Source organism: Psychrosphaera haliotis (genome assembly GCF_009728465.1).
Lineage (GTDB): Bacteria > Pseudomonadota > Gammaproteobacteria > Enterobacterales > Alteromonadaceae > Psychrosphaera > Psychrosphaera haliotis.
Window position 1 is genome coordinate 1,211,101 of record NZ_WOCD01000003.1, and the last position, 47,778, is coordinate 1,258,878.

At 40.3% G+C, this 47,778-nt stretch carries 39 protein-coding genes, 2 tRNA genes, 3 rRNA genes and 1 pseudogene (1 of these 45 only partly in view); 5 read left to right on the forward strand and 40 right to left on the reverse strand.

The window, feature by feature from the left end; genetic code table 11:
- The 17 genes from GNP35_RS10320 to GNP35_RS10400 form a co-directional block, all read right to left on the reverse strand.
- On the reverse strand, positions 1-5,866 hold the 5' portion of the coding sequence (locus GNP35_RS10320) for a DUF6701 domain-containing protein (protein WP_155696003.1). The gene continues 566 nt to the left of window position 1, outside the view; 5,866 of the gene's 6,432 nt are visible here — the first part of the coding sequence; the start codon lies at positions 5,864-5,866; the stop codon falls past the left edge of the window.
- Positions 5,859-6,347: a hypothetical protein gene (locus GNP35_RS10325; RefSeq protein ID WP_155696004.1), complete on the reverse strand. Its 489-nt coding sequence runs from the start codon at positions 6,345-6,347 to the stop codon at positions 5,859-5,861. Before GNP35_RS10325 ends, GNP35_RS10320 begins: the two co-directional genes overlap by 8 nt.
- The gene (locus GNP35_RS10330; RefSeq protein ID WP_155696005.1) at positions 6,337-7,161 is read right to left on the reverse strand and encodes a prepilin-type N-terminal cleavage/methylation domain-containing protein; all 825 of its coding nucleotides are present in this window, start codon (positions 7,159-7,161) and stop codon (positions 6,337-6,339) included. Before GNP35_RS10330 ends, GNP35_RS10325 begins: the two co-directional genes overlap by 11 nt.
- The gene (locus tag GNP35_RS10335) at positions 7,161-7,721 is read right to left on the reverse strand and encodes a type IV pilus modification PilV family protein (protein ID WP_155696006.1); all 561 of its coding nucleotides are present in this window, start codon (positions 7,719-7,721) and stop codon (positions 7,161-7,163) included. Before GNP35_RS10335 ends, GNP35_RS10330 begins: the two co-directional genes overlap by 1 nt.
- Complete coding sequence (locus GNP35_RS10340) at positions 7,708-8,259, reverse strand: prepilin-type N-terminal cleavage/methylation domain-containing protein (RefSeq protein ID WP_155696007.1); 552 nt, start codon at positions 8,257-8,259, stop codon at positions 7,708-7,710. The genes GNP35_RS10335 and GNP35_RS10340 overlap by 14 nt, the downstream gene beginning before the upstream one ends.
- A 66-nt stretch (positions 8,260-8,325) precedes the next feature.
- The gene (locus GNP35_RS16310; protein ID WP_155696008.1) at positions 8,326-8,844 is read right to left on the reverse strand and encodes a prepilin-type N-terminal cleavage/methylation domain-containing protein; all 519 of its coding nucleotides are present in this window, start codon (positions 8,842-8,844) and stop codon (positions 8,326-8,328) included.
- A 12-nt stretch (positions 8,845-8,856) separates the two neighbouring features.
- A complete protein-coding gene (locus tag GNP35_RS10350; protein ID WP_155696009.1) occupies positions 8,857-9,420 on the reverse strand; it encodes a type II secretion system protein in 564 nt (187 codons plus the stop codon).
- Positions 9,421-9,515: 95 nt separating this feature from the next.
- Complete coding sequence (locus tag GNP35_RS10355) at positions 9,516-10,022, reverse strand: hypothetical protein (RefSeq protein ID WP_155696010.1); 507 nt, start codon at positions 10,020-10,022, stop codon at positions 9,516-9,518.
- Between the two features lie 3 nt (positions 10,023-10,025).
- Positions 10,026-11,243, reverse strand: a complete 1,218-nt coding sequence (locus GNP35_RS10360) for a type II secretion system F family protein (RefSeq protein WP_155696011.1) — start codon at positions 11,241-11,243, stop codon at positions 10,026-10,028.
- A gap of 14 nt (positions 11,244-11,257) precedes the next feature.
- The gene (locus GNP35_RS10365) at positions 11,258-12,982 is read right to left on the reverse strand and encodes a GspE/PulE family protein (RefSeq protein WP_155696012.1); all 1,725 of its coding nucleotides are present in this window, start codon (positions 12,980-12,982) and stop codon (positions 11,258-11,260) included.
- 2 nt (positions 12,983-12,984) lie between these two features.
- Positions 12,985-14,235, reverse strand: coding sequence for a tetratricopeptide repeat protein (locus GNP35_RS10370; protein ID WP_155696013.1), 1,251 nt, complete (start codon positions 14,233-14,235; stop codon positions 12,985-12,987).
- Entirely contained in the window at positions 14,232-15,155 is a 924-nt protein-coding gene (locus tag GNP35_RS10375) for an ExeA family protein (protein WP_155696014.1), read from the reverse strand. The genes GNP35_RS10370 and GNP35_RS10375 overlap by 4 nt, the downstream gene beginning before the upstream one ends.
- Positions 15,156-15,157: 2 nt before the next feature.
- Entirely contained in the window at positions 15,158-16,837 is a 1,680-nt protein-coding gene (mshL, locus tag GNP35_RS10380) for a pilus (MSHA type) biogenesis protein MshL (protein WP_230961363.1), read from the reverse strand.
- A gap of 1 nt (position 16,838) precedes the next feature.
- Positions 16,839-17,171: a hypothetical protein gene (locus GNP35_RS10385; RefSeq protein WP_155696016.1), complete on the reverse strand. Its 333-nt coding sequence runs from the start codon at positions 17,169-17,171 to the stop codon at positions 16,839-16,841.
- Positions 17,155-17,811 (reverse strand): type II secretion system protein GspM, encoded by a 657-nt coding sequence (gene gspM / locus GNP35_RS10390; protein ID WP_155696017.1) that lies wholly within the window; start codon positions 17,809-17,811, stop codon positions 17,155-17,157. Before gspM ends, GNP35_RS10385 begins: the two co-directional genes overlap by 17 nt.
- A 42-nt stretch (positions 17,812-17,853) precedes the next feature.
- Positions 17,854-18,417, reverse strand: coding sequence for a PilN domain-containing protein (locus GNP35_RS16315; protein WP_155696018.1), 564 nt, complete (start codon positions 18,415-18,417; stop codon positions 17,854-17,856).
- Entirely contained in the window at positions 18,407-19,369 is a 963-nt protein-coding gene (locus tag GNP35_RS10400; RefSeq protein ID WP_155696019.1) for a hypothetical protein, read from the reverse strand. The genes GNP35_RS16315 and GNP35_RS10400 overlap by 11 nt, the downstream gene beginning before the upstream one ends.
- Positions 19,370-19,444: 75 nt before the next feature.
- Between GNP35_RS10400 and GNP35_RS10405 the strand changes: the two genes are divergently transcribed.
- A complete protein-coding gene (locus GNP35_RS10405) occupies positions 19,445-20,446 on the forward strand; it encodes a 1-aminocyclopropane-1-carboxylate deaminase/D-cysteine desulfhydrase (RefSeq protein WP_155696020.1) in 1,002 nt (333 codons plus the stop codon).
- Here GNP35_RS10405 and GNP35_RS16070 read toward each other — a convergent pair.
- The 6 genes from GNP35_RS16070 to xdp1 form a co-directional block, all read right to left on the reverse strand.
- A complete protein-coding gene (locus GNP35_RS16070) occupies positions 20,367-20,615 on the reverse strand; it encodes an EAL domain-containing protein (protein ID WP_155696021.1) in 249 nt (82 codons plus the stop codon). The genes GNP35_RS10405 and GNP35_RS16070 overlap by 80 nt on opposite strands.
- Before the next feature lie 41 nt (positions 20,616-20,656).
- Positions 20,657-22,204 carry a diguanylate cyclase domain-containing protein gene (locus GNP35_RS16075; RefSeq protein ID WP_196492485.1) on the reverse strand — a complete coding sequence of 516 codons (1,548 nt, stop codon included), beginning with the start codon at positions 22,202-22,204 and terminating at the stop codon, positions 20,657-20,659.
- Positions 22,205-22,533: 329 nt separating this feature from the next.
- Positions 22,534-23,184 (reverse strand): single-stranded DNA-binding protein, encoded by a 651-nt coding sequence (gene ssb / locus GNP35_RS10420; protein ID WP_155696023.1) that lies wholly within the window; start codon positions 23,182-23,184, stop codon positions 22,534-22,536.
- 17 nt (positions 23,185-23,201) lie between these two features.
- Positions 23,202-24,569 (reverse strand): MFS transporter, encoded by a 1,368-nt coding sequence (locus tag GNP35_RS10425; RefSeq protein ID WP_155696024.1) that lies wholly within the window; start codon positions 24,567-24,569, stop codon positions 23,202-23,204.
- A 118-nt stretch (positions 24,570-24,687) separates the two neighbouring features.
- Positions 24,688-27,480 carry an XrtA/PEP-CTERM system TPR-repeat protein PrsT gene (gene prsT / locus GNP35_RS10430; protein WP_155696025.1) on the reverse strand — a complete coding sequence of 931 codons (2,793 nt, stop codon included), beginning with the start codon at positions 27,478-27,480 and terminating at the stop codon, positions 24,688-24,690.
- Positions 27,481-27,576: 96 nt separating this feature from the next.
- Positions 27,577-28,443, reverse strand: coding sequence for an exosortase-dependent surface protein XDP1 (gene xdp1 / locus GNP35_RS10435; RefSeq protein ID WP_155696026.1), 867 nt, complete (start codon positions 28,441-28,443; stop codon positions 27,577-27,579).
- 308 nt (positions 28,444-28,751) lie between these two features.
- Between xdp1 and uvrA the strand changes: the two genes are divergently transcribed.
- Entirely contained in the window at positions 28,752-31,571 is a 2,820-nt protein-coding gene (gene uvrA / locus GNP35_RS10440) for an excinuclease ABC subunit UvrA (RefSeq protein WP_155696027.1), read from the forward strand.
- A 22-nt stretch (positions 31,572-31,593) separates the two neighbouring features.
- Here uvrA and GNP35_RS16320 read toward each other — a convergent pair whose 3' ends face one another.
- Together GNP35_RS16320 and GNP35_RS10450 are read right to left on the reverse strand one after the other, a co-directional pair.
- Complete coding sequence (locus GNP35_RS16320; protein WP_330997788.1) at positions 31,594-33,276, reverse strand: bifunctional diguanylate cyclase/phosphodiesterase; 1,683 nt, start codon at positions 33,274-33,276, stop codon at positions 31,594-31,596.
- Entirely contained in the window at positions 33,230-33,835 is a 606-nt protein-coding gene (locus GNP35_RS10450) for a response regulator (protein WP_155696029.1), read from the reverse strand. Before GNP35_RS10450 ends, GNP35_RS16320 begins: the two co-directional genes overlap by 47 nt.
- A 174-nt stretch (positions 33,836-34,009) precedes the next feature.
- On the opposite strand from GNP35_RS10450, the gene GNP35_RS16080 reads away from it, so the two are divergent.
- Both GNP35_RS16080 and GNP35_RS16085 read left to right on the forward strand, forming a co-directional pair.
- Positions 34,010-34,456 carry a DUF2806 domain-containing protein gene (locus GNP35_RS16080; RefSeq protein WP_155696030.1) on the forward strand — a complete coding sequence of 149 codons (447 nt, stop codon included), beginning with the start codon at positions 34,010-34,012 and terminating at the stop codon, positions 34,454-34,456.
- Complete coding sequence (locus tag GNP35_RS16085; protein ID WP_330997789.1) at positions 34,371-34,895, forward strand: TIGR03899 family protein; 525 nt, start codon at positions 34,371-34,373, stop codon at positions 34,893-34,895. The genes GNP35_RS16080 and GNP35_RS16085 overlap by 86 nt, the downstream gene beginning before the upstream one ends.
- A 12-nt stretch (positions 34,896-34,907) precedes the next feature.
- Here the strand turns inward: GNP35_RS16085 and GNP35_RS10465 are convergent, their stop codons facing one another.
- From GNP35_RS10465 to GNP35_RS10490, 6 genes are all read right to left on the reverse strand, one after another.
- Positions 34,908-35,657, reverse strand: coding sequence for a TIGR04219 family outer membrane beta-barrel protein (locus tag GNP35_RS10465; protein ID WP_155696032.1), 750 nt, complete (start codon positions 35,655-35,657; stop codon positions 34,908-34,910).
- Positions 35,658-35,664: 7 nt separating this feature from the next.
- Positions 35,665-36,642: a DUF2333 family protein gene (locus GNP35_RS10470; protein WP_155696033.1), complete on the reverse strand. Its 978-nt coding sequence runs from the start codon at positions 36,640-36,642 to the stop codon at positions 35,665-35,667.
- Between the two features lie 15 nt (positions 36,643-36,657).
- Entirely contained in the window at positions 36,658-37,098 is a 441-nt protein-coding gene (locus GNP35_RS10475; protein WP_155696034.1) for a copper chaperone PCu(A)C, read from the reverse strand.
- Between the two features lie 71 nt (positions 37,099-37,169).
- On the reverse strand, positions 37,170-37,496 hold the full coding sequence (locus tag GNP35_RS10480; RefSeq protein WP_155696035.1) for a hypothetical protein: 327 nt from the start codon (positions 37,494-37,496) through the stop codon (positions 37,170-37,172).
- A 15-nt stretch (positions 37,497-37,511) separates the two neighbouring features.
- Positions 37,512-37,721, reverse strand: coding sequence for a PspC domain-containing protein (locus GNP35_RS10485; RefSeq protein ID WP_155696036.1), 210 nt, complete (start codon positions 37,719-37,721; stop codon positions 37,512-37,514).
- A gap of 9 nt (positions 37,722-37,730) precedes the next feature.
- Positions 37,731-38,390: a PspA/IM30 family protein gene (locus GNP35_RS10490; protein ID WP_155696037.1), complete on the reverse strand. Its 660-nt coding sequence runs from the start codon at positions 38,388-38,390 to the stop codon at positions 37,731-37,733.
- 449 nt (positions 38,391-38,839) lie between these two features.
- On the opposite strand from GNP35_RS10490, the gene GNP35_RS10495 reads away from it, so the two are divergent.
- Complete coding sequence (locus GNP35_RS10495) at positions 38,840-38,983, forward strand: hypothetical protein (RefSeq protein ID WP_155696038.1); 144 nt, start codon at positions 38,840-38,842, stop codon at positions 38,981-38,983.
- 567 nt (positions 38,984-39,550) lie between these two features.
- Here GNP35_RS10495 and dusA read toward each other — a convergent pair.
- The 9 genes and pseudogenes from dusA to GNP35_RS10540 all read right to left on the reverse strand — a co-directional run.
- Positions 39,551-40,546, reverse strand: a complete 996-nt coding sequence (gene dusA / locus GNP35_RS10500) for a tRNA dihydrouridine(20/20a) synthase DusA (protein ID WP_155696039.1) — start codon at positions 40,544-40,546, stop codon at positions 39,551-39,553.
- 171 nt (positions 40,547-40,717) lie between these two features.
- Positions 40,718-42,106 (reverse strand): annotated as a pseudogene (locus tag GNP35_RS10505) (M28 family metallopeptidase).
- Positions 42,107-42,156: 50 nt separating this feature from the next.
- A complete protein-coding gene (locus GNP35_RS10510) occupies positions 42,157-42,486 on the reverse strand; it encodes a hypothetical protein (protein ID WP_155696040.1) in 330 nt (109 codons plus the stop codon).
- 11 nt (positions 42,487-42,497) lie between these two features.
- On the reverse strand, positions 42,498-42,686 hold the full coding sequence (locus GNP35_RS10515) for a hypothetical protein (RefSeq protein WP_155696041.1): 189 nt from the start codon (positions 42,684-42,686) through the stop codon (positions 42,498-42,500).
- 464 nt (positions 42,687-43,150) lie between these two features.
- Positions 43,151-43,265 (reverse strand): 5S ribosomal RNA (gene rrf, locus GNP35_RS10520).
- A gap of 164 nt (positions 43,266-43,429) precedes the next feature.
- Positions 43,430-46,301: ribosomal RNA gene (locus GNP35_RS10525) — 23S ribosomal RNA — on the reverse strand.
- Positions 46,302-46,599: 298 nt separating this feature from the next.
- Positions 46,600-46,675: transfer RNA gene (locus tag GNP35_RS10530), tRNA-Ala, on the reverse strand.
- A 113-nt stretch (positions 46,676-46,788) separates the two neighbouring features.
- Positions 46,789-46,865 (reverse strand) — tRNA-Ile (locus tag GNP35_RS10535).
- A gap of 108 nt (positions 46,866-46,973) precedes the next feature.
- A 16S ribosomal RNA gene (locus tag GNP35_RS10540) occupies positions 46,974-47,778 on the reverse strand; the annotation flags it as partial.

The following is a 47,778-nucleotide window of genomic DNA, read 5'->3' on the forward strand; positions in this document are numbered from 1 at the left end:
CTGTATTTACCGACTTTATACCTACGCCAAAATTATCCAAAAAGGCATTGGCCGTTATTGTTAAATTAATGTCTGAATCAAATGGAACATCAGGTGAGCTAGTTTTTGAATACTTTAGTTGCTGATTTAACAACTCGTAACTGCGTAAACCATCTACTTTATCTGTATCAATTTCTGAAACCGACAAATTAGTATTATTCATTGTGATTGAGTTATTGGTATTTACGTTGTTATCAAGATAGGTATTACTAACCATTTCAGTACTAATAGTCGTTAAATTTTGCTGCCAATAATTTAAAACATCTGCAAACTCTGTGGTTTCATTAATCGCATTTTTAGCCGTTAGGGTAATTATAGGCGCAATGTCCCAACCAAACTCTTGGCCTATATAATTAGAAGCATTACAAGAACCTGCAAGGGAAGGTGTATTTACTGATGCTTGGTAATAACTTATGGCAAAAAAGCCTTCAAGTTGGGTGTCTGTGCTTATGCTTTGCCCCAAATAATCAGTGTCTGTAAACGACATCTGAAGTCTGGCAGACTCATCGTAATTCACATTTAATATGGCAGTATTGGCACTGCCTGATATATCAACCGCCACAGTACCTGAATTAGGAGCAACATTTGTACTGTTTGCAATCAGTAAGGTTTCTAGGTCATTTGGTGTTATTGATGGAGCAACCGATAAAATTTCTGCATCAGAAGGCATTGTACGGTTAGCTTCTACAGAATATTTGCCTGACGGTACGTAATTTTGCAGAACGGTTCCATCGGCACACTGCCCCGATATAATTACTTGTTCTTCAATAGCTGCAACATTGTTTGAATCGCCGTCGGCCCATTGTGCCGATAGTTTTGCAGGAATGAAGCCCAGTGTTGCTGACGTGCTAGATAAGTTTCCATCAGCGTCATTAACTTGGATTGAAATTTGGCCTGCCTCGGCATAGTTTACGTTGATTTGCGCTTGAGCATTATTATCAAAAGGCACACTAACCGGAGTGCCCACTTGTGTTGCACTATGATCTTGCCCCTGGATATTTGCTGCGGCGTTATTTAGCACTGAACCAGCATCTGGAGCCACATAATTGTAACTAAAGGTGAGAGGAAAATTGCCATTAGAATAAGCAGGTACACAAGCTCCGCCAACGCCAGTATCTGGCGACTTCACCGCTTGAATTGTAAATGAATTAGCGCTACATGATTGTGCATTGTTATTATTGCCTGAGGTTACAATAAAGCCACTTGAAGCGACGTTGTAATCACAAGAGTTATCGCCGGTAGCTGTATTGGAACACTGAATGTCAGTTGCTATCGACGACTCGCCCGTTAAGGTAAAGTTGCCCACATTGGTTTCAGTAAATTGAGCGTCATTTAGAACTCCTGTTGAGCCGCTAATGGTGTAAGTTCCTAAATTTGACTGAACGCCAGAAACATCCTTTTTGAGGGTAAACTCAATGTCACTGCCGCTATACAGCACGCTGCAGTCAGAATTTGCACACGCTCTCAAGTTTACCGAGTGTGCCGCACAGGACACACCATTTCCAGTATGGACTATTTCAATATGATCCAATCCTGCAACGCAAGGTCTAGCCTTTCTCATGAGCTTGTTTACTTGACTTTGGGAGTAGGCAAACGGGATCACATTTACTTCGTCAATAGCACCATCAAATACTTTTAAAATACTAGTGCCGGTATACAAGTTGCCGATATAAAAATTGGAATCCGTATTTGGTATTAACGTACTCGACTCTGGATACTTACCTTCTAATACGCCATCAACATAAACACTTACTCTTTCATTGCTCGGTAACGTACCATCAAAAACAACGGCTAAATGATACCATTGCTCAGTATTAAACACTTTTTGCGTAGCAAAACGATCGTTTTGAGTATCAATGTCTATGTATAGCTTTCCGCCTTGGCCATTTAAAAAGAAAATACCGTAAGAAATATTGCTCGAAAAGTTTGGCCTTTTCGACATGATACCGCGAGCATTAGTGCCGTTGGTTTGTGAAAATGAATCAGCCTTAAACCAAGCAGAAAGCGTTAACTGGGATGTATTATCTAAACTGTCTCTATCTTCAACTTCTAAGTAATCGTCCTCTCCATCAAAGGTACCGTAATGGCACGTGCCTGGTGAACCCACAATTGCGGCATCTTCAAAAGCAGTATTGGCTCCTGTGCCGTTCGCAAAACCATGGGCCTTACCATTAAAGTCAGAGCCCGAACTATCTTTAACTTCACCTGTAGAACCATCCCAACTGAACTCATCTAAACGCCATTCGCCCGAAGCGCAGTTGCCCTCTATTAGCGACAGTTCAGCCGCCGCTGTATAACTTCTATCACCAAAGCTTGTCATGGTATGTAAGCGTAGGTATTTGGCATTTATTGAGTCAAAGTTGAACGTTTGAAGACTAGTAATATTCTCGCCTTCAAATATATAACTTGGTGTAACTGGCGTACCTAACACCCTAAGTTCCGTTAAACCTGTATAAGTTCTATCGCCATGGTTATTGATAGTGATGAGTTTTAAACCCACAGCACCCGTTACTCTGTCTTCTGCGTCTAAAACAATTTGGTGTGGGCCTTTACTTTCTGGCAAGTAAAAAGAATGCGCGGAAGTTACCGAAGGACCAAGCAACTCAAACTCACGAGCCCCAATATAGTTACGATCTCCGTAATTATTAATTGTTATAAACTTTGCGTCGGTTACATTGAGGGGCACGTCTTCAGGGTCAATATAAAAAGACTCAATATCAACGCCCATTTGCGCTGTAAACGTTTTGCTCTCAGTTACTGAGCTACCACGAACCTCAAACTGACGGGCACCGATGTAGTTTCTATCACCATGATTGTTTATGGTGACCAACCGGACACCCGTAACATCGCTGACAATATCGTCGGCATCTAAAGTAAATAACTGGCCATCTCTATTCTCAAGTGCATTAAATATGGTGGTTTCTGTGATCGCGTCGCCCAATATTTTAAATTCTCGAGCGCCAATATAGTTTGTATCACCATGGTTACTTATTGTTCTGAGCCTTACACCAATAACATCGGTAGGAACATCATTGGCATCTATCGTAAATACTTGCTCTTCAGCAATTTGTTCCGCTGTAAATATGGTTGTTTCGGCAACTGATTTACCAAGTAGTTTAAAATCTCTTGCGCCAGTATAATTTGGGTCGCCATAATTTGTGACGGTTTCAAGTCTGTACTCTATTACCCCAGTAGGTAGGTTATTGCTGTCTAACTCAAAAAACTCTCCAGCACTGCTCATTTGAGCTTCAAAAGAGTAAATAGGTCCAACCGTATCACCAATAAAGCTAATTTCTCTTACGCCGGTATATTGAGGGTCACCATGGTTAGTCAGTGATACAAATCGCACCGCCGTTACATTTGAAATTGGAGCAATTGACCAAGTTTGTACGTCGTTACTCATTGCAGATGTTAAAACAATCGTACCGTCAGGTAACATTGCGTCTTGCCAAACATTGCTGGACTGTTGATATTGAATTTTGAACGTAGCAACGGAACGATCATCCACTCCATAATTGGTTAGCTCAACCGTATCTATGTTTATAACATCGCCATTGATACCATCTTTATTCGTATCAAAACTGAACTCAATTTCATTGTCCTGTTTTCGACTTAACCAACGTGTTGCGTAATTGCCATCATGAATATTCTGAGCGCCCCAGCTAGTATTGTTATATTCAGAGTCCACTCGCGTGACTTCACCACCATGAGCTGGCAAAGAAAAGTTATAGTTTGGTAAACCAGCTGCACTGCCCGGCACTTGAATATACTGCCAGCTAGCACTTGCCGCTGTTTTATAGGCCATTTGGAATTGTTTTATTGAGCGATCATCATTGCCATAGTTTCTAAGATAAATCCGTTCCGCAGTAAAGGCATCACTGGTCTCCTGTGGTACTCCGTTACCATTACCATCAAAGATAAAATCTAATTTGGCATTGGCCTTACGACTCAACCACAAGGTTTTAAAATCACCGTCAATCAGGTTTTTAGCGGCCCAATTGGTATTGTTATACTCAGACTCTACGTAGCTTAGCTCGGCACCGTTATTGTCCAACGCAAAGTTAAAGTTAGCGTCGCCAACGGCAGCTCCTGGTACTTTTATGGTTTGCCAAACACCCGCTGAATTCGCTGTTAATACCTCTAATTGGAATTCAAATATTGAGCGGTCATCGTTGCCGTAATTTAAAATTGAAAATCTATCAAACGTAAAATAGTCATCTTGTGTGCCAGCCACACCGTCCTGATCAACATCAAACTCAAATGTAAGGTAGTTATTGGTATTGCGACTCAACCAAAGTGTTGTTGAGTTACCGTCGTGAATATTGGCCGCTGCCCATGTGCTGTTATTGTACTCGTTACCAACGGCAGTTAAATTGGCTCCGTTATTAACCATAGCAAAGTTAAAGTTCGCATCGCCAATGGCTGCTCCCGGCACGTTAACTAATTGCCAATTACTATTAGACGCGGTAGTTACTTCAATTTGAAATTCTTTGATCGATCTATCGTCGTTTCCATAATTCACCAAATAAAACTGTTCAAAAGTGAACAAGTCTTCAGCAGAGCCTAAAGTACCGTCTTCGTTGGGATCAAACTGAAAGCCAAGTTTCGCGGTTTGGTTTCTAGCCAACCAATAGGTATTCTCATCACCGTCATGAATATTATCCGCACCATAGGTAGTAGTATTTAACTCACTACTGATTTCTGACAATACGCCACCTTGATGAGACATGGCGAAGTTATAATTTGCTTCACCTACAACGGCACCTGGTACAGTTATTTTATGCCACTCGGGATTGGCAACGGTTTTTACCGCGACTTGAAACTGACGAAGCGAGCGGTCATCGGTACCGCCATAATTTCGAACTCTAATTTGGTTTAGGTTAAACAAGTCATTGAAGTCACCATCTGCACCCGAAACGCCGCTGCGGTCTGGGTCAAAGGTAAATTCAAAAGTATTGTGGCCTTTACGACTTAGCCAAAGTGTATTTTGGTCGCCATCGTTAATATGATCGCCCGACCAGTAAGCATTGTTATAAGCACTGTCGACTAATCCCAGCACACCACCATCAATATCTCTTGAGTAAATGTACTCGGGATCGCCACTCATTGACGTTGGCACCTCTAAACGCTGCCAGGTTGTTCCGTCTTTGGTGTATTCAATTTGAAATTCACGAACCGATCTATCATCCGCTCCATAATTGTAAACTTCCAACTCATCAATGGTAATGCCATCGCCTGTTGAGCCATTCCAATCTGTATCAAAATTGTATTCAATGATATTTCGGCCATTTCTCGAAAACCATCGCGAATTAGTATCGCCATCGTTTACGTTGGACCCTGCATAAGTCGTAGAATTATATTCAGAATCAACACTAACGACTCGCGCGCCCTGTGCCCAGCTTAGATAATTGATTAATCCGGTAGGGTTTTCATCAGCTACTATAGGTATCCAGCCTGCCGTACCAAAGTCTGCGGCCAACGCATCATCTGACGTTGTTAATAAGGCAAACTCTTTGATGTTTCGACCACTGTTCGTATAGTTTTTTAAACTTAAACCTTCAAAACAGCGCGGATCGCCAGTGGAATCTAATAAAATATTAATATCATTGGTTTGATAACGACTAAGCCATCGACTTCGTTCATCATTATCAATTAAGTTTGCGGCTGCCCAAGTAGAGTTGTTGTATTCAAATTGGACGCCAGTGACCACAGCGTCTTCTAACCCTTCACCAGCGCTAACAGATTTAACAGTGAAAACTAAAGACAGCGCTATTAAGGAAAAAGCGAAAGAACCGATTTTTGAGGGCTTTAATACGTTACTACTCATGCTTTTTTGCCTCTACTTCAATGGTTCTGCTCACGCACACTTCATTGGCCAAACAGGTTGCGTCTAAAATAAGTTTATTAGAGTTACTGCCCTGCAACCCTGCTTTACAAACACCGGTACTGACTACTTGAAAGTAGCTCGAATTTAAAATTGTTTCTTCAGAACACTGCATCACTACGTTGCAATGCAACAGACCATCGACATTAAAGTACAACTGTTGTGAAGCTTGGCAATTGGATACGTTACTGTTTATTGGGAAAAGCTGCTGCAGAACAAAATCATTTCCGCTATCGGCTGCCAACAAGGCTCTAGTGCCTAAAATTTCATTGATACTTTGATCGTTACTTGAAGAAATTGTTTGCGTAATTCCTAAGCTCAAAATAGCAAAAACCACGACTAGAAAAACAGCAACAATTAAGCTGCTACCGGCTTGATTGGCTAAACTCGTTGGCTGTAAGGTAGAGCTTTTTTTAAGGTACATTTGGAATATGAACCTCTTGATTAAAAAACATATTTTCGTCTAAGTTGGCAGCGAATTCAAAATACAAATTAACCACTGAATTTCGATATAACGCACCAGGCCTAAAATTAAATGGCGGTTCAGAAGCCAACTCATTAGTCAGACCTTCGGCCATTATGTCCCCAAAAGCGGCAACGATATTAGAAGTATAAAAGAAGCCTGAAATTGAAGGTTGCTCATAGCGATAAATCGTATTGTTTGTTAAGCAGTAATAAACTGACGTCCGTGCAGTATAAAAACGTTTATTTGGCGAAGAGTAAGGGAACGTATTGTCCCGTGTAAATGTAACTCGATAATTAGGAGTGTTTGGGTTTTCCGCTACAGAAGAAATTGACGCCCACTGAGTATCAGTAAGGTAAATGTCTCTAGAGCTTTGCGGGTATATATAAAACCGGTCACTAGCGTCATAGGTGCCAGACCAACTTACAATATCTATTTCTTTGCCTACTTTTGGTGACATAGGGGGCTGGACTGCATCCACGTCATCTCGGTATGCGCCAGAGGCTTTGATTGGAATAAAATTGATGCAACTTTTATCGGCGGAAACTCGAACACTATTTGGCACGCTGGCTCGTAACTCTCTTGTTAATCTTTCAACAACAAAACGACTTTTACTAAGAACGTGTTGGCGATCCGTTGCTTGAATATAAATCTCAGTACCAAAAATAATAAACTTAGAGGTGGCGATGGCTAATATGCCTAAAATAACCACAACCAATACCAGCTCTACAAGCGTAAAGCCTTTTTGATTAAAGCTAGGACTAGTTTTGCTCATTAGTAATTAGTCCTGTAACTAGAGTAACTTATTGTAGAGCCTTTAGGTGGCGTTACACTGACCAAAATCTTTTTAGCTCGTTTGTTAGCTAATCCTAAATCAGCACCGGCATAGGTCACAAACACTTCCACTGAAAAGTCTCTATATATGTCTTGTAAGCTGCCATTCTCAATGTTGGTAATTTTATCACCTGTTACGTTTAAGCAATGAAAGTCATCAATATCGTCATATAAGTCACGACTAGTCTCTTCAACCCAAGCATAAGGGCCTGTTCCAAGGCAAGCTGGCAAGTCGGCTATACAGGCGTTTCCACCACTCTCATCGCATCGAGCAAGCTCGCCTGACGTTGGTGAGTTTTCATCAAAACGGCGAGCATTAATTTCGTTCATTATTGATTGCGCTAACTCGGCAGAACGCACTTGAAACCATGGGTTTGTGCTTTTTTCAGCTTGAGGAATGAGCACACCCGTTAAAATTAATAGAGCACCTGACAGGGCAACAATACCGACAATCAATTCGATTAATGTAAATCCTTTAGCATGTAGTTTATTGACAGGCATTAACGTACCCCTGTCCGTTTATGCATACTGCGTAACCTGTATCCAAGGTGATTTTACAGCCAGGTTTGGCACAATTACCAACGTTCAGTGTGGTTCGACCCCAGCTATCAAAGTCCATCGTACTTATTGCTGAACCTTGGCGATTAGTTGCTGTGTAGGGTGATAAGCCTTCAATAATTAAAAAGTCTGAAGTTTGATTGTTACTAACATTAATTAAACCATTGCCACAACCGCCAATATTAGCACCTGACGTATTTTGAGCGTTTAAGCCTATTTTATCGGACTGGAAAATAATGCGATGGCAAGTGTTGGTGTCGTTTTGAGTATTTTGCATTGCACGCATTTGAACGGTGCGCAATAGAGAAATAAGTTGGTCACGCTGGGATGTTAATGTGTAATCAGAGGTACCTTGAAGCTTAGGTAAAGCCGTCACGCCTAAAACAGCAATTAAGAGAATAACAACAATCAACTCTATAAGTGTAAAACCGCGAGTATGACTAATGTTAGTTTTTTGTAGACCCTTCAACTCTCCCTTCAATATCGTTACCTCTTGTATAAAGCCGAGGCGGACTAATCCACCTCGACAAACAACACATGATACTTATTAACAGCCTGTTGTTGTTAATGTAACTGCTGCTGGTGTTACAACTGCTGGAGTTCCAGAGCTTGTCGCTTCTGTGTACTCTACATAACATGCTGTGTCTGAGCTGAACGCAGTATCACCATCATAAGAGCCTGCAGGGTAAATTCGAGCTTTAGAACCACCGCTGTTAACCGCCACTTCCCAGTCAATACCTTCAGCAACATCAGTTGAAGATGCCGTTGCTTGAGTGATGTCTAGAATAGCTGCCATTGTTTCTGCCGCAGGGTAACCATAAACCACATCAATTGCCGGGTTAGTTGTCGCACTTGATGACGCATTTGCCTTGCCTTGCACCAATGCTTTTGAATAGACAATGTTAGAGGCACTTTTTAGTGACGCTGACAATCCCTGAACTGTTGATGCTTTGGCATCACCTTGTAAATCTAGAAACTTAGGCGAAGCGGTTACCGCTAAAATACCTAAGATAACAATTACAATAATCAATTCGATTAACGTAAAGCCTTGTTGATTCTTTTTCATAGTAAATACCTACTAGTTTTTGAAAACTGTGATTTGACCGTTATCGGCATTGTATTCAAAACCTTGACGATCAGCAGTTGTCGCGCCATTGTTCACATAGTTTGCTGGTACTGTGTCGCCTGACTCTAAACCTTGAGCAAGAACATACTGACACTCATCGTTACCAGAAAAACGAACAACATAACGTTCGCCGTCATATGAGTTTGCACCGTCTGCAATTACCGTTGTTGGCGCAGACTGGAATAGGCTTTGGAAAACAAATTCACAGCTTGTTGCTGTCATTGCTGATGCTGTCGCTTCATTGCTGTTACCCGCTGGGTAACCAGAATCAGTTACGTCAATTGCAAACCCATCATAGTTAATGTTGGTATTGCCGCTAGGACGACCTGCTAATTCCCATTCTGCTCTTACTAGACCAACTGCACTTGCAAAACCACCAGCAACACCTTCTACTGAAGCATCACGAGCGTCGTCTGTTACATCTAATAAACGAGGTACAGCTGCTGCACCTAAAAAGCCAAGAATAATCACGACGATTACTAGCTCGATTAACGTAAAACCTTGTTGTCTTTTCATTTTTTAAAACCTCAGTAAAAATTTAAATTTAGTCTATATAAAAATTGGTGTTGTTAAAACATTTATCCTACTTTATCGGTAAATAAAATAGAAAATTAATGATTTTGTTTCATTCGCCCCACATCTACATCATATTCAAGCACTTTTTGTTTAATGCCATCATCTTTCCAGTAGTAAAGGCACTTCGCTCGCTCTTGAACTATCTCTACCAACAAAGCCTCTTGTTGGTCGGCATTATTTTCTGCGAAATACTGCCATAGTTGTTCGCAATCTAATCCTTTTGAGCCTCTGTTTACACTTAACGGCCAACCCTTTTGATTCATGTGCACGTTAATTTCTATTGAGCGCGTTACTTCTTCATAATAATCAAGCTTTAGCTGCTTTGGTTTACCCATTGCCGCCCATTGCTGATGCATATGTGTTGCTGATTTTACAAACCGATCTGACAACAGTGACACTTTATATTCACCAACGTCGTCAAACACATCGGATAAATAACGGCTAGCGGCAAAAAACAAAACCGCTATCACCGTTAAGCCAATCAGCACTCGGAAAAACCAGTGTTCGGTTAGTGACTCTTCTTTTTTCCGAATAGGCTCCACTATTTACCCTTTGAACGCCGACATCATGTCCCACATTGGGGTAAATATACCCAACGCTAACACACCAACCATAATTGCGACAAACCCTATAAGAATTGGCTCAATTTTGGCCGTCAAACTTTTCAAATCAAAATCTACTTCACGCTCATAATAGTCCGCAGCTTCTTTGAGCAACTCATCTACTCGGCCCGTCTCTTCACCAACCGCAACCATTTGTAACACTAGCGGAGAAAACAGATTGCTCGTCACTGATACCCTTAGTAATGAGTCGCCTTTTTCAATATTCCTGCGCATTTCTTTAATTTGTTGTTCCATAAACTTGTTATCTACAGCTTCTGCAACTAAAGACAAACCCGAAGTCATAGGAACACCAGACTCAAGAATCATAGAAAAGCTTCGGGTGTAACGACCTAACAAACTACGCTCGATAATTGAGCCAACAAAAGGTATAGATAATTTAACTTTGTCCCACTTTAACTTGCCTGCTACTGATTTTCTCCAGCTGTTGAATATCAATACGCCACCAATAATAAAGATAAATAACCACTGCCAATAGTTCACAAAGAAGTTTGATGTGCCAATTAGTATTTTAGTGGCCAAAGGTAAGTCTGCACCTAGCCTTGAGAACATATTTGCGAAGGTAGGAATAACCAACAAATTCAAAACAAACATCGCAATAACAATGACAACTAATACCGTTGTTGGGTATCGCATGGCTGACTTTATTCGTTTTCTTGTTTCTTCATCGCGCTCAAAGTACTCAGCAAGTTGTAAAAACGCGTCTTCTAAACGACCGGTATTTTCACCAACATGAACAATACTAATGGAAAGTCTTGGAAAAATTTTAGGGTGCGATGCCATGGCTGCAGACAGTGAACGACCTCGTTCTAACTGCTGTGCAACATCATGTAACGCATTGCCCAATACTTTACTGGTAGAACTGTCAGCTAAGCCAAGAATTGCCCTAATCATAGGTATCCCAGCTTTTGTCAGAGAGTACATTTGTCTTGAAAACACCACCAAGTGCTGCGTGGTAACGCGATCAAATAAATCTTCAAATAAGGGGGTATTTTGACCTTTATTTTCTGTAAGGGTTATCTTAGTTGGATATTCTTGACGAGCCACCAACAAATCGGCAGCCGCACCTTCGTTGTTGGCTTCAACTTGGCCTCGAATATTTTTGCCTTTGGCATCTTTAGCTTCGTACAAGAAAAATGGCATTGTCTAATCCAACCTTAATATGTTGCTGTGTCAGCAACCACTTCCGAAATTCTTAATACTTCTTTCACACTCGTTACACCTTGCTCAGCATAATCCAGTGCAGCCTGCCCTAACGTTTGATAACCAGGCAGAGCCTTAGCAGCAGCAGAAAAGGCTTCTGTATCTCCGTTTCGTAATGCTGATATCAAGTTTTCGTTCGTCATTTCTAGTAACTCATAGATACCCACTCGACCTTTGTAACCGGTGTTGTTACACGTTTGACAACCGGTACCATGACTAAATGTTGCACCACTCATGTCTTTACGAGCTATATTTGATATCCACGTTAACTCTTGCTGATCAGGTTTGTATTCCGTTTTACAGACGTCACATACCCTACGAACTAATCTCTGAGCCAGTACCGCGCGCAATGAGCTGGCCACTAAATAAGGTGCCGCTCCCATGTCAATTAAACGAAGCGCCGTTGATATAGCATCGTTGGTATGCAAGGTTGATAGAACCATATGACCGGTTAAGGCGGCTCTTAGGCCTATTTCTGCTGTTTCTTGGTCTCGAATCTCACCCACCATAATAACGTCTGGATCTTGACGAAGTGCAGTTCTTAATACCGAAGAAAACGAAAGATTTATTTTTGTATTTATTTGTACTTGGTTTATTCGCGGTAACTGATATTCAACTGGATCTTCTACCGTAATAATTTTACTTTCTGCGTTGTTTAATTCACTTAGGCAACCATACAAAGTTGTTGTTTTACCTGAACCTGTTGGGCCTGTTACCAAAAACATTCCATTTGGACTTTTCACTAACTTGCGAACTTTCATTAAAATATGCGGAGGCATGCCGGTTGCTTCTAAGCTCAACAAGCCTGCAGACTGGTCTAACAGACGCATTACAACTGACTCACCATGCTGAATTGGCATAGTAGACACACGAACATCTATCTCGTGCCCTTTAACTTTAATGTGAAAACGACCATCTTGAGGCAAACGCTTTTCAGATATATCCAATCCTGCAACAAGTTTTAAACGAAGTACTAAGGCCGGTGCAATGTTAACTTCGTTTAATATGCTCTCTTGAAGCACACCATCAACACGAGTACGAATTCGTAAACTCTTTTTATCTGGCTCAATGTGAATATCCGACGCTCTTACTTGTACTGCATCTTCAAACAGTGACTGCAGTAACTTAGCAACAACTGTGTCGCCTTCGTCATCGCCATCAATAGTAGCGAAGTCAAAATCGGCACTTTCTTCATATTCAGCTTGAAGCTGATGGGCAAATTGTTCAATTTCTTTTGTTCTGCGGTATAAAGAGTCAAACGCAATAAGCAATTGGCTCTCTCTTACCGCAACAATTTCAATTGATTTATTTCCAAATTGGTTTGATAGCTGCTCAATAGCTGAAAGATCAGCTGGGTCTGACATACCAATGGTTACACTATCTTCGGTGCTATCTAGCACAAGCGCTCTCAATCTTCTTGCGTGTACCTCGGATAGCTCTGACGCTAACTTAGGATCGATTTGCATATTCGCAATATTGATAAAGCGTAAGTTAAGCTGCTGCGCTAAAAATCGTAATAGCTGTTCTTCTGATATAAAACCTGAATCAATCAGTACCGAACCTAGTTTACGACCAGTCTCTTTTTGCGCTGATAATGCCGACATAAGCTGATCAATAGTGATGATATCTTCATCTACTAAAAGGTCACCTAATCGTTTCTTTAATTTTGGAGCCGCCATGATTACCCTTGTAAAACGTCTATTCTTTGTTGGGAAAATGTTATTGATTGAGCCGATACACCGCCAACATCTAATACTTTTTTATAACTCTGCACTGCTTGTTGTTTTTTTGCTTGGCTGTCTTGAGCAATAGCAAGGCCTAACCACCAATTTCCAATAAATGGTTCCAATCGAGTTAGCTGTAAATATGCAGCTTCCGCTTTGAAATAGTACTTAAGCTCTCGAGCTAAATTGCCTTTTAATGTATAAAATTCTTTGCTGGCACTCTCTAAGTTCACATCAAGGTAAGAAAAGGCTCCCGCTGGATTGTTGTCTTTAAAGAAGATTTTTGCTGCCGTGACTCGCCACTCTTCTATTAACGGGTATCGCTGCAAACCATCGTTAATAATGGCGACCGCTTTATTACCTTCACCGCGACCATACCATGCGGCCGCTAAAAGATTGCGAGCTTCAACATTACTGTCAGATATCGCTAAAATTCGTGTTAATTGCTCAATAGCTTCCGTTACATAACCGCGGTCATAAGACGTTTTTGCTTTGGCTAATAGTTTCTCAACGCGTTGCTCTGGTGTTAGCTCAGAAGACGTTTTTTGAATTACGAAGGTAGCCTCTGGAGCCTTAACCGTCTCAGCTTTAACAGCTGGTTTACGAGCGACTTCAGGTTGGCGGTCTGTTTCAGGTTGGTTAGCCAATTTAGACTGGTTAGTTATTTCAGACTGGCGGGTTAATTTAGCCTGAGCGTCGACTTTAGGCAGAGCATCAAGTTCAGCCGCTGGCTCTTCTGCAGATAACTGCTTTGTTGGAGATAGCTCTGCCGTAGACTGTTGTGCTGGAGACTGCTCTACTGGAGAAGATTCAGCTGAAAGTGGTGAATCTAACAACGGAGGTTCAGGCTCTAACTCTTCTGTAAATGCAGGATCGGGAGTTGTTAAACCTACAACCTTAGATTCTTCAGTTGGTTCTACGCTTGTTTTCTGGCTCAATAATTCTGTTTCAGGAGGCTCTACTTGGTCGATAACGGCAACGCCATCAATGTATTTCTCTACCGGTGCTACGTTACTGGTACCATCTACCATTTTCCAACTAATTATCGCTAGTAAACATACAATAATGACCAACAACGAGATAAGTGCTTTATTTAAAGGATTTGACGATGCTTGAGAAGTGGTTGCTCTTGGCACAGCGCTGTCCTGCAGGCTTGAAGAGTCCTGACGGTTGTCTAAATCTTTTAGCATTTTATTGATAACGCTCACTGTATCCACTCCTTTACTGTGGACATGTCCACTACTACTAAGGTTAACGCGATTGTTAAAGCCATTAACAACAACGCGGCCACAATAGCTTTAATATTAATACCAACGGCTTCTATTGAGTCAGTATCATTGGCCGCTAACGCGATGTGCTTTTTATGTATGGCCGTTTGACCTTCCCCATAAACAAGCATTAATGCTTTATGACACATTACATTCACTAACCTTGGAATGCCCTTGCTGTACTTATGCAGCGCGGATAAGGACGCGTTATCAAATAAACCAGGATCGTTATAACCTGCTACTGACATCCTATGCAAAACATACTCTTTTAACTCTTCTTTTGACAACCCTCTAAGCTGGTAAGAAAAGGTAATTCGTTGTCTGAGCTGCCTTAAACGATGTGAGCTCAACATTTTGTCGAGTTCAGGTTGCCCAAACAGTACTACTTGAATCAGTTTACGTGACTCAGTTTCTAAATTTGTGAATAACCGCAATGCTTCAAAGGTTTCCCAAGGTATAGTCTGAGCTTCATCTATTATGAGCACAACGCCCTTACCTTGTTGATTAAACTCGAGCAGCTTTAACTGGATTTTTTGACTCAGTTGTTGCTGGTTTATTCGAGTTAACCCCTTAATACCCAGTTCACTGGCCAGTGCGTATCTCATTTCTTCTGGACTTAGTGCTGGGTTTGGGATGTACGCAACTTCAAAAGCATCAGGTATTTCATTAAGTAACTTTCGGCAAAGCAAGGTTTTTCCTGTCCCTACTTCGCCTGTTACCTTTATAAAACCTTCACCCGTTTTTAACGCTGTTAACAGAACCTGCATCGCTTCCGAATGACTCTGCAACGGCAAGTAAAAACTGGTGTTTGGAGTTAAAGAAAATGGAAGTTCTCTAAGCCCAAAGTGGTACAAGTACATACTTACTCATCACCATACCAGCGTTTTAAAATATCGGCGCTGCGTTTCATTTGCTCTTGCCAAGTACCTGTTCCTACTACTGTCGGCTTGATTAAAATAACAAGTTCTTTTTTCTTTTCAGTATCTTGCTTAGACTTAAATAAATTACCTAGAATTGGAATGCTACCTAAAAACGGAACCTTAGACTCACCATTAGATGTCATTGTTTGCATTAAGCCACCAATAACCACAATCTCACCGCTTTTCGCACGAATAACCGTATCCGACTCACGAATATTGCTTTGCGCTAATGGCAGTACATATTGCTCTTCGTTTAACGTAACTACTTTTTGTTGCTCATCAATTTCGGTAACCGACGGATGAACATGCAAAATGACTTCACCTTGCTCACTAATTTGTGGAGTAACATCTAATGCAATACCAGAGAAAAACGGCTCTAGGTTAATTTCAGGCGTGCTTGACGTTGCTGTGCCAGTTACGGTTGTATTTGAAACATCAGTAACAAAGTACTCATCAGTACCCGCTTTTAGAACCGCCTTTTGATTGTTAGTCGCAGTAACACGTGGTGACGACAGAACCTGAACATTACCCTGAGTTTTTAGTAAGTTAACAACACCAGAAAAATCAGTATTATTGAAGCTTAAGCTAGTTAATCCGCCTAATGCTGCACTTAATTCATTACCAAAACTTCCAGCCGTTGAGTTAAAGGTAAAGTTAGTTCCACCATTGTTGGCCATTACATTTTGCCAATTAATGCCTTGCTGATAATCGTCATCTAGCGCAACTTCAACAATCTTTGCTTCTAAAATTACTTGGCGAGTTAAGCTTTGCTCTGAACGCTTAACAAAGTCTTTTACCGCTTGAATATCTGACGTTAAGCCTCGCACAGTAATTAGTCCAGACTGCGGGCTAACCACTACATTGGCAATAGATTCATCCGTAGAACGCATGATCATTTTTAACGTATCTTCTAACTCGCTCCAAAAATCACTTTCAGAACTGGTTTGAATATTAGAACCGTTACCTTGACCCATACTTGATGAGTTACCAAAGCCATTTTGGCCATTCTGTTGGTTTCCGAAACTGCCTTGTTGATTGCCAAAGCTATTACTATTGTTACTACTGTTACTATTTCCGTTTTGCCCGTTTTGTTGAACGATGCCACCGGAGTTGATGTTAGTTGATGTCATACCAAAACGTTTAAGCATCAAATAATTAAGCGCTATTGTTTCCGTTTTAATAGTGGCTGGGTAAACCTGAATTACCTTACCTCTAAATTGAATATCTAACGGATAAAGGCTAGAAAGAACCTCAACAACCTCATGAATAGTAACGTCTTTTAAGTCTAGACTAATACTGCCCTGTGCATTTGGATGAAACGCGACGCTATATGGTGAGTCAGCCACTAACCCCTGTAAAAAAGGTTTTACTGGCACGCCATTCGCTGCAACGTTAAATCGGTCTTCAATCGCTCCAACATCAATTGGCGCTGACGTTGGCATCATTAAATCAGCACTTACCGAGTCAGGAATAGCAAGACTTGCTTGTTCATTAACTGTGTCTGGCTTTTCATTAAAAACTTGATGTACTTCATCTGATTTTTGCGGATTGCCCGTTAAGCTACAACCAGCAAGTACTGCCGTCGCTAAACAAGAGGCTAACAAAGGTTTAATTTGATTCATTTTACTTTTCATATACATATAGTCTTTTTTGAGAGCCTGACTTCAGCAGAACAATATTATTATTATTTATTTGGCTAATTTTAAATCCGTTTACAACATCACCTAATTGGTGAAGCTGACCGGACATAATCGCCATTTTGGTGCCTTTTTTGTTTACTATTCCCTGCAACGAAAGGTTTTCGTTTGAAGTGGCTGGCATAGCACCGTTGTCTGGTAGGTTTAAATTGATCTTTGGTAACGTTGGATCATGAATTTTATCGGCCAATATTGGCATTGAAGCGAGAATAAAACACAGTCCAACAATTAGAGATGATGGCTTAAAGTCTAATAACATTTTTGCTGTCTCCTATTGTCACTAACGTTAATGTTAATTGAGCTTTAGGATGCTCGCTCACTTCATATTTTAAATCTTCAACTGAAAACTGTTTGTTTCTAGCCACAATCGTTTTTACAAAATTCATCAATGGGAAGTACTCACCATCAACAATCAATTCAAACTCATGACTGTATAACTCTGGCAACTCCACTTCTTCACCTTCAGGAGTCTCTCCCTCAATGAGTTCAGGTGGTTGAGCTGAAAGTCCCGTTACTCGTATTTGGCGTTCAGTTTCTAGTAATCGTGTTAACTCTCTAACCATTTGCTCTGGCGCGACATATTCTGCCATTACACTGGTAAGTTTAGATTCAACTTCCTTTAACTGAGACTTAACTTGATTAATTTCTTGTTTGAGCAATTCATTAGGGTCTTTGCGCAAAGCAACTTGTATATCGCTGATTTGGTCACGCACCATGCTAACTTGCTTTTCAATTTTTGCTTGAGACTTAGTCAACTTAGATTGTTCTAATAACGCTGGTTTAATTGCTAAGAAAAAGAAACCATAAGTTACTAAGAAAACTATCGCTGCCGCGACAATAACTTTTTCTCGCTGCGTTAATGCAATGAACTTCTCATTCCATGTGCTCCATTGACTCATAACCCAACCTCCTGAGTTACTACATTCGACGTAGTAGCCGCTCTAAACTCCAGAAACCTCGGCATTTATCGCAGAGATATTTAATAAACTAAACTCCCTGCCGGTAAAGCTCTTTGTAGCTTGTAAATAAGACATCCATTGAGTTACCGATCTAGACTCCAATGAGTACCCATGAAACTCAACATTATTTTTATTAAAGCGGAAGTCTGTTAACCAAATATTATGATCATGGTGCTCTGTCAGTTCTTGCATAACCACAGAGTAGTCGATGGACTCTTTTGCGGTATGAGCAGTAACAAGTGAAAGCAGCGCACTTTTTGCAACAACTTCACGCTCTAGCTGGCTCTTCACTTCCATAAACTTGTCGTTATTATTATGCTTAACGAGCGCCTGCTGGTAATTTTGCAACTCTTCATTGGCTGATGCTAATTCAGTTTGATTACGCTTTTTGTTTTCACTGATATGGTTAATTTTATAACTTACTTGAGCAAACCATAACAACATTAATAAAAGCAGGACTCCGGCTACGATGGCAGCATTGGTAAGAGTTAGATAATAAACCTTTGGCTTTAAATCATCGGTATAAAAATTAATATTAGTTTTCACTAACTGGCTCCTTTTTTATACTCACTGGCTGCAAATATAACGCAGCGCCTACCGCTGAAATAAAACTAGAGTCTAGCCCATTTGGCGAATCAAGATTATCTAACGGAATTACCTTAGTTTTTACTGGCAAGACCTGATTTAATGCATCTATAAGCAACTCGGAGTTGTTGCCTTCCATTGCCAAGTAGGCATTTTTTATCGGTGGTTGTTTTAACTGGCTTTCAAAATAATCGATAGAGCGTTGTATCTCTATTGCAACTTGATCACTGCCCCCCATTTGCAATTGCTCTGAGGTCATGTCGATAATCGCAGCTGTATTTCGGATTTTCCTAGCAAAAGCAATTTGTTGATTTTTAACGATAAGTAAAATGGCATCCGATTTTTTATGTTGAATAAAAATTAACTGCGCGGCATCTTCAGAAGTTTGCAATTTTGCAATGGCAAATTGTTCAGTGGTTAACGCTGAAATTTTAGCTTTTGCGTCATGAAAAGGTTGGATAACTTTTTCTATATAGGATCTGGTGACGGCAATAATCTGCGTTTTAGCTTGCTGGCCGGTAGGCTGCAAAGGCATATCAATATAGTCACAAATCATATCTTGCGGCGGAATATTGATTAAGTCTTTAACTTTCCAGGGCAAGGTTGCAGTCACTTCTCTATCTGGCACTTCAGAAGTATCTAACTGTGTGCTTTCAACTTTATTAGCCGGTAAAACAATAGTTGTGCTTGCGCTAGTTAAGTTATGTTTAATTATCATAGCTTCTAAAGCCGCAACCACTTGCTCATCGTTTGCAGTGGTGATTACATCAAAACCAGTGCAGATCACTTGGTTTTGTTTTTCTTGAAGTTTTACAAGCTGGACTTTATCGGGAAGAATAGAAATCCCCGCACTAAAGTGCTCTTTATTCTTTTTGAATGTATCTAAAATCGAAGTCAGCAAAGTTGAACTCATTATTATTTTTTTAATACTTCTTTATGATCGACTAATGTATCCTGATACCCATAGACAATTCAACTGCAAAACCTTATGAATGTTGCTTTTTTTAACAATTACACACGCTCACAAATAGATCTGATTGAATATCAGGTTAAACATGGACCAAAAGTTAGATTAATGGTTAAACGGGACGATCTAATCGATCCTCTCATATCAGGCAATAAATGGCGTAAGTTAAAGTTTAATATTGAATTTGCACTTCGCAACAAAAAAGAAGGTATTGCAACATTTGGCGGCGCTTATTCAAATCATATTGCCGCTACAGCAAGCGCAGGTAAAAGGGCTGGATTAAAAACGATTGGATTTATTCGCACACACAAAATTGATTCCATGAACCCGACACTGGCAAAAGCTAAAGACAACGGTATGAAATTAGTTCCGTTAAGCAGATTAGAGTACAAAGATCGACAAAACCCTGAATTTATAAACCAATTGCAGCAACAATACCCAAACTACTTTTTTGTACCTGAGGGCGGCTCTAACGATTTAAGTGAGCCTGGTATAAAAGAATTGGCAAACGAATGTTTACTGCAAGAAGGTTATCGCTATATCGCCACTCCCATTGGATCTGGCGGAACGATAAATGGCTTAATGTCTGCTATGCCCAACATACCTCTGATTGGAGTTGCTGCGGTAAACGACACGCCCATACTTGATAGCATATCGAGTCGAATCAATAAAAGGTCGATAATACATACAGGTTCATTATTTGGTGGTTATGCAAAATTTAATGATGACCTAATCGATTTTTGTTTAGATTTTTTCAAGCAAACAGGTATACCCATCGAACCCATATATTCTGGAAAAATGTTTTACGCACTTTGTAATCAAAGACACTTACTAGGCTTGGCAGATGACGACGTTGTTTTAGCTATCCACACTGGTGGCTTACAAGGACTTGAGGGCTTCATACAACGCAAATTATTAGATAACAAACAGTGGGAAACCGCTATTAGTTTCTTTGGTAAGCATCAACGCCTAACTTTCTTAGTCGTTCTATTTGCATTTCAGAGTCAAGGCCTGTCGCAATAACTTGCTGCTTTTGGGCATTGGCAACACCTACAAGGCTTCTTACAAATAGTTGATTATCTGAGTTATTTAGAACTAAGCCCGTGATACTGTGATGGAGCTTTAAACTATCAACGTCTATATAATTTAGGTATCCAAGGTCTACAACATACAAACCTACTTGACTTACCATTACATTTCCTTTGTAACGTTTAACTATTTTTAATAGCTGTCTTACTTTTTAACGTTATGTGTTAAATCGAATTCGGAGACTTCTATAATAATCCGGGGCATGTTTTTAACATGCTTTTTTAAAAACTTTACTAACCAAAGGTCAAAGTCGCGATCTAATAAACTGTCTATGTGAATTTTTACTGAAATTTTTGACGTGTCTTGATGTTTTAGTTCCTCTGTAACAAGGTTTAGTGCAGCTTTATCTATTTCTTTTATGACTCCAGACTTTCTCGCCATAGGCATAAATATATTAGCGCTTATCAGTTTCTCTTCTTCATCTATCATCTTAACATTGGCTTCATACTGAATTACGTTGCCGTAAAAGTCTAATACTGGCCTTAAGTCCAATAAAAAATTATTTTGTTCTAACGCTTTATTTAACGCTATTCGCCAGCGGACAGATCCCTTAACCTCAGATATTGGCAAGTTATTTGATTCATACATAAACCAACTTGATGGACCCAATAATTGGGCTGCACGCAATGCCAGATCAGCTTCAGCCAAAATATGAAACGGTGTTTCCGTTTGGTTAAACATCTTAACCCCAATGTAACAAACTCGTCCTTGGTCAAGATTATTAGGTAAAACAAATCGTTCACTTTTGTCTACCAATTCTGATGCTATCTTCTCGACAAGAGTTTGGTCTATATAAGGTATTAAAATAGCAAATTCGCTATAGCTGAGCCTAGCTACAATTGACTGCTGGATATCATCCAAATAAGGCGTTAATAAGCTTGCGTAATTTTTTACATAATGACTAGTTGCTCTTTTGCCCTGCAGTGTTCTCAGTTTATCTAAAGGAGCAAAGTGAATAAAAAAGACCGCACCGTTTACATCGCCCTCTTCTTGTAACAGAGCTTCTAATCTATTATCAAAATATCGCCTATTACCCAGACCGGTCAATTTATCTAAAAACGTTTGACTTCGAATCATATGGTCAATTTCCTGACCGCCTTTTTTGGCTTGAATACGCTGTTGATTAAGCCTTCTAACTGTATTTACTAAGTGGAAATCCTCTGTAGTAATAAAGAACTTAAAATTATCATCTTTCGCTTGGCGACTTGCCCATGTTTCTAACTGAATAAGTACACGCCAATACTTGAATAGGCGTCGTTGAGTTAATGTAATACTCAACAAACAAGTTACTGCAAATAAAAAGTTGAATATTATTAATGGTTTTAGGTTCATTTCTAATAGAGAAGCAAAGCTTACTAAAAGGTACTGCTGCTCTGACTCAAAGAGGTTTACAGTTGAAGACTTGGCAAGAAAAATCGCTTCTTCTGCTCCCATTTTGTTGGACTTATCGATTATATTCCAATTTTTTACGAGGCGAGTGTTTGTAGAAAGCTTACTTACATAAGCTCTGACCTGACTTTCATCAGCGTACGCAGTAATGACGCTGAATGCTTTGTTGTGGGCTTTAGTTGCCGACTGGTAATCACTCTCAAGAAATTTGTAAAACGTTATATTTACTATTACAAGTAGAGCTAAAATGATGTAACCAGCAGAGCTTAACAAACCGTGATAGAGCACTTTGGTTAGTTGCATTTCCATATACTTATTATTTTTCAATTAAGTCAATGTACTGCGAGATGTAACTGTGATCAACCCTAGTTCCCATTAAAGTGGACAGACCACATTGACTCGTATATTCCAAGTTAATTGAAGTTATCGTTAACCCATTGTCTGAATTAAATAATTATCGGAACACATGGCAGTCAGGCTACATTTATTAATAATGTTACCGTTTTATTAAGTTCCCCTTATGGGAAATCAGAGCCGTGTATATAAGACCTAAAAACCAGCTTTTACGCTGGTTTTTAGAATATATATTAGTTAAAAGTGTTTTATATTTACACTTTTAAGACATGCAGAAGTTAAAACGGGATGTCGTCATCAAAGTCCATGCTTGGAGCAGGCGCTTGACTAGGTGCTGCAGGCGCTTGGCGCTGTTGCATACCTTGGTTCGACTGTTGGCCTTGTTGACCGCCGTAATTACCTTGCGGTTGCTGAGCTTGATAAGGTTGGTTAGCTGGTGCAGACGACTGTGGCGCTTGTTGCTGACCCATACCTTGATTCATGCCTTGGTTCATACCTTGATTAGGCTGTGCAAATCCACCAGGAGCTGCGGCTGGCTTCTGATAGCCACCAGCACTTGGTGCTGAGCCGGCATTGTCACTACGACCACCAAGCATTTGCATTTGACCGCCAAAGTCTACAACAACTTCTGTTGTATATTTGTCTTGGCCACTTGCTTGATCTTGCCACTTACGTGTTTGCAATTTGCCTTCAAAATAAACTTGAGAGCCTTTACGTAAATACTCACCCGCCACTTCTGCAAGTTTTCCAAATACCACAACTCTGTGCCATTCAGTCTTCTCTTGCATTTGACCTGTGTTTTTGTCTTTCCAAGATTCATTAGTTGCTAGGCTAATATTGGCAACTGCATTGCCATTTGGCATATATCTGACTTCTGGATCTGAACCTAGTGTTCCTATCAAAATAACTTTATTGACCCCACGAGCCATAATAATTCTCCTGCAAACTAATTAAAATTGGTAACCAGCTGATCAACACTTACTTGGTCGTAAGATTGTTTATCAACTTTCAAATAAATTCTATTTTCATCTTCTACTAGCGTCGCTTCAATAACACCAGCACATTGGCAAATTTGTTCTATAAGTCGCTCTGCGTTGGCGGTATCACTAAACTCAAAAGGAATAGAAACACGCTTGGAGCTAATTGGTAAAACCATACCTGATGCAAAAACAAACCATAGTAACGCAAGGGCTGCGTTACTCGCAAACAAATAACTAAAGCCGAAGGTTTCTGCAACATAACCACCTGTTATGCCACCAAAAAAAGCACCTAAAAATTGACTGCTTGAATACACACCCATAGCCGTGCCTTTTTGTCCGGCCGGCGATATACGAGAAACGTGAGCTGGTAGGCTTGCTTCTAAAAAGTTAAAGCCTATAAAGAACACGAATAACATTGCGATTATAGTGGTAAAATCAGTTTGAATTGCCAAACCAATAGACGCCATAATTAGCATGACAATTGCAACGAGAAAGAACTGTTTCTCTTGACCTTTTTTGGCCGCAATAATGAGCATTGGAACCATAAATACAAAGGAAAGTAGCAAAATAGGTAGATAAGCTACCCAATGATCAGAAACCAAAAATCCACTGTTAGAAAATAACACTGGTATAGCGATAAACATAGACGTCATCATTAAATGAAGTACTAATACGCCAAAATCCAACCTCAGCAATTGTCGATTACACATCATTGTAAATAATTGTGATGATGAGGCGGTAATCTCACCTGACTTTGCTTTTGTCACAGAGTTCGGCACTAACGTAAGCACAACAACAATGCCTACAATGGCTAAAACAGCCGTGAGATAAAACACTCCAGATAATCCAAATGTCTCTGCAACCATTGGACCTAAAACTAAAGCAACGGAAAAACTCAAGCCGATACACATACCAATAACGGCCATCACTTTTGGACGCTGCTCTTCTCTCGTTACATCTGCAGCTAATGCTAATACCGCACTGGCAATTGCGCCCATGCCTTGAATGGCACGACCAATAGTGACCGTCACAATATCTTCTGCAAGACCCGCTATAACACTACCAATGGCAAATATTACTAAGCCTAAAACAATGATTCGTCGACGACCGTATTTGTCTGACAACCATCCCATTGGGATTTGGAAAGCCGCTTGCGTTAATCCGTAAGCACCTATTGCTAAGCCAATCCATAAAGGGGAAACACCTTCTAAGGATTGTCCATAAATTGCCATAATAGGCATAAGCATAAAGAGCCCAAGCATACGGATAGCAAAGACGGATGCTAACGATACTGCGGTTCTTTTTTCTAATGTATTTAGTTTATCTGAATGCATAGTAAGATGAATAAATTACAATTTAAGCCAATAGATTAAATGAACCGCGTAGTATACTAACAAACGGGCATTTAAATAAGCCTACATTGCATTTAGTTTCGACTTTATAATACGTCTTTTACTCTAACGCAGCTAAGAGCTTTTTTGCCTCAGTTTGCCAGCGTTCATTTTCCGCATTATCTATAGCAAAACGTAACTCTCGCTTCGCTTCATTTTTTCTATTTAACTTAAATAACGTATTTGCTAAATGATAACGAATCGTAGGGTTCGATGAATCCATTGCATAAGCATTTCGCAACGTTTGTAATGACTCATCATATCGACCTAGTTGAAAATAAACCCATCCCATAGTGTCAATAATAGCTGGATTTTCACTGTTAATTGCCATCGACTGTTTTGAAAACTCTAACGCTTTAGTTGCGTCAGTTCCAACATAAATATTGGCGAGGTTATTTATCAAATTCGCGTCTTTAGCAAAACCTGGGTTTTGCAATAATTGTTGATAGATAGGCAAAGCCATGTCGTACTGATACTGATTCATGTAATGATCTGCTAACAACCTTTGACGCCACACATCATTTTCAAATTCATTAGCCAGTGACTCTAACTTGCTTGTTACTTTTTCAACGTTCACACCTTGGTTTGCAAGTTGATATAAATTCATCAACGCAATATTAAATTGAGGATCAATTTCTAAAGCCTGCCAATAAGAATTAAAAGCATCGGTAAATCTGTCTCTAGACATATGAACATCGCCCATCAATAGCAAAACGTTAGCTTCTTTTGGAAGTTGCACCAACAATGAAGTCGCTATTTTTTCACCTTTGCTCAGTTGCCCTTGGGCCATCAATAAACGTGCATCTTCGATTTTAACTCGCAAATTACTCGGTATGATTTTCTTTAGCTTCGCCAAGGTTTTGCTTGCTGCATCATAATCTTTGATGCCACGTTGAAGCCTTGCTATTTGAAATAACATTGGCGCATTGTTTTCTGCTAAGCCAAACAATATTCCTAGCTGATATTTTGCCTCAGACACTCTATCCAATTTTGTTAATATATTTACATATTTAAATAGGTAACCTGCGTTATACAAGTCCATTTCTGTTAGGTGTTTTATAATACGTAGTGCTTCTTGGTAATCGTTTTGCGCAATGAATATATCGAGTAATAACTCCTTACTCTTCGCCCCTGACGCTTGCATCGATATAGTTTCTAGGATGGGAATAGCCAACTCATAATTACCCTGCAGATAATAAGTTTGAGCAAGCATTAGCTTTACGTCTTCATTAAGAGGTTGCTGTTCGTTTAGCTCTCGAAGCAAAGAAAGTGCAAGCTCTAGCTTATTTTGCATTTTTAGTGCCGTTGCTAGGTTAAATTTAGCTTCAAAAAAGTTAGGGTTTGATTCGAGAATACGCTCCGCTAGCGACTGCGCAGCTACCGCTTCTTTCTTTTTAATTAATACGGCCACTTTAAAATTTAAAAGATTTTTGTTTTCCGGTGCTTCAGCCAATAACTCTGTAATTATTTGCTCGGCTCTAGCAATATCACCGCTTTGTAAATCCATCAGCCCTTTAGATAACAACAACTTGGTTTTATTGCCCGCCCCTGTCGGATTCATTTTTTGCAAGAGCTTATTAGCTTCAGAAACTCGACCTGCCTTTCTCAAAATATTAACGAGTTTTAAGGTAACATCTACATTGTCTGGGTACTCATCTTGCATTTTATAAAGCAATCGCTCAGCATCAAAACGCTTACCGTTAATGCCATATAAATCCACTAACTTTAAAGCTAGGCTCTCATCTTTGAGCACATTACTCTCGTAACGTGAAAGCAAAATTTCCGCGTCTTGACTGTTGCCGTCTCTTATATAAATGTCTGAAAGCATGGACAATGCTTTTGTATCATTTGGCACTACTGCTAAATAACGAGTTAAATCTTTAGAGGCTTGCTCCATATTACCTAGCAAATAAGAAGAAATAGCAGTAACGAATATCAGCGAAGGATCATTTGCATATTGCTCTTCTTCGAGTAATGACGTGGTGTTTGATAACGCTTCCAGCATTTGTTCAGACTGCTTGTCTTGCTTATCAATAGAAAGCAACCAACTAGACATTAGCATGATATGGGGATCGTTCGGGGTCTCTGTTAATATTTCATCTACTAAACTTTTAGCCTTGTCGATTTGGCCGGTTTGGATGTAAGCCTGAACCAAAGAACGCTTTACAACAGGGTCGGTTGATAACTGCTCAAGCGCAGTTTGATAATACTCAATTGCTTTAGGCCAATTGTTTTTAAACCCTTCTATCTGACCAAGTAAATGTAGGGTTCTGTGATCTTGAGAAGCCTTACCCAATGCCTCTAATGCTAATCTTTCTGCTTCATCTAGATTGCCTTGCCCAAGTTCAAAAGAAGCGTAACTATTTAACGCCCTTAAGTTATTTTTAGATAACGTTAATGCTTCTGCATAAGCGTTTCTTGCAAGCTCAGTAAGGTTTAGATTTTGATAGGCGACCGCTTTAGCTAACAAATAGTCATACTTGCCTGTTTTAGATAAACGGTGACCGTTGGCAATATTTAATACATCTTTGTAACGTTTAGAGAAATTCAATGCTGACGCATAGTCAGCAATAATAAGGTTGATATCTGCATTATAAAGTAACGCCTCTTCAAACTCTTTTATTGCTTGTGGAAACAACGCTTTATGTAAAAGAATTTTACCCATTAATATTTTTGATGGAAGGTTTCTTGGTTGCTGCTCTAGTGCATTCTTCAAATAAATATAACTAGCTTCATAATTACCATCATTAAATGCTTGTACAGCTTGTTCATAAAAGCTAGTGGCTGATAGTGCCTTTGGAGCAAAGCTTAATGAAGTAGCGGTGATTATGATTAATAGAAATCTACAAAACATGAGAAGACCTGTAACAAGAGAGATAATAAGGAATTAAAAACAAAAAAGATGGCAAAGGCCACCTTTTTTAAGGAATAAATTTTAAAGAAATTGGTGTTAAACGTTTAGTTTAAACTGGCCTTGTTTCTTTCTGTTTCTATACATTAAACCTAAACCTACCGCAAACAAAGCGATAGACGTTGGCTCTGGTACGTCTACTACAGCGTTAGAACCAGAGGCTAATTTAGCTGTAACACCTAACAGTTTGAAAGAATCATAGTCGCAGTTTGCCATTTCATTATATAGGCCAACTAACCAATGTTGGGATTCACCTGTAACACCGTTTAATGCGTAATACTGGTCAACACCATTATTACTGTTTGCTTGAGGTGTAGTATTTTTATACATGTCAGCCAACGAGTAAATATCACTCCAAGCCGCGCCACTACCCATCGCATTTCTTTGCGTATTGCTAATTGCTACTACACCAAAGTCTAATGTGTCATTACCATTACCGTGAGTGTTCTGCCAACCAATGTTGATTTGCTCTAATGTAACGTTTTGGCTGAAAGACAATAAAACCATGTCTTGATCAGACCATTGTGCACCTGCAGCACTGTAGTTATCAATTGCATGCTCTGGGCTATTGCTTGAGCTTTCATCGTTGTTTACTACACCAAATCCGCTGTTTCCACCCCAATAGTAAAGCTCAGCCGATACAACATTGCCATCATATCTATCTGTATCTGTACTGTTCGTGTCTACAGGCGCCGAGTCAGACCAGGCTGTCATTGTCATTTCAATGCCATTGTTGGTCATTGCAATGGACTCATAGTCACGAGTTGAGTTTGAATTTGAACCCGCAACAAATACGTCTGTAGATTCAAAATCTGAATTATTAAATGTCCAAGTTGTACTTGTAGGGCTTGCGCTTGCCGAAGCAACAAAAGCCAATGCCGTAATGGCAGTAATTATTTTCAACATAACTTCTTCCGTTAAAGCCCGATAGTATCGAGCTAATAAAAAATACTTTTCCTAATAACCTTGATGTAGCAATCATCAGACCAGTTTGTAACCCCTTGTTTTTAAAGCGATTACAAGCACAACTTATAAAAAGTGTAAAATAACGTGACAGCTACGGGTTGCATTTTAACCGGATGGAGCATTTTTGACCAGATTTAATTTAAACTATTATTGATCGTGTTGTTCATTTTATTCATACAGTGTTTTATTTACGCGTTGGCCGGTTTAGTGTCATACTGTCTGATCTGATAAATAGGTAAGAAGTGAATATGGACAAGATTGAAGTTCGTGGTGCCCGTACCCACAATTTGAAAAACATAGATATTGAGATCCCTCGCGATAAACTTATTGTAATCACTGGCCTGTCAGGTTCAGGTAAATCCTCACTTGCATTTGATACTCTCTATGCCGAAGGTCAACGCAGATACGTTGAATCGCTTTCAGCGTATGCTCGTCAGTTTCTATCACTCATGGAAAAGCCTGATGTTGATCATATTGAAGGGCTTTCCCCAGCAATTTCTATTGAACAAAAGTCTACATCACATAATCCACGTTCTACCGTAGGTACTATCACTGAAATTTATGATTATCTTCGTCTTCTTTATGCGCGAGTAGGCACACCAACTTGCCCAACGCATGGCGAACCACTTGAAGCACAAACCGTATCCCAAATGGTCGACCGTGTTTTAGCGTTGCCAGAGAGCTCAAAAATCATGATCCTTGCACCGGTTGTAAGAGACCGTAAAGGTGAGCACGTTAAAACTCTCGAAAATTTATCTGCTCAAGGTTTTATTAGAGCCAGAATTGATGGCGAAGTTTGTGATTTATCAGATCCTCCAGAATTAGAGCTTCACAAAAAGCATACTATTGAAGTGGTTGTGGACCGCTTAAAAGTTCGTGAAGATATTCAGCAGCGTCTTGCTGAATCAATTGAGACTTCGTTAGATTTAAGTGGCGGTATTGTTAATGTTGCCTTTATGGAAGGTGATCATGAGCCGTTAACTTTCAGCGCAAACTTTGCCTGTCCAGTCTGTGGTTATTCAATGCAAGAGTTAGAACCTAGACTTTTCTCGTTTAACAATCCCGCAGGGGCGTGTTCAACCTGTGATGGTTTAGGCGTTAAACAATATTTTGATTCAGATAAAGTCATAATAAACAATGAATTGAGTTTGACCGGCGGAGCGATTAGAGGCTGGGATAAACGCAATTTCTATTATTTCCAAATGCTTAAGTCCCTGGCAGAGCATTACGACATTGATTTAAGTCAGCCATTTAACGACTTACCCGCAGAGCACCGTCACGTTATTTTAAATGGCAGCGGTAAACAAAGTATTGAATTCAAATACATGAATGACCGTGGCGACGTAGTGGTTCGAAACCATCCATTTGAAGGTATCTTGCCTAACATGGAACGTCGTTACAAAGAGACTGAGTCAAACACAGTAAGAGAAGAGCTAACCAAGTATATTAGCACTCAACCTTGTCCTAGCTGTAACGGCAGTCGTCTTCGTGAAGAGGCTCGTCACGTTTTTGTGACAAACACCAATTTGCCTACCATTACACAAATGTCTATTGGTGAAGCTAGCCAGTTTTTTGAAGACTTAAACCTAAGTGGCCAAAAAGCACAAATAGCCGAAAAAATTCTAAAAGAAATTCGTGAACGATTAGGTTTCCTAGTGAATGTAGGATTAACCTATTTATCACTTTCTCGAAGCGCCGAAACATTATCTGGCGGCGAAGCCCAACGAATTCGCCTTGCTAGCCAAATTGGTGCTGGTTTAGTTGGTGTTATGTATGTTCTAGATGAGCCGTCTATTGGCCTCCACCAGCGTGACAATGACCGTCTACTGCAAACTCTTATACACTTAAGAGATTTGGGTAATACTGTTATTGTTGTAGAGCATGACGAAGATGCTATACGAGCGGCGGATTACGTAATCGATATTGGCCCAGGAGCCGGTGTACATGGTGGTGAAATTATTGCCAAAGGCACGCCTGACGAAGTCAAAAACAATCCAAATTCAGTGACAGGTCAATTTCTGTCAGGTGTTCGTCAAATTGCAGTACCTAAACAGCGTGTGCCAGTGACAGACCAATGGTTGTCTTTAAAAGGCGCGACAGGTAATAATTTACAAAATGTATCAATAGATATTCCTATTGGATTAATGACCTGTGTGACTGGTGTATCAGGCTCAGGTAAATCGACACTTATTAACGGTACTTTATTCCCAATTGCTCACCGTGAGTTAAACAAGGCCACTTTATCGGAGCCAGCTCCGTATAAAGAAATTACTGGTATTGAGTTGCTTGATAAGGTTATTGATATTGACCAAAGTCCAATTGGTCGAACGCCTCGCTCAAACCCAGCAACTTACACCGGCATATTTACCAATATCCGTGATTTGTTTGCTGGTACTCAAGAAGCTCGAGCTAGGGGTTATAAAGCCGGTCGATTTAGTTTTAATGTGAAAGGCGGCCGATGTGAAGCTTGCCAAGGTGACGGCTTAATCAAAGTTGAAATGCACTTCTTACCAGACGTTTACGTTCCTTGTGATGTTTGTGGTAGTAAACGTTATAACCGTGAAACGTTAGAAGTTATGTATAAAGGCAAAAACATTAATCAAGTTCTTGAAATGACAGTGGAAGATGCTCGAGAGTTTTTTGACGCTATTCCTGCTATTTCAAGAAAACTACAAACATTAATGGATGTTGGTCTGAGTTATATAAGGCTTGGTCAGTCGGCAACAACGTTATCGGGCGGTGAGGCTCAACGAGTTAAACTTGCAAAAGAACTATCTAAACGCGATACCGGCCAAACGCTCTATATTCTAGATGAGCCTACAACAGGTCTTCACTTCCATGATATTGAGCAACTGCTGACGGTTATCCACCGTCTTCGTGATCATGGCAATACTATTGTGATCATTGAGCATAACTTAGATGTGGTTAAAACCGCTGACTATATTATTGACTTAGGACCTGAAGGTGGCTCTGGCGGTGGAACTATCGTTGCAGCGGGAACCCCAGAAGAAGTTTGTGAAGTAAAAGAGTCTTTCACTGCTAAATATCTAAAACCGCTTATTAGCTAAATAAAGGCATACCTTTGTATTGTTAATTATGTTTGCTGTTGAACTCTCGTAAAAACACCTCGAGTTCATCAGCAGGCATAGGTTTCGCATGGTAATATCCTTGAGACTCATGACAGCCTAAACGTTTTACAAACTCTTGTTGCTCTTCCGTTTCAATACCCTCTGCTATTACCTCTAAGCCTAATTTTTGACCCAAATTAATAATACTCTCAGCCAAAATTCCATCACCTCCAAATCCAATATCTTTAATAAACTCACGGTCTACTTTTAGTCGATTAATTGGCAGCTTGTGAAGATAGCTCAGTGATGAAAAGCCAGTTCCAAAGTCATCAATTGCCACTGTATAACCTAACTGACGTAACTTCTCTAGCGCGGTAATAACCACAGTTGTATCGTCCATAACCACACTTTCAGTAATTTCTAGCTCAATATTTTTAGGATCAACATGATACTTTTGTGTCACGCTTGCTACGGTTTCTACAAACATAGTGTTTTTAAACTGAGGCATAGAAACATTGACTGCAATGCGGTGATCTTTAAAACCTTGTTCCGTCATACGATTAACCTGAATACAGGCTTGTTCCAATACCCAACTGCCAATATCAACAATTAACCCGGTATATTCCGCAAGCGGGATAAAGGTGAGTGGCGAATGAAAACCACCGGTTCCATTTGGCCACCTAAGCAGGGCTTCCGCACCTATAATCTTGTTTTTTTGCAAATCCAATTGAGGCTGATACCACACCTGTAATTTTTGATCATAAAAATCATCTGTTAACTTTCGTATCATCTCTAAACGCCATGCTGTTTCGTCTTCCATTTCAGCAGCGTAATAGTTGGCCCTGTTTTGTACGTCTTTTTTAGCTCTATTTAAAGCAATATTTGTTTGCTTTATAATAGCTAAACCGCTTATTTTTCTATCGGGATTTTTTGTAATTCCTACACGAGCATTTATTGGTATAAGATGCTCTCCCGCCTTTAACGGAAGATCAAACGACGCTAAAATTTTTTCCGACTCTAATGAGTTGCTTGAACCTATTAAACCAAAAACATCAGCAGCAACACGATACACAGTGACGTTTTTATCTAACTGACTACAAAGACGTTCTGCAACACTCTGAAGTAAATAATTCCCTGAGTCTTGACCTAAACCGTCATTGATATCAGAAAAATGTTCTATATCAACTAAGGCAACAACTTCACCACAGGGTCCTAAATCGCCTATTTTATCTAACGTTTCTATAAATTTAGTTCTATTAGGTAAATTGGTTAATCCATCTAAATAAGCAATGTCGCTTACTTGTTTTAACAGCAAAGAATTGTCTAGGTCGGAGGCAATGTTTGATGTGAAGGATTGAATTAATTCTGGGCGAACAATGTTTGGGTAAGCATCAAATAAGATTAAAACACCTGAGCATGACTTTGAGGGAATGAATAAAATTAAATCGTTGCCCACTGTAAATGAGCTTTCGCTTAAGATTGCTTGTTTTAACTTTATAACAATTTCCTGTGGCAGTACTTCCTCATACAAACGGCCTTTAAAGGCGTACATCTCTTCAGTGCTGTATTCAATTTTATAACTAGATCTATCACTTACGAGTTTAGATTGATTCAATAGAAACACTCCAGGCCCACCCGACTTAAATAACTCTAGAGAGTTATGTACTAAACAGCGGACAAAGGATGCAAAATTCTTCTGCGCAATAAGCGAAACTGTTCATAACGGTTAGACGTTGAAGAAAGTCGCGAGCTTCACTTATGAGACATAATTGCTGATAAGAACGGATTGCTGCACACAAACTGGTATAAAGTTTACTGCGCGTTGTTTCTGTTTTCATAATGTAGTCATTAATTTCAAACTGACTAATTACTTTTTCTTCTGGCGCATAACCAGGTTGGCCAGTTCTTAAAATAATTCTTATATCACGTAAGCCCAAGTCCTCTCTAATCGACTTAACTAATACAAGTCCAGCATCATCACTTTCCATTACAACATCGAGGATAACAACAGCTACTTTTTCTTCAGTTTGCAATGCCTTGTATGCTTCTTCTGCGGAATAGGCGTGCAAAAACGACAGTGTTTTACCTGCTATTTTTACACCAGATAACGCCATCGTCGTTACTTGATGAATTTCAGGCTCATCATCAACAATGAGTACTTTCCATGAATCTAGGTTTGCCTGTTCATTCCCATCTTCAACATCAGTAACTGACTGTCCCGAAAAAAGAAAACCTTCCTGCTGTATAACTTTTTGAGTTGGCATTGACCGCAAACTTCCTCAACTATTTTTAAATACACAAATTAATCCAATCTAATTTAAGTGTAGAAACAAAAGTGATTTTTGCACGTAAACTTGAGGTATTTATTGCCTTTACTTTGACATTCACTAAAGATTTAAAGAGTATGAGTAATTAGTTTCTAAGTGACCCTAAATAAAATGAATAACCCTGTTGACTCAAGAACCAAATATTTGAACCTCGTTAAGCAATTAACCGGCATTGATTTTGAAATTACGACCGATGAAGGTATTGATGAAAAACGAGTGATAAATCATCTAAAAAATGATGAACAGGTATTAATTAGGGACGAAGAATCGACAATTAATAAGCGAATTAATAAACGCAGCCAAATCAACGAAGCTCGCCAGCAGTATAATTTAGAGCAAATTTTTAGCTTAGCATTAGATCATGTTAAAGGGGACGTCTTAATAGACAAACTCGATTTAGATTGGGTAATGAAATTTACTAACCTTGCAAAGAACTGTTACACGCCTAGCATGCACGAAACTCTGGTCAAAAATCCTATCCGTAGAACTAGTTCAACAAGGCTCATTTTCATACCGAAGTTTAAAAACACTTTCAGAGCTTGGTACCAAAGAAGCTAAAATATTTTATAAAGCGGTGAGGTTGATGTGTCGGTTTAACGAGGAGCATTCGGGAAGATTATTAACTGGTTTATATAAAAAGCCTACATTAATTAATATTTTTTCAAGCTCAGGTAAAGTCAGCCTGAACCTAAATCAGTTTGGGCTCTCCTATACTCATTTAATTTCACTGGCTGAACTTGGACTTATTCATCAACAAGAAATTGAGTCTGCGCCATACAACTCAAAAGACACATTAAAGTTGAGTCAAAATAAACAGTCTTTTGATGTGGTCGTTAAACAAAAGGATGTGGTATTTACGTATTACAAGCTGACGCCGTCGGGCTATGAATTGAGTCGCCTAGTTAATCCACCAAACGATTCGGACTTTATAAATTATTTGTTGAGGGACTTTGGCGATCTACTTAGTGGTAACTATGACGTTACCACTAAAGCATAATATCGAAATCGTTTAGAAACGAATTCGCATTCCGGCAAAGGTAGTATCTAAATCTTGATTAAAAATCACGCCATCACTCAATGAGAAATCAACGCTCTCTTTACGGTAACCTAATTTAAGATCTACGTCTGGTATAAGGTTATTATCAAATGTATAACCGATACCACTTTGATATAAATGATTGCTATCGCCTTTATTAAACTCAGCAAAAACAAAAAAGCCTAGCAGTGGCACACCACTTTGAATATTTACATGCACCATAGGTACAATTTTGTCTGAGTCTACTTGCGATTGTTGTGTGTCTCCAACTTTAGACGTGGCAATATCAAGCTCTTGATAACGTGTTAATAAACCGAGATCCATTTTCAGTATACTCACATCAAAAACTGGATACGAAAGCAGTAAATCAAACGCTTTAGTTTTATGTACCGAAGATAGTTGGCTCGCAACACTATAAGCTTCACCCCCTAAAACATAAGTTTGCGCTAGTGTGTTTGTACCGGTCTGCTCATTGCTAGACGAACTAAGCCTTACATTAGGAAGTATTGGTAATTTATGGGTGATAGACAATTCATACTGTCTATTTGTTTCACTTTGTCCAGAAAATGCTAGTAGGTTATCGTTAGCGACTCCATAAGTTGCAGGAGCATCTTGTTTCCATTGATCGGCACCAATTGTGAACGTAAACGGCCCTTTAGCTAACAATGGCGACACCCAAAACAACATCCCTACAAATAGCGCAAACTTTAAAAGTGGTTTCATGCCTAGATTACCCCTGCGTTAATAACGTCTTAAGATCTATAATAGCTGCATTAGCGCGCGATATATAATTTGCCATGACTAGAGAATGATTTGCCAGAACCCCGAAGCCACTTCCGTTTAAAACCATAGGGCTCCAAATAGTATGCTGCGTCGCTTCTAATTCTCTAATAATTTGCTTCAAACTCGTTTGTGCATTCTTTTTCTGCAATGTGCTGGCAAAGTCAATTTCAACCGCTTTCAAAAAGTGTAAAAGGGCCCAACTTGCGCCTTTGGCTTCATAAAATACGTCATCTATTTTCCACCAACTGGTTTGTACCATTTGGCTTTTTGCAGTCTGGGTTGATTGAATTGCTCCAGTTTCCCCTGCTAAATCGATATTAATTCTATCTTGACCAACACTCGCGCTTAACCGTTGGCTCAAGCTACCCATGCGCTTCTCAACTTCATTAAGCCAATCTTTCAAATTGTCAGCTCGAGCATAAAACTGTGCCGAACCTTGCTGTTTATCACTTAGTGAATCTCTATATTTTTCTAATGCTTCCACCGCCATAGTGTAAGACGACTCTGCACTTGGTAACGCCCAAGAAGTATGATCGATACTAAATTGTGGTTGGGCTACTTTTAAGTATGGGTTTTCAACAGATTGAGATTGCGAGCGACTAAAGTCTCGTCTCAAAGCAAGGGCGAGATCACGACTCATTTCCAATGCGCCAAACTCAAAAGCAGGAATATTATCTAAGAATAAGCTAGGCGGCGTAATGTCATTTGATAAATAACCACCAGGTTTATTCAATAAAACATTAGTCACTTCAATGAGCGTGTGTGTTGTTGTAAAACCTGTTACTGGGGTCGTATTTAGCGCTTTTGCTTTTGCTAATGAACGCTCCTCAACAGAAAAAACGTCAGGCATAAAACTCCAATATTGTGCTAACACGATTGAAATTACAACGATGGCCCCGAGGCCGGCCATTAACCATTTCTTCATTTTGATAACCTTCTATTAATGATGGTGTTTAACTTTAAGCTTATGAACTTCAAAAGGAACTGTAAAAGAATCGCCAGACTTTGTTGTAAATAGCACATCTACAAGCTTAGCACTGTTAAGCTCAGGCTCAACTTTAAGAAACATTAAATGCAATCCACCTGACTCAAAAACAATGGTATCACCTGCTGGTATTTTCACTTCCATTTCTTGATACATACGCATTACACCGTTGTTCATATCATGATTGTGAAATTCTAATACTTCTGACGCACTGCTTTTAGCAGAAACTAAAATGACATCTTTAGTGCCCATGTTTGTCATTTTAAAATAACCCACGGTATTTTTCATGCCTGGTATTGGCGCTCTAACCGTTGCTTCAGATGCTGAAATAGATAAATCAGCAAAAGCTGTGCTACTAAAAACAACCAAACTAAATATTAATACTAAAATTTTCATGTTTTGTTACCTAAAGGACTTAAACCAATAGGAATCATACATTATGCAACTCATTGATCGCATATTTATTTTTATGTATTTTTGCGCTTTCTAAAAAATATCAAGTAGCCAATTATGCCAAATAGTATTAGTGGCCAAACAGCTGATAGACCTGCAAGTACAATCGCCCCAACAATCATAGCGAAGACAACAAACAAACCTGCAAAAAGACTAATTAAGGCTACCGCTAATCCAAAAAAGATAAGTAGCACTACAGCAAAACCGATTAGATTTTCAGTAACGCCACCTACATTAGACCAGTGGCTTAAACCTTCAACGTTAACGTAGTAGGTAGGCAGCATACTTAGTATCAACACGATACCAAGTAATGCGAGTCCAACTTTTAAAAATGTCGCCATGATTCGACTCCTTCTCTAATAATATTTTTTGGTGGGCATCAATATTGATGCTAGGAAATAACCAAAGATTGCAGCTCCTGGGTAAAATAATCCAAAGACCACCGTAGCAGCTCGTACACCCCAAACCGGTAAGTTAAAGTGTTTAGCCGTTCCCGCACAAACCCCTGTCAATTTTCTATTCAAAGCGTCTTTGGTAATTGGATTGCCTATATATTCGTTTTTCATAATTATCCCCTAACTATTGGCTACTTTTTTCTTTAGTTCAGCTAATTGCTCATCTACTTTAGACTCGACCTCAAGCTTTCTAAACTCATCATGTAAATTTCTAGACGTGACATCATATGCGTCGGCTTGGCTTTCTAGATCATCTACTTTGCGTTGCAACTGCTCATACCTTTGTGTAACCGCGTCAACTCTATTTGTGTCCATAACCTGTTGAGAACGCATTCTAACTTCAGCAGTTTCTAACCTTCGGTCTGTGCTATTTATCTTCCCTTTCACTTCCGACAACTTCTTGTTAAGTGCTGCTGTATCAGTAGAGATAGTTTCCAAATCTTTGTCTATCGAAGCGATTTGCTTTTCAATTGCCGCTACTGTTTTGCTGTTTTGTTCTTTCTGAACCAGGGCATCGCGGGCTAAATCTTCTCTGTTTTTTGATAAAGCTAACTCTGCTTTTGCTTGCCAGTCGTTTTGCTCTTTAACTAAGGCTTCCAAATCACGGCCAATATGCTTTTTCTCAGCAATTAAACTAGCAGCGTGAGTGCGAGCTTCAACCAGAGCCTCTTCCATATCTTGAGCTATAAGTCGTAACATATGCTCTGGCTTTTCAGCTTTATCTAATGCTGCGTTTAGGTTCGCGTTCATAACATCTACAAATCTATTTAATACGCCCATTTGTTTCTCCTAACTTTTCTCTGTTTTTATTTAGATTAAGTACGACTTAATTCGCACTATTTTATTTTCGAATACCAATTGGGTAATGCTCTTTTCGCAATACCTCTTTTTAGCAATCTTCTTTTCTACACGTTCTTTCTATATTAGTTACTTCCAAACTACGTGCCATTACCACTACTGGTGTAAGTCTCTGTATTTTATAGGAATTTAATAACCCACAAAGAAAGTCGGAAAGGACACATTTAAGATTGTGGCTAATTTGACGAATAGTTGAACAATTTAGCCAGTCAAAATTAAAGAAGGGTGGGCTAATGAAAACTCAAAGGTTTGTCTTGGTGCTAAATGTCATATTTTGAAGAGACAGGTATCTGAAACTGGTGCCTGATATTTTGGACGTTATAAACCTTGCCCTTTCGAGATAAAAACAGAGCCTGAGGTTGGATTTAGATTTGGATTTAGATTTAGATTTGGATTTAGATTTGGATTTAGATTTAGATTTGGATTTAGATTTAGATTTAGATTTGGATTTAGATTTAGATTTAGATTTAGATTTAGATTTGCAAAAAGGTTATCTATTAACACTTTTTTACTAACACTTTAAGCAAATTGACTACATTCTAATTTGCTTATTGATTAATACCGTTAACCCAGCTAACCATTCTGAGGAGCGCACTGCGTTTACAATTGCGTAAACTACTCCAAGGCTAATAACTGGCAAGAATGAAACAACAAATAAGGTAAAAGAACTTACCATAATTATTCACTCATGGAGTCAGTTGAATTTGCTGTTTGTTTTGCAAGCTTCATCAATTGTTGCACCTGAAAAAGATCGTTGCTTAAAATTGATTGTTTCGCTTTGTAGTTTACGTGTTTTTGTACAGTTGTAATTTGTTTGTTAACTAAGCTTTGTAAATCTTGAGTATCAGACAGATTGCTAATTGATACTGGTGTGTTTAATACAAGGCTGCTTAATAGAAACTAATGATTGCATGACTTTCTCCTAGTGTTTTTTTGTTTAGTCGGAGATAGTGTTACAAAGGTTGTGCCAAGCTTAAAATAAAAAAAGGCCCTTATTAAATAGGCCTTTTATAGTTTGTAAGTGCAAACGTAATAATTTCACAGTTTAACTAAAACAACTCAATGGTAAATTTAACCACTTTTTAGTCAATTCCTCTTTCTCGAAAAAACTCTGTAGCTTCTACTATTAACTCTTTACCTTTTTTATCCGTTTTCACGGCATTTTCACTTAAATAACGACGCCAAATTTTAGCCCCTGGTAAACCTAAATAAAGTCCCATCATATGGCGTAAAACATGCCATGCACGACCCTCATTAATTTCATGTTTAGTGATGTAATCAGACATTTTTTCTAAAACACCAGAACGTGAGATCTTTTCATGATTATCCTGGTAAATAACGTCATCAACATCGGCCATGATATACGGGTTTTGGTAAACCTCTCGACCCATCATTACACCATCAACGTGTTTAAGGTGTTCTAGACTTTCATCTAAGGTTTTTACACCACCGTTGATGATAATTTCCAGCTCAGGAAACATCTCTTTAATTTTATAAACACGGTCGTAGTCAAGTGGCGGTATATCGCGGTTTTCTTTTGGGCTAAGGCCTGTAAGCCAAGCTTTTCTTGCATGTATGATAAACGTTTCACAGCCTGCTACTTTAACTTTGGTAACAAAGTCTAATAAAAATTCAAAACTATCTTGATCATCTATTCCAATACGAGACTTCACTGTAATAGGAATAGTTGTCACTGCTTTCATTGCGGCAACGCATTCTGCAACTAATTCAGGTTTTGCCATTAAACAGGCGCCAAACATACCATTTTGAACACGATCTGATGGGCAACCTACGTTTAAGTTTACCTCGTCGTAACCTCTCTCTTCGGCTAATTTGGCACAGTGTGCCAACGCTTCCGGATCGCTGCCACCTAGCTGCAAGGCTACCGGTTGCTCTTCGGTATTAAACTTAAGAAAGTCATTTTTTCCGTGAATAATAGCGCCAGTTGTAACCATCTCGGTATATAACACAGAGTGTTTAGACATTGTTCGATAAAAGTAACGGCAATGGCGATCGGTCCAATCCAACATTGGTGCAACGCAGAAGCGGCGGTCTAATTTACGTTTATCAGTATTCATACAGACTCTTTTATTATAGCGGATAGGTTCAGTTAAATAACTCAGGTTACTTGATCATGTATTTTTCAATTATTACGCAATGAAAATGGGTAAAAAGGAAAGCCAAATTATAGCATTGTGAATAGGTAAAGAAAAAGCAGGAGCACCGTTGAAAGGTGCTCAATGTCGAAGTTATTCACCAAAATCGCCAGCAGCACCCGGGAAAACAACTGGACTCTCAGTGCGATCTTTACTAACGCTTGCAACACCAAAAAAGTAGTTATCTATTACAACATTTTCTAAGGTAAATTCGGTTACATCTCCTACAAAGCGACTAAATTGCCACTGAGGCGAATCAGTGTACCTCCAGTAAATTTTGTATCCTAAAAACTGAGGGTTTTGCTGTTTATTTATTGCAGCCCAACTAAGTGTGGTGTGCGGTAAAACAGCACCTGCTATTTGGACTTTGCTTGGTGGAGGTGGTGCCCATGCCATTGAGGCGAGAGAAACTGCATTTAATGATGTCAATTTTGCCGCATACTCAAAGTCGACACCGTCAATGGTATCGCCGTATTCAATTCCGTTTTCGGTTCTAAGGTCTTGATGTTGACGGTTGTAATTCTCATTAGTTTCCATGATTCGAATACCAGGGTAACCTAAGTCATTAAACGGACGATGGTGCCCACCTCGTCGAAATCGATCTAATCTATAAATGACCATAGTGTCCAAGTTTGGTATATATCGATCAGCCATTAAATCAATATACCTTGCAAGGTTACGGCTAGGCGAGTCAACTTCTCCGCCTGTAAAACGACGCAAATTTGATTCTTTCGACGTTTCATTTTGACGCGTGCCTTCGGCAAAGATCCTCGCCGTAGTATTGTTAATTACGCCATTTACACCTTCAATGTTGCCAATCATATCGTTGTTAAGCACAGCTTTAAGACGCCAACTATTTTTCTGTGCATGTTTCTGCTAAGATTCGACCACCAAATAAACCCTGCTCTTCACCTGCTAAGGCAGCATATACGATACTGCCATTAAATTTATATTGGCTTAGTACTCTGGCGGCCTCTAACGTACCGGCAACACCAGACGCATTATCATTAGCGCCTGGAGCGTCTGATGTATAGTCCATTACATCGCTTACTCTCGAGTCAATATCGCCAGACATTAATACATACCGACCAGGATCAGTTGATCCCTTCTGATTGCAATTACACTTACCACTTCGGTAGCTTTCGGAATTCGCTTCGCACCCTTTATCGTTTCTGATTGGTAAAATACTTCTAAACATCCGCCACAGTTTTCGGAAATCAATTCAAATTCAGCTTTTATCCAACGACGGGCCGCTCCTATTCCTCGTGTATCAGATGTGGTCTCAGATAGGGTATGTCTAGTTCCAAAACCAACAAGCTTTTCAATATCTTTTTCAATACGATTTGGCGAAATATCTGAAACAATTTTATGTAAGCTCTCATCAGCATTATTAATTATTGCTGGATCGGCAGATACATATAGTTGCGGTGTGGTAGCTGCCATTACTAATAATATGATCTTTCCGTTGATATTCTTAAACATTCTTATTCCTATTAAATTATGTTCGTTATCAAATTTTTATAACGTCTAATCTATAACGCTTTTTTATCTTTATATCGTTTCTTAACTATGAACTGCTGATAATTTGTTAAATCTTTGTATGTTCTTTTAGTAATTGATTCAATTTCGGTGTGATAGCTAATGTCTCTCAGCCACTCTATATTATATGGACATTTCTTGATTAACCGACGAATGACCTTTCGAGTATCTATATAGTTCATGCCTTTAGATTTATAAAATAGGACTTCTGCAAACATGGTTGGGGTTACACAGTAATAGTTTTTACTATCTGACTCTAAGAATTTAGTATCGAAAGAAGATACCGCTAAGTTAGAATTTGGTTTAGGTATGTGAATAGTCACACTCCCCTTAACTAATGTTTTACCTGTCTTTTGCGTAAAACCGAGGGACTCAAAAACGAAATAACGTATTTGCGTTGGCCAATAGAAAGCACATCATAATCATTCCTAACAAAAAAATTGTCATCGTATACCGTAATTAAAGGCAAGCCTTCTAAAGCATATAGATTGTTGTCTCTGTTCAGTGCTGAAAAGTCGATCATTTACGCTGCCTTAAAATTCATAACGCTCTTAAAGTTCTTCACGCTATTTGTTCCATCTATTATTACGAGTATAACATCAGATAGATCATAGAAAAGGAAAGGTAGGAGCCTTAGAGCGGCCACATTAGTGAGCGTTATTTTTGATTTTGCTGAATTCCAAACGTAAAAAATCCTCCGCACTTACGTACGTAGAGCAGGATGTTCAAGTGTCGCGAAGGCATGGATGCCTAGGAGCGACCGAGGGAGAGCGCATTTCGAGTGAATTGGATAAATCGCAGGCAATAAAAACCCCCTCGCACAACGTGCAAGGGGTTAGTATGGGAGCCTGGCGGTCGACTGCATGGATGCAGTCGGTTGATTGCGTCGGGAACGAGCAATCTAGAGCGTTAGCGAGCCGCCTTAATTGCTTAACGCCTAGAACGAAAAACCCCCGCACATATGTACGAGGGATTATTCAATTGGGAGCCTGGCGGTGAGCTACTCTCGCATAGCAAATGCTACACTACCATCGCCGCAGCTGCGTTTCACTTCTGAGTTCGAAATGGAATCAGGTGGGTCCACAGCGCTATTGCCACCAGGCAAAAGACTTGTCTTTATAATCTAGAAAGCGTGTACCACTAAAAGCAGTTACATGAAATTTGTTATTCAACCAAAATAATTTTGAGTATCTGCGACCTCCATGGATGGAGGAAGTGTCGATTGTTGTCTGGAACAACTTCGACAAGAGAACACTTAAGCGTTGTATGGTTAAGCCTCACGGGCAATTAGTATAAGTTAGCTTAATGCCTCACAGCACTTCCACACCTTACTATCAACGTTGTAGTCTTCAACGACCCTTTAGGACAGTTAAACTGTCAGGGATGACTCATCTCGAGGCTCGCTTCCCGCTTAGATGCTTTCAGCGGTTATCGATTCCGAACGTAGCTACCGGGCAATGCCATTGGCATGACAACCCGAACACCAGCGGTTCGTCCACTCCGGTCCTCTCGTACTAGGAGCAGCCCCTCTCAATCATCCAACGCCCACGGCAGATAGGGACCGAACTGTCTCACGACGTTCTAAACCCAGCTCGCGTACCACTTTAAATGGCGAACAGCCATACCCTTGGACCGACTTCAGCCCCAGGATGTGATGAGCCGACATCGAGGTGCCAAACACCGCCGTCGATATGAACTCTTGGGCGGTATCAGCCTGTTATCCCCGGAGTACCTTTTATCCGTTGAGCGATGGCCCTTCCATACAGAGCCACCGGATCACTATGACCTACTTTCGTACCTGCTCGACATGTCGTCTCGCAGTTAAGCTTGCTTCTACCATTACACTAACCGTACGATGTCCGACCGTACTTAGCAAACCTTCGTGCTCCTCCGTTACTCTTTGGGAGGAGACCGCCCCAGTCAAACTACCCACCAGACACTGTCCACAACCCCGATAAGGGGCCAATGTTAGAACATCAAACATACAAGGGTGGTATTTCAAGGATGGCTCCACCTGAACTGGCGTCCAAGTTTCATAGCCTCCCACCTATCCTACACATGTAGGTTCAATGTTCAGTGTCAAGCTGTAGTAAAGGTTCACGGGGTCTTTCCGTCTAGCCGCGGGTACACAGCATCTTCACTGCGATTTCAATTTCACTGAGTCTCGGGTGGAGACAGCGTGGCCATCATTACACCATTCGTGCAGGTCGGAACTTACCCGACAAGGAATTTCGCTACCTTAGGACCGTTATAGTTACGGCCGCCGTTTACCGGGGCTTCGATCATGAGCTTCTCCGAAGATAACCCAATCAATTAACCTTCCGGCACCGGGCAGGTGTCACACCGTATACGTCATCTTTCGATTTAGCACAGTGCTGTGTTTTTAATAAACAGTTGCAGCCACCAGGTCACTGCGACCCACTTCAGCTCCGGCAGCAAGTGCCTTCACCTAACGTGGGCGTACCTTCTCCCGAAGTTACGGTACCATTTTGCCTAGTTCCTTCACCCGAGTTCTCTCAAGCGCCTTAGTATTCTCTACCTGACCACCTGTGTCGGTTTGGGGTACGGTTCTTAATCATCTGAAGCTTAGAGGCTTTTCCTGGAAGTATGGCATCAATGACTTCATCACCTTAGTGACTCGTCTCGTGTCTCAGTATTAGCCGCCCGGATTTACCTAAGCAGCCTACCTACACACTTTCACACGGACAACCATCGCCGTGCTCACCTAGCCTTCTCCGTCCCCCCATCGCAATGATTAAAAGTACAGAAATTTAATCTGTTTCCCATCGACTACGCATTTCTGCCTCGCCTTAGGGGCCGACTTACCCTACCCTGATTAGCATGGGATAGGAACCCTTGGTCTTTCGGCGTGGGGGTTTTTCACCCCCATTATCGTTACTCATGTCAACATTCGCACTTCTGATATGTCCAGCAGACTTCTCAATCCACCTTCAACCACTTACAGAACGCTCCCCTACCTAGCGAATAATTCGCTACCGCAGCTTCGGTGTTATGCTTAGCCCCGTTACATCTTCCGCGCAGGCCGACTCGACTAGTGAGCTATTACGCTTTCTTTAAAGGGTGGCTGCTTCTAAGCCAACCTCCTAGCTGTCTAAGCCTTCCCACATCGTTTCCCACTTAGCATAAACTTTGGGACCTTAGCTGGCGGTCTGGGTTGTTTCCCTCTCCACGACGAACGTTAGCACCCGCCGTGTGTCTCCCGGATATACTTTACGGTATTCGGAGTTTGCATGGGGTTGGTAAGCCGGGATGGCCCCCTAGCCCAAACAGTGCTCTACCCCCGTAAGTATTCGTCCGAGGCTCTACCTAAATAGATTTCGGGGAGAACCAGCTATCTCCCGGTTTGATTAGCCTTTCACTCCTAGCCACAGGTCATCCCCTAACTTTTCAACGTTAGTGGGTTCGGTCCTCCAGTTGATGTTACTCAACCTTCAACCTGCCCATGGCTAGATCACCGGGTTCGGGTCTATACCTTGCAACTTATTCGCCCAGTTAAGACTCGGTTTCCCTACGGCTCCCCTATTCGGTTAACCTTGCTACAAAATATAAGTCGTTGACCCATTATACAAAAGGTACGCAGTCACAGAACAAGTCTGCTCCTACTGCTTGTACGTATACGGTTTCAGGTTCTATTTCACTCCCCTCACAGGGGTTCTTTTCGCCTTTCCCTCACGGTACTGGTTCACTATCGGTCAATTGGGAGTATTTAGCCTTAGAGGATGGTCCCCCTATCTTCAGTCAAAGTTTCTCGTGCTCCGACCTACTTAATATGTCCAACATGGCTTGTCGTGTACGGGACTATCACCCACTATCGTTGCACTTTCCAGAGCATTCCACTAAACCATGCTGATTCGGCTGTTTCCCGTTCGCTCGCCGCTACTTAGGAAATCTCGGTTGATTTCTTTTCCTCCGGGTACTTAGATGTTTCAGTTCTCCGGGTTCGCTTCGTATAGCTATGTATTCACTATACGATACCCTAAAAAGGGTGGGTTTCCCCATTCGGAAATTCTGGTTTATAACGGTTTTTATCACCTTAACCAGACTTATCGCAGATTAACACGTCCTTCATCGCCTCCAATTGCCAAGGCATCCACCGTATACGCTTATTCACTTAACCATACAACCTTAAATGCTCTCGCAGATTCAGTCGTATATTATGTGTCATATTTATTGGTTACTTGACTTGTATAAGGCCAAGAACCTGACATAAATAACGCTTGAGTTTTCTCTTACAGTGATAATCAAAATTATTTTTTTAGTTGTTGAATAACAAATAAATAAACAATAATGTTTACCTTATTTTTTATCAGCTTTCCAAATTGTTAAAGAGCATGAGTTTATAAAAAACTCTAAACGATGCACACTAACTAATGTGTATGGTTTAGGGTTTTGAATCGAGAAACTGAGTGTCAGTATGGTGGAGCTACGCGGGATCGAACCGCGGACCTCTTGAATGCAAATCAAGCGCTCTCCCAGCTGAGCTATAGCCCCATACTGAAGTCACGTCATTAAAACGATTGTCCAAATCACATTTGACAAGGCATTTTGTTACGCGGTTTAGACTATCTAAACAAGTAACGAAATAACGCAGTCAGGTGAGATTTTGGTAGGCCTGGGCAGACTTGAACTGCCGACCTCACCCTTATCAGGGGTGCGCTCTAACCAGCTGAGCTACAGGCCTATCGTTTATGCTACAAACTCTCGAATGCAGCTAACAGCTTGCAGCTTTCTCGCTCATTATTCGTAATTAATTATTTGTGTGAACACTTCGAAGGTGTAACTTCGTATATAAGGAGGTGATCCAGCCGCAGGTTCCCCTACGGCTACCTTGTTACGACTTCCCCCAGTCATGAACCACAAAGTGGTGAACGCCCTCCCGAAGGTTAAGCTATCCACTTCTTTTGCAGCCCACTCCCATGGTGTGACGGGCGGTGTGTACAAGGCCCGGGAACGTATTCACCGTGGCATTCTGATCCACGATTACTAGCGATTCCGACTTCATGGAGTCGAGTTGCAGACTCCAATCCGGACTACGACAAGCTTTATGGGATCCGCTTACTCTCGCGAGTTTGCAACCCTTTGTACTTGCCATTGTAGCACGTGTGTAGCCCATCTCGTAAGGGCCATGATGACTTGACGTCGTCCCCACCTTCCTCCGGTTTGTCACCGGCAGTCTCCTTAGAGTTCCCACCATTACGTGCTGGCAACTAAGGATAAGGGTTGCGCTCGTTGCGGGACTTAACCCAACATTTCACAACACGAGCTGACGACAGCCATGCAGCACCTGTCTCAGAGTTCCCGAAGGCACTAAAGCGTCTCTGCTAAATTCTCTGGATGTCAAGAGATGGTAAGGTTCTTCGCGTTGCATCGAATTAAACCACATGCTCCACCGCTTGTGCGGGCCCCCGTCAATTCATTTGAGTTTTAACCTTGCGGCCGTACTCCCCAGGCGGTCTACTTAATGCGTTAGCTGCGCAAGACAGAGCTTAAGCTCCAAACTGCTAGTAGACATCGTTTACGGCGTGGACTACCAGGGTATCTAATCCTGTTTGCTACCCACGCTTTCGTACATGAGCGTCAGTGTCGACCCAGGT

Excerpts from the sequence above, each read along its gene's own strand:
- GNP35_RS10475 (WP_155696034.1), bottom strand. The coding sequence starts at position 37,098 with ATGAAAATTTTAGTATTAATATTTAGTTTGGTTGTTTTTAGTAGCACA.
- GNP35_RS16075 (WP_196492485.1), bottom strand. The coding sequence starts at position 22,204 with ATGCAACTAACCAAAGTGCTCTATCACGGTTTGTTAAGCTCTGCTGGT.
- mshL (WP_230961363.1), bottom strand. The coding sequence starts at position 16,837 with ATGAATCAAATTAAACCTTTGTTAGCCTCTTGTTTAGCGACGGCAGTA.
- GNP35_RS10450 (WP_155696029.1), bottom strand. The coding sequence starts at position 33,835 with ATGCCAACTCAAAAAGTTATACAGCAGGAAGGTTTTCTTTTTTCGGGA.
- GNP35_RS10385 (WP_155696016.1), bottom strand. The coding sequence starts at position 17,171 with ATGTTATTAGACTTTAAGCCATCATCTCTAATTGTTGGACTGTGTTTT.
- GNP35_RS10400 (WP_155696019.1), bottom strand. The coding sequence starts at position 19,369 with ATGAGTTCAACTTTGCTGACTTCGATTTTAGATACATTCAAAAAGAAT.
- GNP35_RS10515 (WP_155696041.1), bottom strand. The coding sequence starts at position 42,686 with ATGATCGACTTTTCAGCACTGAACAGAGACAACAATCTATATGCTTTA.
- GNP35_RS10375 (WP_155696014.1), bottom strand. The coding sequence starts at position 15,155 with ATGTACTTGTACCACTTTGGGCTTAGAGAACTTCCATTTTCTTTAACT.
- dusA (WP_155696039.1), bottom strand. The coding sequence starts at position 40,546 with ATGAATACTGATAAACGTAAATTAGACCGCCGCTTCTGCGTTGCACCA.
- GNP35_RS16310 (WP_155696008.1), bottom strand. The coding sequence starts at position 8,844 with ATGAAAAAGAATCAACAAGGCTTTACGTTAATCGAATTGATTATTGTA.
- prsT (WP_155696025.1), bottom strand. The coding sequence starts at position 27,480 with ATGTTTTGTAGATTTCTATTAATCATAATCACCGCTACTTCATTAAGC.
- GNP35_RS10485 (WP_155696036.1), bottom strand. The coding sequence starts at position 37,721 with ATGAAAAACGAATATATAGGCAATCCAATTACCAAAGACGCTTTGAAT.
- GNP35_RS10425 (WP_155696024.1), bottom strand. The coding sequence starts at position 24,569 with ATGCATTCAGATAAACTAAATACATTAGAAAAAAGAACCGCAGTATCG.
- GNP35_RS10405 (WP_155696020.1), top strand. The coding sequence starts at position 19,445 with ATGAATGTTGCTTTTTTTAACAATTACACACGCTCACAAATAGATCTG.
- GNP35_RS16070 (WP_155696021.1), bottom strand. The coding sequence starts at position 20,615 with ATGGTAAGTCAAGTAGGTTTGTATGTTGTAGACCTTGGATACCTAAAT.
- GNP35_RS16080 (WP_155696030.1), top strand. The coding sequence starts at position 34,010 with ATGAATAACCCTGTTGACTCAAGAACCAAATATTTGAACCTCGTTAAG.
- GNP35_RS10465 (WP_155696032.1), bottom strand. The coding sequence starts at position 35,657 with ATGAAACCACTTTTAAAGTTTGCGCTATTTGTAGGGATGTTGTTTTGG.
- ssb (WP_155696023.1), bottom strand. The coding sequence starts at position 23,184 with ATGGCTCGTGGGGTCAATAAAGTTATTTTGATAGGAACACTAGGTTCA.
- uvrA (WP_155696027.1), top strand. The coding sequence starts at position 28,752 with ATGGACAAGATTGAAGTTCGTGGTGCCCGTACCCACAATTTGAAAAAC.
- GNP35_RS10335 (WP_155696006.1), bottom strand. The coding sequence starts at position 7,721 with ATGCCTGTCAATAAACTACATGCTAAAGGATTTACATTAATCGAATTG.
- GNP35_RS10490 (WP_155696037.1), bottom strand. The coding sequence starts at position 38,390 with ATGGGCGTATTAAATAGATTTGTAGATGTTATGAACGCGAACCTAAAC.
- GNP35_RS10330 (WP_155696005.1), bottom strand. The coding sequence starts at position 7,161 with ATGAGCAAAACTAGTCCTAGCTTTAATCAAAAAGGCTTTACGCTTGTA.
- GNP35_RS10350 (WP_155696009.1), bottom strand. The coding sequence starts at position 9,420 with ATGAAAAGACAACAAGGTTTTACGTTAATCGAGCTAGTAATCGTCGTG.
- gspM (WP_155696017.1), bottom strand. The coding sequence starts at position 17,811 with ATGAGTCAATGGAGCACATGGAATGAGAAGTTCATTGCATTAACGCAG.
- GNP35_RS10480 (WP_155696035.1), bottom strand. The coding sequence starts at position 37,496 with ATGGCGACATTTTTAAAAGTTGGACTCGCATTACTTGGTATCGTGTTG.
- GNP35_RS10470 (WP_155696033.1), bottom strand. The coding sequence starts at position 36,642 with ATGAAGAAATGGTTAATGGCCGGCCTCGGGGCCATCGTTGTAATTTCA.
- GNP35_RS10365 (WP_155696012.1), bottom strand. The coding sequence starts at position 12,982 with ATGGCGGCTCCAAAATTAAAGAAACGATTAGGTGACCTTTTAGTAGAT.
- xdp1 (WP_155696026.1), bottom strand. The coding sequence starts at position 28,443 with ATGTTGAAAATAATTACTGCCATTACGGCATTGGCTTTTGTTGCTTCG.
- GNP35_RS10325 (WP_155696004.1), bottom strand. The coding sequence starts at position 6,347 with ATGTACCTTAAAAAAAGCTCTACCTTACAGCCAACGAGTTTAGCCAAT.
- GNP35_RS10360 (WP_155696011.1), bottom strand. The coding sequence starts at position 11,243 with ATGCCATTTTTCTTGTACGAAGCTAAAGATGCCAAAGGCAAAAATATT.